This window comes from Pseudomonas hunanensis (assembly GCF_013393325.1).
GTDB classification, from domain to species: Bacteria; Pseudomonadota; Gammaproteobacteria; order Pseudomonadales; family Pseudomonadaceae; genus Aquipseudomonas; species Aquipseudomonas putida_P.
Genome location: NZ_QJRC01000058.1, coordinates 1 through 55,386 on the forward strand (window position 1 = coordinate 1; position 55,386 = coordinate 55,386).

At 62.4% G+C, this 55,386-nt stretch carries 55 protein-coding genes (1 of these 55 only partly in view); 26 read left to right on the plus strand and 29 right to left on the minus strand.

Annotated features, from left to right (window positions below):
- Window positions 1-575 precede the first annotated feature (575 nt).
- The 3 genes from DM807_RS00770 to DM807_RS00780 all read right to left on the minus strand — a co-directional run bounded on the left by DM807_RS00770 (window position 576) and on the right by DM807_RS00780 (window position 3,559).
- Window positions 576-896, minus strand: coding sequence for a DUF2790 domain-containing protein (locus DM807_RS00770; protein ID WP_060515666.1), 321 nt, complete (start codon window positions 894-896; stop codon window positions 576-578).
- A 96-nt stretch (window positions 897-992) separates the two neighbouring features.
- A complete protein-coding gene (ppnN, locus tag DM807_RS00775) occupies window positions 993-2,366 on the minus strand; it encodes a nucleotide 5'-monophosphate nucleosidase PpnN (RefSeq protein ID WP_012271890.1) in 1,374 nt (457 codons plus the stop codon).
- Between the two features lie 131 nt (window positions 2,367-2,497).
- Complete coding sequence (locus tag DM807_RS00780) at window positions 2,498-3,559, minus strand: YeiH family protein (protein ID WP_179026950.1); 1,062 nt, start codon at window positions 3,557-3,559, stop codon at window positions 2,498-2,500.
- Between the two features lie 110 nt (window positions 3,560-3,669).
- On the opposite strand from DM807_RS00780, the gene DM807_RS00785 reads away from it, so the two are divergent.
- Entirely contained in the window at window positions 3,670-4,578 is a 909-nt protein-coding gene (locus tag DM807_RS00785; RefSeq protein ID WP_012271892.1) for a LysR family transcriptional regulator, read from the plus strand.
- A 173-nt stretch (window positions 4,579-4,751) separates the two neighbouring features.
- On the plus strand, window positions 4,752-5,624 hold the full coding sequence (locus tag DM807_RS00790; protein ID WP_179026951.1) for an RHS repeat-associated core domain-containing protein: 873 nt from the start codon (window positions 4,752-4,754) through the stop codon (window positions 5,622-5,624).
- A 71-nt stretch (window positions 5,625-5,695) separates the two neighbouring features.
- Here DM807_RS00790 and DM807_RS00795 read toward each other — a convergent pair whose 3' ends face one another.
- Together DM807_RS00795 and DM807_RS00800 are read right to left on the minus strand one after the other, a co-directional pair.
- Window positions 5,696-6,625, minus strand: coding sequence for a DMT family transporter (locus DM807_RS00795; protein ID WP_012271894.1), 930 nt, complete (start codon window positions 6,623-6,625; stop codon window positions 5,696-5,698).
- A gap of 295 nt (window positions 6,626-6,920) precedes the next feature.
- Window positions 6,921-7,514, minus strand: coding sequence for a helix-turn-helix domain-containing protein (locus DM807_RS00800; protein ID WP_012271895.1), 594 nt, complete (start codon window positions 7,512-7,514; stop codon window positions 6,921-6,923).
- A gap of 278 nt (window positions 7,515-7,792) precedes the next feature.
- Between DM807_RS00800 and glnT the strand changes: the two genes are divergently transcribed.
- The 5 genes from glnT to DM807_RS00825 all read left to right on the plus strand — a co-directional run bounded on the left by glnT (window position 7,793) and on the right by DM807_RS00825 (window position 13,586).
- Window positions 7,793-9,127, plus strand: coding sequence for a type III glutamate--ammonia ligase (gene glnT / locus DM807_RS00805; RefSeq protein ID WP_179026952.1), 1,335 nt, complete (start codon window positions 7,793-7,795; stop codon window positions 9,125-9,127).
- Window positions 9,128-9,193: 66 nt separating this feature from the next.
- On the plus strand, window positions 9,194-10,099 hold the full coding sequence (locus DM807_RS00810; RefSeq protein ID WP_012271897.1) for a class II glutamine amidotransferase: 906 nt from the start codon (window positions 9,194-9,196) through the stop codon (window positions 10,097-10,099).
- 27 nt (window positions 10,100-10,126) lie between these two features.
- A complete protein-coding gene (locus DM807_RS00815) occupies window positions 10,127-10,801 on the plus strand; it encodes a GltB/FmdC/FwdC-like GXGXG domain-containing protein (protein WP_012271898.1) in 675 nt (224 codons plus the stop codon).
- 15 nt (window positions 10,802-10,816) lie between these two features.
- Window positions 10,817-12,142, plus strand: a complete 1,326-nt coding sequence (locus DM807_RS00820) for an FMN-binding glutamate synthase family protein (RefSeq protein WP_012271899.1) — start codon at window positions 10,817-10,819, stop codon at window positions 12,140-12,142.
- Between the two features lie 139 nt (window positions 12,143-12,281).
- Window positions 12,282-13,586, plus strand: a complete 1,305-nt coding sequence (locus DM807_RS00825; protein ID WP_069943343.1) for an ammonium transporter — start codon at window positions 12,282-12,284, stop codon at window positions 13,584-13,586.
- A gap of 63 nt (window positions 13,587-13,649) precedes the next feature.
- Here the strand turns inward: DM807_RS00825 and DM807_RS00830 are convergent, their stop codons facing one another.
- Both DM807_RS00830 and DM807_RS00835 read right to left on the minus strand, forming a co-directional pair.
- Complete coding sequence (locus DM807_RS00830) at window positions 13,650-15,062, minus strand: purine-cytosine permease family protein (protein WP_071984370.1); 1,413 nt, start codon at window positions 15,060-15,062, stop codon at window positions 13,650-13,652.
- A gap of 351 nt (window positions 15,063-15,413) precedes the next feature.
- Window positions 15,414-15,866, minus strand: a complete 453-nt coding sequence (locus DM807_RS00835) for an Lrp/AsnC family transcriptional regulator (protein WP_012271902.1) — start codon at window positions 15,864-15,866, stop codon at window positions 15,414-15,416.
- A gap of 110 nt (window positions 15,867-15,976) precedes the next feature.
- Here DM807_RS00835 and DM807_RS00840 point away from each other — a divergent pair, with 110 nt between their 5' ends.
- Both DM807_RS00840 and DM807_RS00845 read left to right on the plus strand, forming a co-directional pair.
- Window positions 15,977-16,591, plus strand: a complete 615-nt coding sequence (locus tag DM807_RS00840) for a LysE family translocator (protein WP_071984371.1) — start codon at window positions 15,977-15,979, stop codon at window positions 16,589-16,591.
- A 66-nt stretch (window positions 16,592-16,657) separates the two neighbouring features.
- A complete protein-coding gene (locus DM807_RS00845; RefSeq protein ID WP_012271904.1) occupies window positions 16,658-17,290 on the plus strand; it encodes a LysE family translocator in 633 nt (210 codons plus the stop codon).
- A gap of 21 nt (window positions 17,291-17,311) precedes the next feature.
- Here DM807_RS00845 and DM807_RS00850 read toward each other — a convergent pair whose 3' ends face one another.
- The 11 genes from DM807_RS00850 to DM807_RS00900 form a co-directional block, all read right to left on the minus strand.
- A complete protein-coding gene (locus DM807_RS00850) occupies window positions 17,312-19,495 on the minus strand; it encodes a GAF domain-containing hybrid sensor histidine kinase/response regulator (protein ID WP_012271905.1) in 2,184 nt (727 codons plus the stop codon).
- Window positions 19,496-19,595: 100 nt separating this feature from the next.
- Window positions 19,596-20,768, minus strand: coding sequence for a zinc-dependent metalloprotease family protein (locus DM807_RS00855; protein ID WP_179026953.1), 1,173 nt, complete (start codon window positions 20,766-20,768; stop codon window positions 19,596-19,598).
- Between the two features lie 83 nt (window positions 20,769-20,851).
- Window positions 20,852-21,415, minus strand: a complete 564-nt coding sequence (locus DM807_RS00860; RefSeq protein ID WP_012271907.1) for an NUDIX hydrolase — start codon at window positions 21,413-21,415, stop codon at window positions 20,852-20,854.
- A 2-nt stretch (window positions 21,416-21,417) separates the two neighbouring features.
- Window positions 21,418-22,170 carry a GntR family transcriptional regulator gene (locus DM807_RS00865; protein ID WP_003256074.1) on the minus strand — a complete coding sequence of 251 codons (753 nt, stop codon included), beginning with the start codon at window positions 22,168-22,170 and terminating at the stop codon, window positions 21,418-21,420.
- Window positions 22,171-22,258: 88 nt separating this feature from the next.
- Window positions 22,259-22,648 (minus strand): carboxymuconolactone decarboxylase family protein, encoded by a 390-nt coding sequence (locus tag DM807_RS00870; protein WP_012271908.1) that lies wholly within the window; start codon window positions 22,646-22,648, stop codon window positions 22,259-22,261.
- Window positions 22,649-22,736: 88 nt separating this feature from the next.
- Window positions 22,737-23,222, minus strand: a complete 486-nt coding sequence (locus DM807_RS00875; RefSeq protein WP_012271909.1) for a flavin reductase family protein — start codon at window positions 23,220-23,222, stop codon at window positions 22,737-22,739.
- Window positions 23,223-23,235: 13 nt separating this feature from the next.
- Entirely contained in the window at window positions 23,236-24,717 is a 1,482-nt protein-coding gene (locus DM807_RS00880; RefSeq protein WP_060515660.1) for an aldehyde dehydrogenase, read from the minus strand.
- Complete coding sequence (locus DM807_RS00885) at window positions 24,714-25,547, minus strand: alpha/beta fold hydrolase (RefSeq protein WP_012271911.1); 834 nt, start codon at window positions 25,545-25,547, stop codon at window positions 24,714-24,716. Before DM807_RS00885 ends, DM807_RS00880 begins: the two co-directional genes overlap by 4 nt.
- Before the next feature lie 68 nt (window positions 25,548-25,615).
- Entirely contained in the window at window positions 25,616-26,212 is a 597-nt protein-coding gene (locus tag DM807_RS00890; RefSeq protein ID WP_003256068.1) for an amino acid synthesis family protein, read from the minus strand.
- A gap of 305 nt (window positions 26,213-26,517) precedes the next feature.
- Entirely contained in the window at window positions 26,518-27,558 is a 1,041-nt protein-coding gene (locus DM807_RS00895) for an LLM class flavin-dependent oxidoreductase (RefSeq protein ID WP_179026954.1), read from the minus strand.
- A 75-nt stretch (window positions 27,559-27,633) separates the two neighbouring features.
- On the minus strand, window positions 27,634-28,119 hold the full coding sequence (locus DM807_RS00900; protein WP_012271913.1) for a flavin reductase family protein: 486 nt from the start codon (window positions 28,117-28,119) through the stop codon (window positions 27,634-27,636).
- 316 nt (window positions 28,120-28,435) lie between these two features.
- Here DM807_RS00900 and DM807_RS00905 point away from each other — a divergent pair, with 316 nt between their 5' ends.
- Window positions 28,436-29,842, plus strand: a complete 1,407-nt coding sequence (locus DM807_RS00905; protein WP_012271914.1) for a purine-cytosine permease family protein — start codon at window positions 28,436-28,438, stop codon at window positions 29,840-29,842.
- Window positions 29,843-29,894: 52 nt separating this feature from the next.
- Here DM807_RS00905 and DM807_RS00910 read toward each other — a convergent pair whose 3' ends face one another.
- Window positions 29,895-31,520: a methyl-accepting chemotaxis protein gene (locus DM807_RS00910; protein ID WP_179026955.1), complete on the minus strand. Its 1,626-nt coding sequence runs from the start codon at window positions 31,518-31,520 to the stop codon at window positions 29,895-29,897.
- 232 nt (window positions 31,521-31,752) lie between these two features.
- Entirely contained in the window at window positions 31,753-32,949 is a 1,197-nt protein-coding gene (locus DM807_RS00915; RefSeq protein ID WP_179026956.1) for an NAD(P)/FAD-dependent oxidoreductase, read from the minus strand.
- Window positions 32,950-33,461: 512 nt separating this feature from the next.
- Between DM807_RS00915 and DM807_RS00920 the strand changes: the two genes are divergently transcribed.
- Window positions 33,462-34,841 (plus strand): NAD(P)-binding domain-containing protein, encoded by a 1,380-nt coding sequence (locus DM807_RS00920; RefSeq protein ID WP_060493300.1) that lies wholly within the window; start codon window positions 33,462-33,464, stop codon window positions 34,839-34,841.
- Between the two features lie 117 nt (window positions 34,842-34,958).
- Window positions 34,959-35,498, plus strand: coding sequence for an RrF2 family transcriptional regulator (locus DM807_RS00925; protein WP_060493320.1), 540 nt, complete (start codon window positions 34,959-34,961; stop codon window positions 35,496-35,498).
- A gap of 25 nt (window positions 35,499-35,523) precedes the next feature.
- Here the strand turns inward: DM807_RS00925 and DM807_RS00930 are convergent, their stop codons facing one another.
- Window positions 35,524-36,435: an AraC family transcriptional regulator gene (locus DM807_RS00930; protein WP_060493299.1), complete on the minus strand. Its 912-nt coding sequence runs from the start codon at window positions 36,433-36,435 to the stop codon at window positions 35,524-35,526.
- Between the two features lie 102 nt (window positions 36,436-36,537).
- On the opposite strand from DM807_RS00930, the gene DM807_RS00935 reads away from it, so the two are divergent.
- From DM807_RS00935 to DM807_RS00955, 5 genes are all read left to right on the plus strand, one after another.
- A complete protein-coding gene (locus DM807_RS00935) occupies window positions 36,538-37,098 on the plus strand; it encodes a carboxymuconolactone decarboxylase family protein (RefSeq protein WP_041166474.1) in 561 nt (186 codons plus the stop codon).
- A 99-nt stretch (window positions 37,099-37,197) separates the two neighbouring features.
- On the plus strand, window positions 37,198-38,262 hold the full coding sequence (locus DM807_RS00940; protein ID WP_179026957.1) for an acyl-CoA dehydrogenase family protein: 1,065 nt from the start codon (window positions 37,198-37,200) through the stop codon (window positions 38,260-38,262).
- Window positions 38,259-39,080: an ABC transporter ATP-binding protein gene (locus DM807_RS00945; protein ID WP_012271922.1), complete on the plus strand. Its 822-nt coding sequence runs from the start codon at window positions 38,259-38,261 to the stop codon at window positions 39,078-39,080. Before DM807_RS00940 ends, DM807_RS00945 begins: the two co-directional genes overlap by 4 nt.
- Window positions 39,067-40,272 (plus strand): ABC transporter substrate-binding protein, encoded by a 1,206-nt coding sequence (locus DM807_RS00950; protein WP_012271923.1) that lies wholly within the window; start codon window positions 39,067-39,069, stop codon window positions 40,270-40,272. The genes DM807_RS00945 and DM807_RS00950 overlap by 14 nt, the downstream gene beginning before the upstream one ends.
- On the plus strand, window positions 40,272-41,027 hold the full coding sequence (locus DM807_RS00955; protein WP_060493298.1) for an ABC transporter permease: 756 nt from the start codon (window positions 40,272-40,274) through the stop codon (window positions 41,025-41,027). Before DM807_RS00950 ends, DM807_RS00955 begins: the two co-directional genes overlap by 1 nt.
- Window positions 41,028-41,075: 48 nt before the next feature.
- Here DM807_RS00955 and DM807_RS00960 read toward each other — a convergent pair whose 3' ends face one another.
- Window positions 41,076-41,762, minus strand: a complete 687-nt coding sequence (locus tag DM807_RS00960) for a GNAT family N-acetyltransferase (protein WP_179026958.1) — start codon at window positions 41,760-41,762, stop codon at window positions 41,076-41,078.
- A gap of 80 nt (window positions 41,763-41,842) precedes the next feature.
- A complete protein-coding gene (argC, locus tag DM807_RS00965; RefSeq protein WP_179026959.1) occupies window positions 41,843-42,784 on the minus strand; it encodes an N-acetyl-gamma-glutamyl-phosphate reductase in 942 nt (313 codons plus the stop codon).
- 107 nt (window positions 42,785-42,891) lie between these two features.
- Here argC and DM807_RS00970 point away from each other — a divergent pair, with 107 nt between their 5' ends.
- Window positions 42,892-43,773, plus strand: coding sequence for a LysR family transcriptional regulator (locus tag DM807_RS00970; protein WP_012271927.1), 882 nt, complete (start codon window positions 42,892-42,894; stop codon window positions 43,771-43,773).
- Between the two features lie 23 nt (window positions 43,774-43,796).
- On the opposite strand, the gene DM807_RS00975 is transcribed toward DM807_RS00970, so the two are convergent.
- Window positions 43,797-44,003 (minus strand): tautomerase family protein, encoded by a 207-nt coding sequence (locus DM807_RS00975; protein ID WP_012271928.1) that lies wholly within the window; start codon window positions 44,001-44,003, stop codon window positions 43,797-43,799.
- Between the two features lie 18 nt (window positions 44,004-44,021).
- A complete protein-coding gene (locus DM807_RS00980) occupies window positions 44,022-44,756 on the minus strand; it encodes an SDR family NAD(P)-dependent oxidoreductase (protein ID WP_060494376.1) in 735 nt (244 codons plus the stop codon).
- A gap of 124 nt (window positions 44,757-44,880) precedes the next feature.
- Here DM807_RS00980 and DM807_RS00985 point away from each other — a divergent pair, with 124 nt between their 5' ends.
- Both DM807_RS00985 and DM807_RS00990 read left to right on the plus strand, forming a co-directional pair.
- Entirely contained in the window at window positions 44,881-45,801 is a 921-nt protein-coding gene (locus DM807_RS00985; protein ID WP_179026960.1) for a LysR family transcriptional regulator, read from the plus strand.
- A gap of 103 nt (window positions 45,802-45,904) precedes the next feature.
- On the plus strand, window positions 45,905-46,177 hold the full coding sequence (locus DM807_RS00990) for a hypothetical protein (RefSeq protein WP_012271931.1): 273 nt from the start codon (window positions 45,905-45,907) through the stop codon (window positions 46,175-46,177).
- 61 nt (window positions 46,178-46,238) lie between these two features.
- Here DM807_RS00990 and DM807_RS00995 read toward each other — a convergent pair whose 3' ends face one another.
- Entirely contained in the window at window positions 46,239-46,889 is a 651-nt protein-coding gene (locus DM807_RS00995) for a TIGR04211 family SH3 domain-containing protein (RefSeq protein WP_012271932.1), read from the minus strand.
- 270 nt (window positions 46,890-47,159) lie between these two features.
- Here DM807_RS00995 and DM807_RS01000 point away from each other — a divergent pair, with 270 nt between their 5' ends.
- On the plus strand, window positions 47,160-48,503 hold the full coding sequence (locus DM807_RS01000; RefSeq protein WP_179026961.1) for an OprD family porin: 1,344 nt from the start codon (window positions 47,160-47,162) through the stop codon (window positions 48,501-48,503).
- Between the two features lie 132 nt (window positions 48,504-48,635).
- A complete protein-coding gene (locus tag DM807_RS01005; protein ID WP_060515312.1) occupies window positions 48,636-49,115 on the plus strand; it encodes a VOC family protein in 480 nt (159 codons plus the stop codon).
- An 85-nt stretch (window positions 49,116-49,200) separates the two neighbouring features.
- Here the strand turns inward: DM807_RS01005 and DM807_RS01010 are convergent, their stop codons facing one another.
- Window positions 49,201-50,949, minus strand: coding sequence for a BCCT family transporter (locus DM807_RS01010; protein ID WP_179026962.1), 1,749 nt, complete (start codon window positions 50,947-50,949; stop codon window positions 49,201-49,203).
- A gap of 316 nt (window positions 50,950-51,265) precedes the next feature.
- On the opposite strand from DM807_RS01010, the gene DM807_RS01015 reads away from it, so the two are divergent.
- The 4 genes from DM807_RS01015 to DM807_RS01030 all read left to right on the plus strand — a co-directional run bounded on the left by DM807_RS01015 (window position 51,266) and on the right by DM807_RS01030 (window position 53,479).
- Entirely contained in the window at window positions 51,266-51,583 is a 318-nt protein-coding gene (locus DM807_RS01015) for a hypothetical protein (RefSeq protein WP_012271936.1), read from the plus strand.
- 8 nt (window positions 51,584-51,591) lie between these two features.
- Window positions 51,592-51,792, plus strand: a complete 201-nt coding sequence (locus DM807_RS01020; protein WP_012271937.1) for a DUF1289 domain-containing protein — start codon at window positions 51,592-51,594, stop codon at window positions 51,790-51,792.
- Between the two features lie 49 nt (window positions 51,793-51,841).
- Window positions 51,842-52,483, plus strand: coding sequence for a LysE family translocator (locus DM807_RS01025; RefSeq protein WP_012271938.1), 642 nt, complete (start codon window positions 51,842-51,844; stop codon window positions 52,481-52,483).
- Between the two features lie 207 nt (window positions 52,484-52,690).
- A complete protein-coding gene (locus DM807_RS01030) occupies window positions 52,691-53,479 on the plus strand; it encodes a substrate-binding periplasmic protein (RefSeq protein ID WP_060515310.1) in 789 nt (262 codons plus the stop codon).
- A gap of 17 nt (window positions 53,480-53,496) precedes the next feature.
- Here DM807_RS01030 and DM807_RS01035 read toward each other — a convergent pair whose 3' ends face one another.
- Complete coding sequence (locus DM807_RS01035; protein WP_012271940.1) at window positions 53,497-54,516, minus strand: XdhC family protein; 1,020 nt, start codon at window positions 54,514-54,516, stop codon at window positions 53,497-53,499.
- 39 nt (window positions 54,517-54,555) lie between these two features.
- Window positions 54,556-55,386: the 3' portion of a c-type cytochrome gene (locus DM807_RS01040; protein WP_179026963.1), read on the minus strand. The gene runs 531 nt beyond the window's last position; 831 of the gene's 1,362 nt are visible here — the last part of the coding sequence; its start codon lies beyond the right edge, outside the window; its stop codon occupies window positions 54,556-54,558.

Sequence of the window (55,386 nt, forward strand, 5' to 3'; positions counted from 1 at the left end):
GCCCGGAGCGAGGGGACCCCGGAGCGCAGCGCAGGGGCCGGATGATGGGAGCGGACGGTTTTTGGTTCCTTTTTGCCACGACAAAAAGGGACCCGCCGTAAGGGCGGAAAGGTGACTTTGCGCCACCTGCGTGAATGAATGTTTACTTGGTGTGAAGGCCCACATCCAAGAAGCAAGAAGCAAGAAGCAAGAAGCAAGAAGCAGAATTTGTCTGTTTTGACTCAGCGAACAGTCCGTTTGCGATGGCGACACTGACTCACCTTTTCGCCCTTACGGCGAGTCACTTTTTGTCAAACGCGACAAAAAGTAACCAAAAAACGCTGCGCTCCCATCATCCGGCCCCTACGCTGCGCTCCGGGGTCCCCTCACTCCGGCCTTGCTCCCGGGAGGACCGCGCTGCAGGCCCCATCCTGGGGCCCAGCGCTTGACGGGCATCCATGCCCGTCACCTCCCTCCGCAAGGCCTGCGCTCGGCCTCCTGAAGTCGCGAAGATCAAGATCAAGATCAAGATCAAGATCAAGATCAAGATCAAGATCAAGATCAAGATCAAAACATGTACGATGCGGCGGTTGTATTTACTTGTTGTTGATGCACTGCGACTGCGCGCTGTAGCGAATGGTCTGCAAGCGCCCCTGGCTGTCTTCGAAAGTCATCAGCTTCGGCGTTACGGTGCAGGTTCGTGGGTCACCGGACTGTCGCACGACACTGGCGATATCCAGTTTCATGCCGTAGCGATAGTCCTCAACCGTCGGCATCGGCTTGCCCGCCTTGGCCGCATACGCCAAAACCGCCTGCTGGTGTTCAGCCAGCTGCTGCTCGGTACGGTCATCGGAAAAGGCCAGCGCCTGGCCAGTCAGCACTAGCAGCAATGCGCCGCCAGAAAATAAGGCTTTCATCCTCGAACCTCTGTAGGTCAGTCATCTCGGCACTCAGGCTATCGATGGCCAACCCACAGGGGCATGACGGCAAACTTACATTTCAGAAAGGGACGCTCAGGTCGCCACCTGGTAGCACGGTACGTACGCCGCGCCGCCGGGCAATTTCATGCGGTGCTGGTCGACGAACGCCTGCAGCAGCCGGCCCAGTGGGTCCAGCACGGCACTGTCGCCGTGAATCTGATAGGGCCCGTGTTCCTCGATCAGGCGGATGCCTTTGTCCTTGACGTTGCCGGCGACGATGCCGGAAAACGCCCGACGCAGGTTGGCTGCCAGCTCATGGGGCGGTAGCGCGCGGCGTAGGTCCAGTTCGGCCATGGCTTGGTGGGTCGGATCGAACGGGCGCTGGAAGCTCTCCTCGATCTTCAGCAACCAGTTGAAGTGGAAGGCATCGTTGCGTTCGCGGCGGAACTGCTTCACCGCCTTGAGCCCTTCGACCATGTGCCGGGAGACTTCCGCCGGGTCGTCGATGATGATCTCGTACAGGCGGTGCGCTGCTTCACCCAGGGTGGCGCCGACGAAGGCGTGCAGCTGTTGCAGGTACGGCTCGGCACTGCGCGGGCCGGTGAGAACCACAGGGAAGGGCAGGCCTTGGTTGTCCGGGTGCATGAGGATGCCCAGCAGGTAGAGGAACTCCTCTGCCGTACCGGCACCGCCGGGGAAGATGATGATGCCATGGCCGACACGCACGAAGGCTTCCAGGCGCTTCTCGATGTCCGGCAGGATCACCAGTTCGTTTACGATCGGGTTGGGTGCCTCGGCGGCGATGATGCCTGGCTCGGTCAGGCCCAGGTAGCGGCTGCCGTGCATGCGTTGCTTGGCGTGGGCGATGGTGGCGCCTTTCATCGGCCCCTTCATCACGCCAGGGCCGCAGCCGGTGCACACATCCAGCTTGCGCAGGCCCAGCTCGTGGCCGACCTTCTTGGTGTACTGGTATTCCTCGGTGCTGATCGAGTGGCCGCCCCAGCACACCACCATCTTCGGCTCCACGCCCGGGCGCAGGGTGCGCGCGTTGCGCAGCAGGTGGAACACGTAATCGGTGATGCCCTGGGAGCTTTCCAGATCGATGCGCTGGCTGGCCAGCTCGCTTTCGGTGTAGACGATGTCGCGCAGGGCGCTGAACAGCATTTCGCGGGTGCTGGCGATCATTTCGCCATCGACGAAGGCATCGGCCGGCGCATTGAGCAGCTCCAGGCGCACGCCACGGTCTTGTTGGTGGATCCTGACCTCGAAGTCCTTGTAGGCCTCAAGGATGGTCTTGGCATTGTCGACATGGGCGCCGGTGTTGAGGATGGCCAGGGCGCACTGGCGGAACAGGGTGTAAAGGCTACCGGTACCGACTTCACTCAGTTGCTGCACTTCACGTTGTGACAGCGTTTCCAGGCTGCCTTTGGGGCTGACGGATGCATTGATGACATTGCGTTGAGGCATCTAAGTCTTTCCTGTGCGGGTAAAACATCCTTCTTTGACAACACCATACCGAGAAATGTGGACGGCAACGAGGGGGGCGTGGAAAAAGCTTGAAACCGAGTCGCCTGCAAAGCGGGCGACTCGGTCTTGAATCATCCCAACAGCTTCTGCACACCGAGGGTAATCGCCAAACCACCCCCGACCAGCCACAGGTTAAGAATCGCCCCGGTAGCCAGCGCTTTTGGCCCGGCCTGGCGGATCTGGCTGAAGCGCGTCTCCATCCCCAGCGCGGTCATGGCCATGGTCAAGGCAAAGGTGTCCAGGCTGTTGACCGCATGGGTCACGCTGCCGGGCAGCACTTGCAGCGAATTGACCAGCACCAGGGCAAGGAAGCCGAAGGCGAACCAAGGCATGGCGATGCGCCCGTTGCCCTGCGCCAGGCCGGCCTGGCGCGACCGGCTGATCCACAGGCCCACCACCAACAGCACCGGCACCAGCAGCATGACCCGGGTCATCTTGACGATGGTGGCGATGTGCGTGGCCTCGGGGCTGACGTTGCTGGCCGCGCCGACCACCTGCGCCACTTCGTGGATGGTGCCGCCCAGCAAAAGCCCGGCGCCCATGGTGTCAAGGTGCAGCCAGCCGGCGTTGATCGCCAGTGGGTAAAGGAACATCGACAAGGTACCGAACAGCACCACGCTACCGACCGCCATGGCGCTTTTATGCGGGGCGCTGCGCAGCGCCGATTCGAATGCCAGCACGGCGGCGGCGCCGCAGATGGCGCTGCCGGCGGCGGTCAGCAAGGCAGTATCGCGGTCCAGCTTGAATACTTTCATGCCGCACCACAGGCCGATCAGCAGGGTGCTGGACACCACCAGCACCGACACGATGAGCCCCGACCAGCCGACCTCGGCAATTTCCTGCAGGCTTACCCGCAGGCCGAAGAATGCCACGGCGATGCGCAACAGGCCGCGAGCGGAAAAGTTGATACCAGCCGCCCAGCTTGCCGGTACACCGTCTCGCAGCGCGTTGCCATACAGTGCACCGGCGACGATACCGACGATCAATGGGCTGATGCCCAGGTTGGCGATGGCGGGCAGGGCAGCCAGTTGAGTGACTGCAAGCGCGAACAGCGCGACGAACAGGATGCCATTGAGCCGCCCTCGGGTGGAGAGGGTAGGGGCAAAGGCAGGGTTGGACGGAACCGTGGCCATGTGAGTCCTCCGGAAAGTGTTTCGACAAGGCCTACGTTAATCTGGTTATAAGCTTATAAAAAATCGTAATTTAGGATGGCAAATATCCGAATAGCTGATATTTTTAATTCATGACCCCAGAACAGCTGATAACGTTCGCCACCGTTGCCGAGCACGGCAACATCAGCCATGCAGCCCAGGCCTTGCACTTGTCGCAGCCGGCGGTGTCCGGCCAGCTCAAGCTGTTGCAGGAGGCCTTTGGCGAACCGCTCTATCAACGTGCCGGCCGTGGTGTGCGGTTGACGGCAGCCGGCGAGCAGTTGCTGGCCCATGCCGAGCGCCTGCGCGAAACCTTCCGCCAGGCCCAGGCATTGCGCGAGGCCATGCGTGGCCTGGAGCGCGGTACCTTGCGTATCGGTGCCAGTACCACACCCGCCAGCTACCTGCTGCCTTACCTGATTGCCGACTTCCATGCCCGCCACCCGGAGGTGCTGGTGACGACATCGCACGGCAACACGGCGGAAATCGTCGCTGCGCTGGACAGTGTCGACATCGCCCTGATCGAAGGGCCGCCCGGGCAGGAGTTGCCCTTGGGCACGGCAGTGACGGCCTGGCGGGAGGACGAGATCGTTGCCATCGTGCCCAGTGGTCATCCGCTGGCTGGCAGTGACCAGCAGGCCTTGGCGTCGCTGGGTGCCTACCCGTTGGTGCTGCGCGAGAGCGGCTCGGGGGTGCGGCAGATCGTCGAGCGGGCATTTGCCCGTGATGGTGTAGCGATGCGCGTAGCGCTGGAGATTGCCGGGGTGGAAGGGGTGAAGGAGGCGGTGCGTGCGGGGATGGGGGTTGGTTTTGTGTCGGCGATGTCCATCCGCCATGAGGATGGGGCGCTGCACAGGTTGCAGGTGGCGCCCCAGGCACTGGTGCGGCGGTTTTCCATACTGGTGCCGCATGCGGCTACACCGTCGCGGGCGGCTTCGCGGTTCCTTGAATTGTGTGTTGATATGCAAGGGGCAGGAGCGGGTGAAGTCCATTCACCTTGAAGATGTTTCTGTAACCGGTGGGAGACGTGCGGCCAGTTGCCGAAGTCTGCTACCTGATAGCGCCAGCACGAGGGTCGATATAACCAAGTAACCTGTCAAAAACGCCAGTGTTCAAAGCCCCCGTATCTATTTAAGGTGGAGGCATTCGATGCTTGAAATCTGGAGTAGCCTAGATGAGATGCAACCTTCGAAATGCTGGTATCCAGAATCGCCCGACTTATGGTCAATCCTATACACCTTACGGCTTTTCCGGTAAATCACAATATTCGCCCATTGTCGGATTCGCCGGCCAGTGGTTTGACACGATAAGTGGCTTGTATCCGCTAGGAAATGGTCGGCGTCTGTACAGCCCTTCAATCTGCCGTTTTACCCGTCCTGATTTTTTAAGCCCGTTTGGTGGCGGGGGGATAAATGCGTATGCCTATTGCTCTGGTGATCCTATGAATTATGTTGATCCTTCTGGGTCTTCCAGGAATACGTCCAGGGGGCACGTGAACCCTCAAACGACCTTGGATATCAATATTTTGCAAAAGGAGGGTTTTCCACCAAGCTTGCACCTACAGCTTTTGCATTTCCGGAAAGTGGCGAAGGGAATACATCGAGGGCCGATGGAAAAGGATGTCGTAGTTGCACGGTTATATAAGCATGAGCCTCCGCACTATGCGTACACTCAATGGGACCTAAAATACGATTTTGCAACCGATGGGTTTGCAGCGGATTTTGTGGCTGGTAGCCCCATTTTTCATTTGCCGGTTGGTCACTATGAGGCGAAGCTGAATATTTTTGTCTTGGGCGTGGGACCTTTCAAACCCGCACGAGGGCTCGGAAATTCTAAATCTTACGAAGTCCGTAAAAGAGATCTTAAGGGTTTCTCTCTTCCTGCTGCTCAGCACGAGAGACCGCAGCTTGCAGGGGCAGCGTGGCCTGAAGTAGCTAAAGCAATGTGGGATGTGCGTTTCCAAAGGGAGATTGACCGGTTTGATGAGATGCTTGAGCGCTATGGACCACCAAAAGCGCCCCCTTCTCCACCCCCTAGGCGACGCTAACTCCAGAAATAAGCCTTCTCGCTTTCGTTAAGCAGGCACGGCATGCGTTGAGCCACGCCCAGGACACACATTCAATGCGCGCAGCGACTGGTATCGCCTTGCGCCGCTGGCGCCTTTCGCGCTGCCGCCAGAAGGGTAGCCAGCACGATCAAAGCGGCACCCGCCGCCATACGCAGGCTCGGCTGGTCACCAAACAACCACCAGGCACCCATGATCGCGTAAACCGGCTCCAGCGCGATGATCATGCCCGCCGTGCGCGCTTCCAGCCCTTTCAGGCTCCTGACGAACAGGAATTGCGACAGGCCGGTGCAGAACACCCCGAGCAGTGCCAGGTTGATCCAGTCGCTGCTGGCCAGGCTGGTGTTGCCCAGGTGGGTGAAGGCAAACGGCGCCACCAGTACGGCCACCACCACGTTCTGCCAGAAGGCGACCTGCATGGCATTCATGCTCGATGCATTGCGGCGGTTGGCTACGGTCAGCAAGGCGAACGCCAGGCCCGAGCCCAACCCCCAAAACAGGCCGAGGGTGCCTTTGTCGAGCAGGTCGAAGGTGGGTACCACCAGCACCAGGCCGGCCGTGACCATCAGCAACAGCACACCTTGTACCGCACCGATGCGCTGGCCGAACACGCCACGCTCGACCATGGCGATGAACGCCGGGAAGCTGGCGAAGCCCAGGGTGGCAACCGCTACGCCACCGACTTTCACGGCAATGAAGAAGGTCACCCAGTGGGTCGCCAGCAGGGCGCCGGTCAGGCCCAGCACTGGCAGGTTGCGCAGGGTCAGCGCATCGAGCAGGCGTGTCCCCTTGAGCCCGGCGACGAAGCCCAAGGCAATGAAGGCGAAGGTGGCGCGGCCGAAGGTGATGATGCTGGCATCGGCTTCTATCAGGTGACCGAGAATGCCGGTCAAGCCGAACAACACAGCGGCAATATGGGCAACGCACAGGGCGTTGCGGTGGCCGGTGGCAGCACCGGCTACGGGGATTGAAGTCGCGATCATGGCAGTCAAGTCTTCACAATGTGGCGCGCGCAAACACTCCCGGCTGGCGCGGCGCGGGTCTCTAATACTGGGAGTTTTATCGTTATGAGCCCGGACGAATTGCCCGGTGCAAAAAGGCGCCACAGCGTTGGAATTGTGAAGCGAGGCTGTTTTACTCGCGGTTACCACGTCGTCCAGCCCACGGCGCGGGGCTGGTCGATGTGTGTATTATTTTTGTATACAGGGTTTTGCAGCCGATTGCGGGCGACGTGTGCTTGTCTGATCGCGACATCGATGGTTGCCTTGCAGCGCCGTCCTACTCGTCGCCGTAGTTCATGATCGACAGCAGGCGAATCGGCACTTGCACCAGTTGCTCCGGGCCGTGCGGGGTTTCGCCGTCGAAGGTCAGGCTGTCGCCAGCGTGCATGTGGTAGAGCTGGTTGCCGTGGCGGTACACCAGTTCGCCCTCCAGCAAATGGAGGAACTCGGTGCCTGGGTGGGCGAAGGTCGGGAACTCTTCGCTGGCGTCGTCCATGCTCACCATGTAAGCCTCGAAGTGCTTCTTCGGCCCTCTGGCGTGATTGAGCAAATGGTAGGTGTGGCCCTTCTCGGTGCCACGGCGCACCACCTCCAGCCCTTCACCGGCTTTTACCAGCAGGGCATTGCCGTCGGGCTGATCATATTGGCTGAACAGCTTGGCCATCGGCATACCCAGCACGTCGCACAGGCGGCTTAGGGTGTCGAGGCTGGTGGATACCTGAGCATTCTCGATCTTGCTCAGCATGCCCTGGCTGATGCCGGCGATGCGCGCCACGTCGGCGAGCTTGAGGGACTGGGCCTGGCGCTGGCGCTTGATCTGCAGGCCCAGGTATTGCTCCAGGCGAAGGCGCGGTTGGGTTTCGGTCGACATCTAATGCCCTGCACGGTTTCAGTTCAAGAATAATATTTTCGCACTTGGAAAGTGCGAAATGCAGCGGCGTGGCCGCTTCTTTCCTCAGAAGAAAACGAGTTTCCCATAAATAGAGCATAAAAAGCTGCCTGGGTTTTGCCCAGCCTGTACTGGCGTCTTGGCGGGTACAGGCCTGGATAAAGAACGCTTTGGATAAGTTGGCAAGCTCGTTGCATTCCTGTGAGGAAAGTAATTTTCTCGTGCGGAATCATTGCCCCTTACCCAGGAGTGTTCAACCCATGTTGCCAGCAGAAACCCAGCGCACGCTCGACCAACACGGCATCAAGTACGTGCTGGCGCAGTTCGTCGATATTCATGGCTCGGCGAAGACCAAATCGGTGCCGGTCTCCGGCCTGAAGATGGTCGCCGAAGAGGGCGCCGGTTTTGCCGGCTTCGCCATCTGCGGCATGGGCATGGAGCCACACGGACCGGACTTCATGGCCCGCGGCGACCTGACGACCTTGATTCCGGTGCCATGGCAGCCGGGTTATGGCCGCGTGGTATGCGTGGGCCATGTAAACGGCCAGCCGTGGCCCTACGACAGCCGTCACGTGTTGCAACAGCAGGTGCAGCGCCTGGCCGAAAAGGGGTGGACGCTGAACACCGGCCTTGAGCCCGAGTTCAGCCTGTTTCGCCGCGACGAGGGTGGCAAGCTGCAACTGGTGGATGCCTCCGACAACCTCGACAAGCCGTGTTACGACTACAAGGGCCTGTCACGCTCGCGGCTGTTCCTCGAGCGCCTGACCGAGGCGTTGCAACCGGTGGGTTTCGACATCTACCAGATCGACCACGAAGACGCCAACGGCCAGTTCGAGATCAACTACACCTACAGTGACGCCATGGAGTCGGCCGACCGTTTCACCTTCTTCCGCATGGCCGCCGGCGAGATCGCCAACGACCTGGGGATGATCTGCTCGTTCATGCCCAAGCCCGACCCCAAGCGCGCTGGTAATGGCATGCACTTTCATCTGTCGCTGGCCAGCAGCACCAACAAGAATCTGTTCCACGACCCGTCCGACAGCAGCGGCATGGGCCTGTCGAAGCTGGCCTACCACTTTGCTGCAGGGCTGCTGGCCCATGGCCCGGCGTTGTGTGCCTTCGCGGCGCCGACGGTCAACTCCTACAAGCGTCTGGTGGTGGGGCGCTCGTTGTCGGGTTCGACGTGGGCCCCGGCCTTCGTAGCCTGGGGGGCCAACAACCGCTCGGCGATGGTGCGCATTCCTTATGGTCGCCTGGAATTCCGCTTGCCGGACGCCGGTTGCAACCCGTACCTGGTCACCGCCGCAATCATTGGCGCCGGCCTCGATGGCATCGACCGCCAGTTGGAGCCAGGCGAGATGTGCAATGAAAACCTCTACAACCTGAGCCTTGAAGACATTGCCGCGCGCGGCATCAAAACCCTGCCGCAATCGCTGAAGGAAGCCGTTGACGCACTTCAAGCCGACCCGCTGTTCCGCGAGGTGCTGGGCGCCGAGATCGTCGACGAGTTCATCAAGCTCAAGCGCATGGAGTGGGTGGAGTACTGCCGGCACGTTTCCGACTGGGAAATCCAGCGCTACACCGAATTCTTCTGACCGCCCCCAATCCCTTGGGCGGCCAGCAGCAAAGCGGTCGCCCACTGCCTAGTAAGGAGCATCACCATGTGTGGAATCGTAGGTCTGTACCTGAAAAAGCCCGAGCTGCACGCCCAGCTTGGCAAGCTCTTCGAGCCCATGCTCGAAGCCATGACCGACCGTGGCCCGGACAGCGCCGGCTTTGCCATCTATGGCGACGAGGTGGCCGATGGCTGGGTCAAGTTGACCCTGCAGGCCGCTGACATCGACTACCCCTGGGCAACCCTGATGGGCCAGTTGGAAGGCCGCCTGGGCTGCTCGCTGAACGGGTTCCAGAACGCCAGCGCTGCTGTGCTCAAAGTGCACACCGATGAAGCCACCGCCCGTGCCGCGTTGGCCGAGCTGGCGCCCGACGTGCGCATCATGAGCGCCGGGCAGAGCATCGAAATTCTCAAGGGCATGGGGTTGCCGGCAGAAATTTCCAGCCGCTTCGGCCTGGCCGCGATGAAGGGCAGCCACATCATCGGCCATACCCGCATGGCCACCGAAAGCGCCGTGACCATGGAAGGCAGCCACCCATTCTCTACCGGTGCCGACCTGTGCCTGGTGCACAACGGTTCGTTGTCCAACCACTTTCGCCTGCGCCAGAAACTCAAGCGCGAAGGCATCAGCTTCGAGACTGACAACGACACCGAAGTGGCCGCCGGCTACCTGACCTGGCGCCTGCAACAGGGGGACAGCCTGGCCCAGGCCCTGGATGGCGCGCTGGAAGACCTGGACGGCTTCTTCACGTTCGCCATCGGCACCCGCAACGGCTTTGCCGTGATCCGCGACCCGATTGCCTGCAAGCCTGCGGTGCTGGCCGAGACCGACGATTACGTGGCCATGGCTTCGGAATACCAGGCGCTGGCCAGCTTGCCTGGCATCGAGCACGCAAAGGTCTGGGAGCCGGCGCCGGCCACTTTGTACGTCTGGGAGCGCGAAAGCGCCTGACTTGCCATCGAACCCCTGGAGAACCTCATGAAAACGATCGACCTTTCCAACACTGCGGTACGCGTGCTCAACCAGTCCCTGCATGGCGAGGTGCAAGACCAGGAATGGCGGGTTACCCACCCGGACGGCAAACACAACCTGGCCGTGGGCATCAACGCTGCCGTGGCCGTGGATATCGAAGGCCACGCTGGCTACTACTGCGCCGGCATGAACCAGCAGGCCAGCGTCACCGTGCATGGCAATGTCGGTGTGGGGGTGGCCGAGAACATGATGTCTGGCTCGGTGCGGGTCAAAGGTAGTGCTTCCCAGGCCGCCGGTGCTACCGCCCATGGTGGGTTGCTGGTGATCGAGGGTGACGCCGGTGCCCGTTGCGGCATTTCCATGAAGGGCGTGGACATCGTGGTAGGCGGCAGCATCGGCCACATGAGCTGCTTCATGGGCCAGGCCGGGCGCCTGGTGGTCTGCGGCGATGCCGGCGATGCACTGGGCGATTCGCTGTACGAGGTACGTATCTACGTCAAGGGCGCGGTGCAGTCGCTGGGCTCGGACTGCATTGAAAAAGAGATGCGCGCCGAACACCTGCAAGAGCTGCAGGAACTGCTGAACAAGGCCGGCCTGGACCATAAGGCTGCCGATTTCAAACGCTACGGCTCGGCCCGCCAGCTGTACAACTTCAAAGTCGACAACGCCAGCGCATATTGATCCAGGAGCATTCCAATGAGCGAGCAATTTCCCCCGGTACTGCGTGAGTCGGCCACTTTCGATCGCCTGACCATCCAGGAAATCCAGCGTGCTGCCGAAACCGGCATCTACGACATCCGCGGCGGTGGTACCAAGCGCCGCGTGCCCCACTTCGACGACCTGCTGCTGCTGGGGGCCAGCGTGTCGCGCTACCCGCTGGAAGGCTACCGCGAGAAGTGCGGCACTGATGTGGTGCTGGGCAACCGCTTTGCGAAAAAACCGATTCACCTGAAAATCCCAGTGACCATCGCCGGCATGAGTTTCGGCGCGCTGTCGGCCAACGCCAAGGAAGCGCTGGGCCGTGGTGCGACCATCGCTGGCACCAGCACCACCACTGGCGACGGCGGCATGACCCCGGAAGAGCGCGGCCAGTCGCAGCACCTGGTGTATCAGTACCTGCCATCGCGCTACGGCATGAACCCCGACGACTTGCGCAAGGCCGACGCCATCGAGATCGTGCTGGGCCAGGGCGCCAAGCCGGGCGGTGGCGGCATGCTGCTGGGCATGAAAGTGACCGAGCGAGTGGCCGGCATGCGCACCTTGCCGGTCGGCGTCGACCAGCGCAGTGCCTGCCGCCATCCGGACTGGACCGGCCCGGACGACCTGGCGATCAAGATTGCCGAGATTCGCGAGATCACCGACTGGGAAAAGCCGATCTACGTGAAGATCGGCGCCAGCCGCCCGTACTACGACGTCAAGCTGGCGGTTAAGGCGGGTGCTGATGTGATCGTGCTCGATGGCATGCAGGGCGGTACCGCAGCGACTCAGGAAGTGTTCATCGAGCATGTCGGCATCCCGATTCTGCCGGCCATCCCGCAGGCGGTGCAGGCGCTGCAGGAAATGGGCATGCACCGCAAGGTACAGCTGATTGTCTCGGGGGGCATTCGCAACGGTGCCGACGTGGCCAAGGCCATGGCTTTGGGGGCCGATGCGGTGGCTATTGGCACGGCGGCATTGATCGCCTTGGGTGACAACCATCCGCGTCTGGACAGTGAGCTGAAGAAGATTGGCTCGGCCGCCGGCTTCTATGACGACTGGCAGAACGGCCGCGACCCGGCCGGCATCACCACCCAGGACCCCGAGCTGGCCAAGCGCCTGAACCCGGAAGAGGCGGGGCGCCGGCTGGCGAACTACCTGCGGGTGCTGGTGCTGGAGGCGCAGACCATGGCGCGGGCGTGTGGCAAGTCGCACCTGCACAACCTAGACCCGGAGGACCTGGTGGCGTTGACCGTGGAGGCTGCGGCGATGGCGCGGGTGCCGTTGGCGGGGACTGCCTGGGTGCCAGGGCAGGCGCAGTATTGAGTTGAGCATCGGGGGCCGCTTTGCGGCCCATTCGCGACACAAGGCCGCTCCTACACGGTCCCTTGTAGGAGCGGCCTTGTGTCGCGATGGGCTGCACAGCAGCCCCAAAGCCACCCACCATTCCCACAGGAGTGACGTCATGAAGCACCTCACCCTCGCTGTAATGTTGTTAGCCCTGGCCACCCAGGCCACTGCCGCCGAAACCACCCTGGACACCGGCAACACCGCCTGGATGATCTGCGCCGCGATGTTCGTGCTGATGATGTGCATCCCCGGCCTGGCGATGTTTTACGGCGGCATGGTGCGGGCCAAGAACTTTCTTTCGGTGTTCACCCAGCTGTTCGCCGTGGCCGGCGTTATCGGCATTATCTGGGTGCTGTTCGGCTACAGTCTGGTGGTCGATACCACCGGCATGGTCGAGGGCCAGCTCACCTTCAACAGTTTCATCGGCGGGTTGGACAAGGCGCTGATGCTGGATATCGGCCATGACAGCCTGGTCGGCACCATCCCCGAAGGTGTGTTTGCGGTGTTTCAGCTGACGTTCGCCATCATCACCCCAGCGCTGATTGCCGGTGGTTTTGCAGAGCGCATGAAGTTCACCGCCTCGTTGCTGTTCATGGCGGCGTGGTTCGTGCTGGTGTATGCACCTATTGCCCATATGGTATGGGGCGGGCCGGGGGCACTGATGGTCAACTGGGGAGTGCTGGACTTCGCCGGCGGCACTGCGGTGCACATCAATTCCGGCGTGGCGGCCTTGGCGGCGGCGTTGATGCTGGGCAAGCGCAAGGGCTACCCGCAGGTGGCCATGCCGCCGCATAACCTGGGTTTTACTCTGGTGGGCGCGGGGTTGTTGTGGGTGGGCTGGTTCGGCTTCAACGTTGGGTCGGGGCTTGCCGCGAACCAGGGGGCAGGGGTGGTGATGCTGGCGACCATGGTGGCGGCCTGCGCGGGGATTGTCGGTTGGTTGCTGACCGAGAAGGTGATGCATGGTCGACCGACTGCCTTGGGTGCTGCGTCGGGGGCACTGGCGGGGCTGGTGGGTATTACACCGGCCTGCGCATTCGTCGGGCCGCTGGGGGCACTGGTGATCGGTGTGTTGACCGGGGCCATCTGCTTCTTTGCCGTGACCCGGCTCAAGCAGGCGCTAGGGTATGACGACAGCCTTGATGTGTTCGGGCTGCATGGCGTGGGTGGGATGGTCGGGGCGATTCTGACCGGTGTGTTTGCCGCGCCGGCACTGGGTGGCTATGTGGAAGGCGCATCGCCCATTGGGCAAGCACTGGTGCAGTTGAAGGGTGTGGCGTTCACCTTCGTTTACTGCTTCGTGGTGAGCTGGGTAATTCTCGCGGCCATCAAGCTGACCATCGGGTTGCGGGCCAGCCGAGAGGAAGAAGAGCAAGGGCTGGACCTGGCGGAGCACAATGAGCGCGCTTATAACCTTTGACAACACGTTGTGCCTGCCGGCCTCTTCGTGGTTTTACCCGCGAAGGGGCCGGTGCAGTTTGAATCAGTGCCCCATGGCCAACTTGGCACTCATCTGCCGGCGACGGTAGGCACTGTCACGGCTGGCCAGCCACCAGTACAGCGGTGAAGTAATCGCCAGCCCTACCAGCCACGACAGGTCAGCCCCGTTGATGTGCTCGGAAATCGGCCCGACATACAGCGGTGTGTTCATGAACGGGATCTGCACCACGATACCCACCGCATAGGCGATCAGCGCCTGTGGGTTGTAACGGCCGTAGATACCGCCATCGACCTGGAAGATCGACTGGATGTCGTAGTCGCCCTTGTGAATGGCATAAAAGTCGATCAGGTTGATCGCCGTCCACGGCACCAGCACCACCAGCAGCACCAGCACCATGTCGACGAAGTGGCCGATGAAGTCCGCCGAAGCGAACACCGCTACCACGCTGCAGGCTGCCAGCACGATCAACGACAGCACGGCGCGGCTCTTGGCGGTAGGGATCCAACGGTAGGCGAAGGTCTGGATCAGGGTGATGATCGACAGCACCGCACCATACAGGTTGAGGGCATTGTGGCTGATGACGCTGAGCAGAAACAGCACCAGCATGATCGGGCCGAGGGTGCCGGTGGCCAGTTTGACCGCGTCCATGGTGTCCATGCCGGCCGGGATCGCCAGCACGGCCACGGCGCCGAAAATGAACGACAGGCTCGAACCCAGGGCTGAGCCCAGGTAGGTGGTCCAGAACGTCGAGCTGACTTTCACATCTGCCGGCAGGTAGCGTGAATAGTCCGACACATAGGGCGCAAAGGCGATTTGCCACAGCGCCGCCAGCGACACGGTGGCCAACCAGCCAGCCAGGTTGAAGCCGCCGCGGGTGAGGAAGTCGTCGCTTTGTACATGGGTGAAGATGTAGCCGAAGCCGACCACGATGCCGATGCCCAGCACCCAGGTGCCGATGCGGTTGAGCACGTGAATGAAGCGGTAGCCGATGATGCCGATGACGCCCGAGCCCAATGCACCGATGACGATGCCGACCGGTACCGGTACGGCGTCGACCACGCCATGCAGTGACTTGCCGGCAAGCACGATGTTGGACGCGAAGAAGCCGATGTACATGACGCCGGCGATCACTACCACCAGCAGCGCACCGAGGGTGCCGAACTGGGCGCGGCTCTGGATCATCTGCGGGATGCCCATTTGCGGGCCCTGGGCCGAGTGCAGCGCCATCAGCACACCGCCGACCAGGTGGCCGACCAGGATGGCGACGATGCCCCATACCAGGTTCAGGTGGAACAACTGCACGCCCAGCGCGCCGGTGACGATGGGTAGCGGCGCGATGTTGCCGCCGAACCACAGTGTGAACAGATCCCTTACCTTTCCATGGCGGTCTTGCGGGGGCACATAGCCGATCGTGTGTTTTTCTATCAGGGGTGCCGAATTGGCTGCACTGGTCATGACTGACTCCAAGGCAAGGTAGGGCATCGGGAGCTGCCCGGGGGCGTGCCGGCGATGGGCGACGCGTTCTTGTTGGAGCGATGATGCGGGGCGCGGGGATAACGAGAAATTAGTAAATATGTACCCATAAACCTTAAAAAACCTAAGGCTGACAAAAGCTTAAGCGGGGGACGGTAGCAAGGAGGGTGCCAGCAGGCGGGAAGGCTTGGGATAGAGGGGGTGAGCCCTTTGCCCGTAGCAAGTGGTGGGCTTTGCTGGTGCACCATGCCCATTTTCAGGGCAGCTGAATGGTTGCCAGTAATGGCCCTTTCGCGGGGTTGTCCGCGAAAGGGCCAGCACAGGAGCAAACGGCTACATCGGCAACAACCGGTCTTGGATCACCTCTTTCATCACCAAGGTCGAACTCAGGCGCTTCACATTGGGAATGCTGGTCAGTTTCTCGTCATACAGCTTCTGAAACGCCGGCAGGTCCTTGGCCACCACATGCAGCAGATAATCCGGGTCGCCGAACAGCCGCTGCGCCTCGACGATCTGCGGGATCTCCGCCAGTGCCGCTTCAAAGTCCGCCACCGGTTGGCGGGTTACCTCGCGCAGGGTAACGAACACCAACGCGGCAAAGTTCAGCCCCAGGGCGCTCGGCGCCAAGCGGGCGTGATAGCCCAGAATCGCTCCGGACTCTTCCAGCGCCTTCAAGCGCCGATGGCAGGGCGACAGGCTGAGCCCTACGCGGTCGGCCAGCTCGGTTACCGACAGCCGCCCATCCTTTTGCAGTTCGGCAAGGATTTTTCGATCTGTTCGGTCCATGGGGGAGAATCTTCCAGTAAATAAATGAAGAGGGGGAATATACGAAAGAAAATCCCCGGGCGGAATCCGTAATCTTTCGACATCCAACGCAGTAGATAAGGAAGATTCAAGTGGCTATCAGTGTGCTGACGGCGTTTTGGGCCGTGTCGATGCTGTTCGTGATAACCCCGGGTGCAGACTGGGCCTATGCCATCTCGGCGGGCATGCGCGGGCGCTGGGTGATGCCGGCGGTGGTGGGGATGTTGTCGGGGCATTTTCTGGCCACGCTGGTGGTGGCGGCCGGGGTCGGCAGCCTGCTGGCAGGCCACCCCTTGGCGCTGACCTTGCTGACCCTGGCGGGTTGCAGCTACCTGCTATGGCTGGGCGGCAACCTGTTGCTGAGCCCGGCATTGCCGGCGGCCGGGCAGGGCGGTGCGGGGGAGTCGGGTTCGCGCTGGGCGTTCAAGGGGTTTTGCGTCAGTGGCCTGAACCCGAAAGTGTTCCTGCTGTTCCTGGCCTTGTTGCCGCAGTTCACCGACCCGCAGTCGAGCTGGCCGGTGCCGTTGCAGATCTTGTTGCTGGGGCTGGTGCACCTGTGCAGTTCACTGGTGATCTATTCGCTGGTGGGTTACGGCGCCAAGGCGGTACTGAGCACACGGCCAGGGGCGGCGAAACTGGTCGGGCGGGTGTCGGGGGTGGCAATGATTGCAGTAGCCTTGGGACTGATTGCAGGGCAAATCAACTGAACTCACCTGTATGCGATGGCTTCGGATAAACTCGCTGCAGCCCAATGCACAACAAGGATGTGCCCCATGCCCGATATCACCCAACTGCTCACCTTCGCCCTGATCTGCCTTGGCATGGTCCTTACCCCAGGGCCGAACATGATCTACCTGATTTCCCGCTCGATCTGTCAGGGCCGCAAGGCCGGGTTGATTTCCCTCGGCGGTGTGGCCCTGGGCTTCGTTATCTATATGTTCTGCGCCGCGTTGGGCATCACTGCCCTGGTGATGGCCGTACCCTTTGCCTACGATGCGTTGCGCATCGGCGGTGCGCTGTACCTGTTGTACCTGGCCTGGCAGGCGCTGCGCCCCGGTGGTCGTTCGCCGTTCCAGGTGCGTGACCTGCCTGCCGACAGCCCGAGGCGGTTGTTCACCATGGGCTTTGCCACCAGCCTGCTGAACCCGAAGATCGCCGTCATGTACCTGTCGCTGATGCCGCAGTTCATCGAACCGGGGCACGGCAGTGTGCTGTTGCAATCGCTGGTACTGGGTTCGACGCAGATCGCCATCAGCGTCACGGTCAATGCCATGATCGCGATCATGGCCGGATCCATCGCCGTGTTCCTTGCCGGTCGCCCATTGTGGCAGCAGGTTCAGCGCTGGTTGATGGGTACGGTACTGGCTGGCCTTGCCGTGCGCATGCTGGCGGAAGGGCGCCGCTGATCGCCCATCACAAGCGTGGGTTCAGTTGCCCAGCACTTTCCCGAGCAGGCGGCACACCTGTTCTGCCGAATAGGGCTTGGCCAGGAAGGTGAACCCCTGGTGCCCGCCTTCGGCAATCGCCTCGCTGTAACCCGACGTGAGGATCACCGGCAACCGTGGGTGCAGGCGGCGCAGCTCACGGGCCAGCGCCAGGCCGCCCATGCCGGGCATGACCACATCGGAAAACACCGCATCAAAGTCACCTGCCGGTCCCTCCAGCTGCGTCAGGGCCTCTTCCGCCGAGCGCGCATAGCTGATCCGATAGCCGTGGTCTTCTAGGATTTGAGCGGTGAAGTTGCCAAGATCAGGGTTGTCCTCCACCACCAGTATTCGCCGTCGTTCGCCCTGCGCCTGCGCCTGGCTGCTGCTTGGGGCATCCGCCGGCAAGGCTGCGGGCGGTGTCTCCTGTGGCAGGTACAGGGTAAAGGTGGTGCCCTGGCCCTGAACGCTGTGCACCTGCACGTCACCGCCAGACTGCTTGGCAAACCCGAACACCTGCGACAACCCCAGCCCGGTGCCTTCACCCGGCGCCTTGGTGGTGAAGAACGGGTCGAAAATGCGCTCCAGCAGCTCGCTGGCAATACCGACACCACTGTCGCTCACCGAGATGGCCGCAAACGGGCCAGGCTGCGGCGCCTGGCCGCGCAGGGCAGGCAGGCTCTGGTCGGCCTGCAGACGCAGCAGCAACGTACCTTCGCCGGCCATGGCGTCGCGTCCGTTGAGCATCAGGTTGATCACCGCCGTTTCCAGCTGGCTGAGGTCGGCGCGGATATGGCAGGGCGCCTGCGGCAGCTTCAGTGCGACCTGGATGCGTGCGCCGGTGGCGGTGTCGAGCATTTCGGCCATGGCTTCCAACCGAGGGCCGGCCTCGAACACTTGCGGGCTGAGGGCCTGGCGGCGGGCAAAGGCAAGCAGTTGGCCGGTCAGCTTGGCGCCGCGGTCCACGGTGTCGGACATGGTCTTGATGTAGCGTTCGCGGCGTTTCTCGTCCAGGTCGGGGCGCTGCAGAAAGTGCAGCGAGGACCGGATGATGGTCAGCAGGTTGTTGAAGTCGTGGGCGACACCACCTGTCAGCTGGCCGATGGCTTCCAGCTTTTGTGCCTGGCGCAGTACGGCTTCGGTGTGCAGCAACTGGGTAGTACGTTCTTCGACGCGGTGCTCCAGGGTGGCGTTGAGCGCCTCCAGCGCTGCCATGGCCTCGCGCACTTCGGCATTGGCCTGCACCCGCTGGATATGCGCCCAGCAACGTTCGGTCACTTCGCCGATCAGCGCTTGCTCGTAGTCGGTCCATACCCTTGGCACGCGGTCATGAATGGCCATCAGCGCCGTCAACCTGCCACCCTTGATCAGCGGTATGCAGATAGTGGCCGTAATGCCGATGGCCTGAAAGGTTGCCGCCTCGTCAGCCGCCAGCTCGCGGAGGTTGTCGTTGATCACCAACGCCAGGCCGCTGCGCAGCCGGCTGACCGCCATGTGGCCGAAGTCATGCAGGTGGTACTGGCCCACCAGGCGTGGTGAACCGGGTGCCACCGCGTCGCCGCAGATAGTGAAGCCATCCTGGTCCGGCTCCATCACCGCATAGGCGCAGCTGGACAGGCCAAGGTGCTCGACCAGCATGCGGGTGGTGATGGCCATGATCTGGTCCGGGTCGTTGGCCTCGGTCACGGCGCGCCCAAGGTTGTCGAGAAAATTCAGGCGCTGGTTGGTGACCACGCTGGCGGTGGTTTCGGTGACCGTGTCGAGCATGCCCAGCACCTTGCCGTCATGGCCGCGTATCGGGCTGTAGCAGAAGGTGAAATAGGCTCGCTCGGGGCAGCCGTTACGCACGATCGCCAACGGGAAGTCTTCGATGTACACCGCTTCACCGGCCAATGCACGGTCGGCCATGCTGCTGATGTCGGCCCAAGCTTCTTGCCAGACCTCGCGGAAGGGGACGCCCAGGGCCAAGGGTTTCTGCCCGAGGATTGGCAAGAAGGCGTCGTTGTGCAGGGTAAGCAGGTCGGGGCCCCACAACACGGCCTGTGGGAAGCGCGAGGCCAGGCACAGCGCCACGGTGGTCTTGAGTGCATCCGGCCAGGCCTCGAGCGGGCCGAGGCTGGTACGTGTCCAGTCGTGGTTGCGGATGCGTTCGGCCATCAAGCCGCCGCCGTCTAACCATTTCGCCATGGCCTGATGCCGATCCTTTAGCTTGAGAAGCTAAAAGATGCACTGAGATGGCGTGATTTGCGAGTGTTTTGTAGCGGTCAGCCAGGCGAGTGGTGAGCTGTTAGCGAAAACCCGCCACGATCCCTTTGCGCTCTTCGAGTAAACGGTGGTTATCGGCGGTGTCCTTGTCCCCCAACCGGATACCGTCCACCTCGCGCTGCGGGTCTGACCAGTAAGGTAGCCGGACCGTATCCAGTCTGAAGGCGGTCATGACGGTATACAATTTTGGTCCGTCCGCTGGCTCATGAGCGTAGCCATGGCCATAGGCAAACGGACCGCTTGCGTTATCATGTGCCCCCCCTAAAAGGTGGCCGATTTCATGGGCAAAGGTGAATCTCCCGACCCCGATGCAGCGCACGTTTACTACGGTGAATGCAGTCTCGGCGCTGGCGCCGATCTCACCGGCAAATCCACAGCTCGTGTTGGCGTTGTCACGTAGCAAAACCACCACGTCGGCCTTCAAGGTGTCTCTCATTTCATGGACTTCGTCCATGTAACCGTCATCGATCTTCATGAGCCTGTCCAAATCCCAGTTCGGACTGAATGACTGCTCGTAGTCCAGTGGGAACACGTCTGCAAGTTCCAGCGAAAGATCGATTCCGCTTTCGTCGAAGGTCTGGTTCGACTCCTCGATGGCCAGATGAGCCATTGCTCTCAAGTCTTCGCTGGCTTCGTCAGCCTGACGCGAAGCGACAACCAGTACCCGAATAGTGGCATGGCCCGGCTGGTAAGGCGCTATTGCGACATGTTGGCGGGGGCCGAGCATTGCCCCACTTGGTATTGACGGATCGTGGTCGGGAGGCAGCTTCGCTGCGTCGATCTTGCTCAGTACCGTTGCATCCCCACTGGGAAGGAGGCTGTAAGCCTGGCCATCGCGGCGGATGATTCCGCTAACTCGGTTGCTGGAGCGGATCAGAATGATGCTGTTCAGGGCGGCCTTGAGCGAACCGTTTGCTGCAGGGGCGGCACTCTCAGCGATGAGAGTGCCATGCCAGGCAATCGTGCCGTCTGGCAGCGTATGGACTGCTATCCGGTCTGCCAGGAGACGCCCCTCGCCGGGAATTACAAGGCTCAGGCGCTGGGTGTCCGTATCAATGCTCTGTGGATTGATGCGCACCTGCCACTGTTCGGGGATCCACGCCGCCCTGGTAGCCTGCACTGGCGGGTTGATGGTCGAACAGGCAGCTAGCGTTGTCGTTAGCAGCAGGCACAGGAGACGATTCCAGATCTTCATGGGCACACTCCGAGTGGAGTGCATACGCTAGCAACCCGTTGCGGAACTGGAACCTGGCAGTTTTACTAGGTGGTTCGCCGGTTTCAGCGAATGAAGTGCACCTTGCCGGTGTCGTCATTGCCCATGTATATGCCATACACCCCGGCTTGGCGTTCAAGGATATAGCGCTCGAGAATCTGCCGGATCGCCGGGTAGTAGATTTGATCCCAGGGGATTTCATCCGGTTCGAAGAACTTGTAAGCCAGGGTCTCCGGCCCGTACTGCCCGGTCTCTTCGGTGACGCTGGCGCGGAAGATGATGTACACCTCGCTGATTTTCGGCACGCTGAAGATCGAATAGGGTGAGACGATGTCCGCACGAACGCCGGTTTCTTCCCACACTTCGCGCAATGCCGCCTGCTCGGTGGTTTCCCCAGCCTCCATGAACCCGGCGGGTAAAGTCCAGGTGCCCGGCCGCGGCGGGATGGCGCGTTGACACAGCAGGTACTTGCCATCGCGCTCGATGATGCAGCCGGCGATGATCTTCGGGTTGATGTAATGGATGTAGCCGCAGCCGGTGCAGTGCAGGCGTTCATGGGTGTCGCCTGTGGGAACGCCCCGGGCCAGTTCCGTGGTGCAGTGCGGGCAGTAGCGCGGGGCGTTGGGCATGATCAGCGGCCTATGCGGGGTTCCTTCAGGGCCAGGGGCTCGACAATGTCGCGCACCTTGGCGTTGTCATCCTGCTTCTGGCGCAGGTAGTCCAGGGCCACCTTGGCGGCGGCGCGGACGTGGTCGACCGAGGCCTGGTGGGCCACCAGTGGGTCGCCCCCCTTGATCGCCTCGACGATCTTTTCCATTTCGCGGTTGCTGGCACCACGGCGGTTTTCCTGCGACACCGAGGTGGCGCGCAGGTAGCTGATGCGGGCCTGCAACTGGCGCAGCTGCTGCGCCGCCACCTGGTTGCCGGAGCCTTCCAGCAGCACATCGTAAAAGCCTTGTACCGAATCCAGCACCTGTTGCAGCTCGCCTTCTTCCAGTGCTTCGCGGTTGACCTCCAGCGCGCGCTCCAGAGCACGGATGTCCTTGGCCTTGGCGTTGAGGGTGAACAGCTGCACGATCAGGCCTTCGAGCACACAGCGCAGCTCGTAGATGTCGCGGGCGTCTTCCAGGGTAATGATGGCCACGCGCGGGCCTTTGGCGTCGGCGAATTCCACCAGGCCTTCGGACTCCAGGTGGCGCAGGGCTTCACGCACCGAAGTACGGCTGACGCCCAAGCGGTCGCAGAGGTCGCGCTCGACCAGGCGGTCGCCTGGCAGCAGGTGAAAGTTCATGATCGCGGCGCGCAGCTTGTCGAGCACGATTTCGCGCAGGGTAACGGGGTTGCGGTTGACCTTGAAGCTGTCGTCGAGTGGCTGGCGTTTCATCAGGTGCGCTCTTTATGAGGCTGTTGCGCCAACATCGCGGAACGCCCCGAACCGAGGCTTTCCATGCAGTGGTTCGAACAGCCCGTTGTTAACGGGTTGACTCCGCATCGGCTTCGGCAAACGCTTCACGGGCCAGGCGGAAACTGTCCACCGCCGCGGGTACGCCGCAATAAATGCCGACCTGGAGCAGGATCTCGCGAATCTGTTCACGGCTCAGGCCATTGCGCAATGCGCCGCGAATGTGCAGCTTGAGCTCGTGGGGCCGGTTGAGCGCGGAAATCATGGCCAAGTTTATCATGCTGCGCTCTTTGAGCGAGAGGCCTTCGCGGCCCCAGACGTGGCCCCAGCAGTATTCGGTGACCAGCTCCTGCAACGGCTGGGTGAACGCGTCGGCGTTCTGGATCGAGCGGTTGACGTAGTCCTCGCCCAGCACCTGGGTGCGGATCTTCAGGCCTTTTTCGTACGTTTCATTGCTCATGTGCAGTACTCCGGAATAAAACAGGGGCCGCAACCGAGGGTGAGACGATAGCGCGGCCCCTAAAACAGGGGATCGGTGTTGGCGTACGTCAACCCAAGGGCGGCAGGGCGCCGAGTTTGCCTTTGTGGTAAACCATCGGCGTTACCGGCTGCTCGGGCAGCACCAGGTTCTTCACCGCCCCGACGATGATCGCGTGGTCACCGCCGTCATACTCGCGCCACAGTTCGCACTCGATGATCGCCGTGGCCTTGGCCAGCAGCGGGTTGCCAAGCTCGCTCAGGTGCCACTCGACACCCTTGGCCTTGTCCTTGCCCTTGCCGGCGAAAGCATAGGCTTCGGCGGTTTGCTCGGCGGACAGCAGGTGTATCGCGAACTGCTTGCTGTCACGCAAAACCGGGTAGGTGTCGGAGGCATAGTTAGGGCAGAACAGCACCAGTGCCGGGTCGATCGACAGCGCGCTGAAGGCGCTGGCGGTGATGCCGACGATGGCGCCGTCGGCGTCCAGGGTGGTGACTACCGTGACGCCGGACGGGAAGGAGCCCATCACGTCTTTGTAGATGCCGGGTTCGATCATCTCGTGCTACCTCCTAACGCATCACAAACGGGTCGGGCATCGGTGCGGTGGACAGGTTGATCCACACGGTCTTCAGCTCGGTATAGGCCAGCACCGAATCGATGCCGCTCTCGCGGCCGTAGCCGCTGTTTTTGAAGCCACCGATCGGCGCCATGGCCGACACGGCGCGGTAGGTGTTGACCCAGATGATCCCCGAGCGCACGTCACGGGCCAGGCGGTGGGCACGGCCCAGGTCGCGGGTCCAGATGCCGGCAGCCAGGCCGAACTGGGAGTCGTTGGCGATGGCCAGGGCTTCTTCCTCGGTCTTGAAGCGGATCACCGCGGCGACCGGGCCGAAGACTTCCTCCTGCATGATGGTCATCGAGTTGCTGTCGCACTCGAACAGGGTCGGTTCGTAGAACCAGCCGTCACCTTCAACCTCGGCACGCTTGCCGCCCAGGTGCAGCTTGGCGCCCTCGGCCTTGGCCGCAGCCACCAGGCCTTCGACTACGGCCAGTTGCTGTGCGGTGGCCATTGGGCCCATTTCGCTGGCGTCGTCCTGCGGGTTGCCGATGCGGATACGCTTGGCGCGGGCAATCAGGCGCTCGACGAATTCGTCGAAGATCTCGTCCTGCACCAGCAGGCGCGAACCGGCCACGCAGCTTTGCCCGGAGGCTGCATAGATGCCGGCCACGGCACCGTTGATGGCACTGTCCAGGTCGGCGTCGGCGAAGATGATGTTCGGCGACTTGCCGCCCAGCTCCAGCGACAGCTTGGCGAAGTTCTCGGCACTGCTGCGCACCACGTGGCGGGCGGTGGCAGCGCCGCCGGTGAAGGCGATCTTGCGCACCAGCGGGTGGCGGGTGAGCGCTGCGCCGGTGCTTGGGCCGTAACCGGTGACCACGTTGACCACGCCGGCCGGGAAGCCGGCTTCGAGGGCCAGGCGGGCCAGCTCAAGGATGGTCGCCGAGGCGTGCTCGGACGGTTTGAGCACGATGGTGTTGCCGGCGGCCAGGGCTGGGGCCAGCTTGATCGCGGTGAGGTACAGCGGGCTGTTCCAGGGGATGATCCCGGCCACCACGCCGATAGGCTCGTGCACGGTGTAGGCGAACAGGTCGGGCTTGTCCAGCGGCAAGGTGCCGCCTTCGAGTTTGTCGGCCAGGCCTGCGGTGTAGTGGAAGAACTCTGGCAGGTAGCCAACCTGGCCGCGGGTTTCGCGGATCAGCTTGCCGTTGTCACGGCTTTCCAGCTGGGCCAGGTGTTCCTTGTTCTCGGCAATCAGGTCGCCCAGGCGACGCAGCAGCTTGCCGCGTGCGGTGGCGGTGATGCTGCGCCACTCTTTGCTGTCGAAGGCACGCTGGGCGGCCTGTACGGCCAGCTCCACATCGGCTTCGTCGGCGTCGGGCAGTTGCGCCCAGGCCTGGGCGGTGGCCGGGTTGAGGCTGTCGAAGGTCTTGCCGCTCTGGGCATCGCGCCATTGGCCGTCGATGCACATCTGGAAACGAACGAGGGTCATGCAACAATCCCCTTGGCGGATTCGGTGAGGGTGCGGGCTTGCGCAAGGAAGTCCAGCAGCATCTTGTTGACTTCACGGGGTGCTTCCACCGGCATCATATGCCGTTGCTCGGCGAGGACCACACTGTGTGCGCCTGGAATGCTGGCGGCGAGCTGGCGGGTCATGGCCGGGGTGGAGCCAGCGTCGAGTTCGCCGGTGGCGATCAGCGTCGGCACCTGGATGCTGCCCAGGTCATTGGCGCGATACATGTCCTGGGTGGCGAACAGCGAATAAGTGGTGTGGTAGCCCTGCGGGTCGTTGCTCGCCAGTACCTGGCGAATGGCGGCGACCTGCGCCGGGTTGGCTGCCTTGTATTCACGGCTGAACCAGCGGTCCAGGGCTGCATCGACGTTGGCATCGGGGCCCAGCTCCGCCGCCTGGGCCGCGCGGGCAATCACGCCAGCGCTTTGCTCCGGGGTGCGGTTGAACACGCTGTTGAGCACCACCAGGGCAGTCAGGCGCTGCGGGTGGTTAAGGGCAAATGCTCGGGCAACCAGGCCGCCCATGGAGAAGCCGATCACGGTGGCCTGGGCAATTTGCAGGTGGTCAAGCAGTTCGGCGAGCTGGTCGGCATAGCCTTCCAGCGGTGTGTCGGCGGCCGGTACGCGGCTTTGACCGTGGCCGAGCATGTCGTAGGCGATGACGCGGTAGTCGTTGGCCAAGCCAACGAACTGACCGCCCCACATTTCCTTGTTCAGGCCCACGCCGTGGATCAGAACCACGGGTTGGCCCTGGCCGACAGCCAGGTAGCTGGTGCCGGCAGGTGTGCGTTCAGCGACAGGCTGAATCATGGAGGGCGCTCCTTGAAGGTCGGGCGCGGCGGGTAAGCACGCCACGCCCCGGCCCGTCTTGGTTGTTGTTATTGAGCGTTGGCTTTTTCGGCAGCCAGTTCTTCCAGGTCGATGTAGCGGTTGCCGATGCGCGGATGCAGGCGGCCACCATCGGCTGCGCCCAGGACCACGACGATTTCGTCGGCGCGCGGGGCGTCTTCGATCTGCATCTCCAGGGTGATGTAGTGCGAGCGCAGGCCTTCGTCGTCCTTCTGCATCATCGGGATCTGGATCGAGGTGCCTGGGCCGCCGCGCTTGTTGGTGAAGCTCAGGTAGCTCTTGGCCTGTACCGCTTCGCGGTAGTGGTTGCCGAAGCGCAGGGTGTGGATCACGGCCGAGGCGTGCTCGATTTCGCCGTCGGCGCCGACCACAGCAGCCTTACCGTAGGCTTCGATCTTGTCGGCACCGCCGATGGCGGCGGTCAGGCGCTCGACCATCAGGGCACCCAGTTCCGAGCAGTTGGCGCGAATTTCCGGCTTCAGATCTTCAACGAAACCGCGACCGGCCCATGGGTTCTTGATCACGACGGCCAGGCCGACCATGGTCACCGGTTTGTCGGTGGCCTTGCCGCCTTCAATGCGGGTCTCTTCGGAGTAGGTGACGATCTTGCGGATTTCGAAACTCATGGGTGGCTCCTGGTGAGGGTTATCAGCTCTTGTTGTCTGATGGTATACCATAATATTTGTTGTGCAAGAGGTGTCAGGAAATTTCTCTTGCCGGGGGACGAAAGGTGGCCTGATGCCTTGATTTTTGTGGTGTCTGCACTGGCCTCTTCGCGGGTAAACCCGCTCCCACAGGAATACGCGGTCCCTTGTGGGAGCGGGTTTACCCGCGAAGAGGCCAGTGCAGGTTTCAAAAAAAAGCCCGCTCACGCAGGCCGAAGGGGCCCACGGGAGCGGGCGCGTCCCGCAATGATTCAGGCAATGGGAATTCAGGCGAAGGCGGGCACCACTTCCTTGATGAACAGCTCCAGCGACTTTTTCTTCTCGGCGTGGGGCAGGCTGTTGTCGCACCAGAAGCTGAACTCGTCGACGCCGAGCTCCTGGTAGTACTTGATGCGCGCGATGATTTCTTCCGGGGTGCCGATCATGGTGTTCTTGCGGATGTTCTCCAGCTGAAACTCCGGCACTTCGGCAAACTTCGATTCCGGGCTTGGCTCGAGGAAGCCGTTGACCGGGGTGGTCTTGTTGCCGAACCAGGCGTCGAAGGTCCGGTAGAAGCGCGAGATGGCCTGGGCACCGACCTTCCAGCCTTCCGGTTCGGCTGGGCTGTGCACGTGGGTGTGGCGCAGCACCATCAGTTGTGGGCGCGGTACGTTCGGGTTGTTGTCCAGGGCGGCCTGGAACTTGTTCTTCAGGTCCAGGACTTCTTCGTCACCCTTCATCAGTGGGGTGACCATGACGTTGCAGCCGTTTGCCACGGCGAAGTTATGCGAGTCGGGGTCGCGGGCGGCAATCCACATTGGCGGCGTCGCGTTGAATGGTTTCGGCACGCTGGTGGAGGTGGGGAACTTGTAGACTTCGCCGTCATGGGCGTAGTCGCCTTCCCACAGCTTGCGTACCACAGGCACCATCTCACGCAGCGCCTTGCCGCCGTCGGTGGCCGGCATGCCATTGGCCATGCGGTCGAACTCGAACTGGTAGGCGCCACGGGCCAGGCCCACTTCCATGCGGCCGTTGCTGATCACGTCCAGCAGGGCGCATTCACCGGCAACGCGGATCGGGTTCCAGAACGGCGCGATAATGGTGCCGGCGCCCAGGCGGATCTTGTCGGTACGTGCGGCCAGGTAGGCCAGCAGCGGCATCGGGCTTGGCGAAATGGTGTACTCCATGGCGTGGTGTTCGCCGATCCACACGGTGCTGAAACCGCCGTTTTCGGCCATCAGGGTCAGTTCGGTCAGGTCTTCGAACAGCTGGCGGTGGCTGACCTGTTCATCCCAACGTTCCATGTGCACGAACAACGAAAATTTCATGGGGCTTTCCTCAACGCTTGAAAGGGTCTGGCGCCGGGCAGGGGAGGCGCCAGGGGTGTCGATTCAGAATAGGCTTCAGGCAAAGGCCGGCAGGCTGGCCATCTTGCCGCGGCAGTACACCATCGGCCGTGGCGCTTGCGCAGGGACAATCAGGTTGTGCACCTTGCCGACCATGATGGCGTGGTCGCCACCTTCATACTCACGCCACAGTTCACATTCGATGACTGCGGTGGCGCCCGCCAGGACCGGGTTGCCCAGTTCGCTCAGGGTCCACTCGATGCCGCTGGCCTTGTCCTTGCCCTTCTTGGCGAACGCATAGGCTTCGGCTTGCTGTTCACCGGACAGCAGGTGAATGGCGAAGCGCTTCTGCTTGATCAGTACCGGGTAGGAGTCGGAGGTGTAGTTGGGGCAGAACAGCACCAGCGGCGGGTCCATCGACAGGGAAGAGAAGGCGCTGGCGGTCAGGCCGACGACCGAGCCGTCGTCGTCCAGGGTGGTGATGACGGTAACGCCGGATGGGAAGGAGCCCAGGACGTTCTTGTAGACGGTTGCGTCGATCATCGGAAGTACCTCTAAAAGGCTGCGGTGGTCCGCGGTTTTTATCGTTGATGTGTCTGATGGTATACCGTAATACCTATTTTGCAAGCGGAATTTTCAGCCCTGGTTTTTCACGATGAACGGCTCAAGGCCACGTATATCGTGGTCTTGAGCGGTGAGGTGGTTTGTCGCAGGGCTTTTGCAAGCGGATCAGCGGGCGTTTTTTACTGCGGATCAGTGTTGTCAAAAGTTTGGAATACCATAATATGGTCCGCAGCTGAGAGGCCGCCTAGATGCGGTTTCCTTACAAAGATAAAAACGACCTTTCGAGCTGAAAACCATGTCCCAACCGTCATCGCAACACCAGTTTGTCGAGAATCACACGGTCGATTACGTTCCACCTGCCGAGCGCCACGGGAAGGCGCGCGACCTGTTCACCCTCTGGTTCAGCACCAACATTGCGCCACTGCCCATCGTCACCGGCGCCATGGTGGTCCAGGTGTTCCACCTGAACCTGCTGTGGGGGCTGATCGCCATCGTGCTGGGCCATCTGGTTGGGGGCGTGGTCATCGCCCTGGCCTCTGCGCAGGGACCGCAGCTTGGCATTCCACAGATGGTGCAGAGCCGTGGCCAGTTTGGCCGATACGGCGCGCTGCTGATCGTGTTCTTCACCGCGCTGATCTATGTCGGCTTCTTTATTTCCAACATTGTCCTGGCAGGCAAGACCATCCACGGTATCGCCCCGAGCGTGCCGATGCCCGGCGCCATTGTGATCGGCGCCCTGAGCGCCACCGCCATTGGTGTGATCGGTTACCGCTTCATCCACATCCTCAACCGTATCGGTACCTGGGTGATGGGTTCGGCCTTGCTGGCCGGTTTCATCATGATGTTCATCCAGGACCTGCCGGCCGACTTCTTCAGCCGCGGCGCGTTCAACCTGTCCGGTTTCATCGCCACCGTGTCGCTGGGCACCATCTGGCAGATCAGTTTCTCGCCTTACACCTCCGACTACTCGCGCTACCTGCCGCGTGAAGTGGGTATTGCCAGGCCGTTCTGGGCTACCTATTTCGGCGCCACCCTGGGCACCATCCTGTGCTTCAGCTTTGGTGCGGTGGCGGTGCTGTGCGTACCGGAAGGAACCGATGCGATGGACGCGGTGAAGCAGGCCACTGGCTGGCTGGGCCCGGTCCTGATGGTGCTGTTCCTGCTCAACATCATCAGCCACAACGCCCTTAACCTGTATGGCGCGGTGCTGTCGATCGTCACGGCGATCCAGACCTTCATGGCCGAGTGGACGCCGAGCATCAAAGTGCGGGTGATCCTGGCGTCGGTGATTCTGGTTGGCTGCGCGATGGTTGCTCTGAACGCTTCTGCGGACTTCATCGGCCACTTCATCGGCCTGATCCTGGCGCTGCTGCTGGTGCTGGTGCCGTGGGCTTCGATCAACCTGATCGACTTCTACCTGATCAAGAAGGGGCAGTACGACATCGCCTCGATCTTCAGTGCAGACGGTGGCATCTATGGCCGCTTCAACCACCACGCGATCATTGCCTATGCTTGCGGCATCCTGGTGCAGTTGCCGTTTGCCAATACGTCGTTGTATGTGGGGCCGTATTCCAACATCGTCGAAGGGGCGGACTTGTCCTGGCTGTTCGGGCTGATTGTCACGGTGCCGCTGTATTACTGCCTGGCGACTCGGGGCAAGGCTGGCGAGAAGGCGGGGCGGGTTGTGAGTGTCAATGACTGATAGAGCGTCGTTGCTGTAGCCGGGGCCGCAACGCGGCCCCGGCAGTTTCAGATCAGACCTTGAACTGCGCCACCATGCCGTTCAGATCCACCGCCAACCGCGACAAATCCTGTGCCGCCGCACTGGTCTGGTTCGCCCCTGCCGACGTCTGCATCGCCAGGTCGCGAATGTTCACCAGGTTACGGTCCACCTCCCGCGCCACCTGTGCCTGCTCCTCCGAAGCACTGGCAATCACCAGGTTGCGCTGATTGATCGACGCAATCGCCTCGGCAATCACTTCCAACGCCTGCCCGGCGCCTTGCGCCACCTCCAACGTGCCGGTGGCACGCCCCTGGCTGCTGTGCATCGCCGTCACCGCGCGTTCGGTACCGTTCTGGATACCGGCAATCATCTGCTCGATCTCTGCCGTCGACTGCTGGGTGCGGTGGGCGAGGGCGCGGACCTCGTCGGCCACCACGGCAAAGCCACGGCCTGCCTCGCCAGCGCGAGCCGCTTCGATGGCGGCGTTCAACGCCAGCAAGTTGGTCTGCCCGGCAATCGCACCAATCACATCCAGCACGCGGCTGATTTCGTTGGCATTGGTGGCCAGCTGTTCGATCTCGGCCGAGGTACCGGTCACGTCAGCCACCAGGTGCTGGATGGACGCCAGTGCCTGGTTGACCCGGTCGCGGCCGTCGCGGGTAGTCTGGTCGGCGCCTTTCGAGGCGTCGGCGGTGCTGACCGCATTGTTCGCCACTTCCTCGACCGCTGCAGTCATCTGGTTGACGGCCGTCGCCGCCTGGTCGATTTCTGCGCTCTGCTGGTGCAGGCCACGGCTGGTGTCCTCAGTGACCGTGTGCAGCTCTTCCGAGGCCGAGGCCAGTTGGTCGGACGAAGCCGCGATCTTGCGCAAGGTGTCGCGAAGGCTGTCTTGCATACGGCCCAAGGCGCGCAGCAGCAAGGCTGGCTCGTCCTGGCCGATCACGCGAATTTCCCGGGTGAGGTCGCCGGTGGCCACACGCTCGGCGACAGCCACGGCATCGGCCAGCGGCACAACGATACTGCGGGTAAGCACGGTGGCAATGGCGGCGAGCGCAAGCATGATCACCAGCAACGAGACGATGATGGCAGTGAATGCCTCGTCGGCCACATCGCTGCTGCGCTGCGAGGCATCTTCGGCACCCTTGCTGTTGTAGGCGATCAACGCGGTCAAGGCCTTCATCATGCCGTCGGCGCGCTGCGTGAGTGGGCCGCCGATCTGCTGCTTGGCCTCGCTCATGCGGCCAGCAGCAATGTCCTGCAGCACCTTCACTTGCAGGACGAAATACTGCTGGTAGGCGTCGTTGAACGTGTTGAACAGGGCACGGTCGTCGGCCGCGATGATGGTATCGGCGTAGGCTTTCAACCCATCCTTGAGCTCGGCATTGATGCCATCGAGCAGCTGCAGGTTGCGTGTGCGTTCGTCGGGGTTGTCGTCCAGCGCGGCGCGCAGGGTGACGGCGCGAGCGCGCCCGAGGTTGCTGCTGATGTCACCCAACGCCACCACGGCGGGCATCCAGGTGACCCGGATCTCGTCGGTAGCCGTGTCCATCTGGCGGGTTTCGTAGAGTGCGATAAGGCCCATGAACAGGACCAGGATGCCCAACAGGGCGAATACGCTGGCAGCGCGAATGCCGATCTTCATATTCCGTAACTGCATGGAATGCTCCTTGACGGTGGCGTGCAGGCCTCAGGAGCTTGGACGGAAAAGCCGGAACACCGGTAAGGCGCCAGGCTCTTGATGCGCTGCGGATTGTGTTGTGTGCCTCACCCTCTTGCATGCTTTTTGATTTGAATGATGCCATATGGCCATCATTGTTGAACAGTCATTCAATGTAACGAAATAATTGACAAAACCGTCGGTTTTTGACGGTTTTTTCAGGTTTTTGCCGTCAAACGATCGCGATCATCGGGTCGGCGGCGGCCAGGGCCAGGGCGCGGTCAGCTGCCGGCGGGTAGATCCACACCGAGTTGATCTGGCGCTTGAGGTCCTTGCCTTCTTGGCCCTGCAGTTTCAATTCGCGCTCCCAGCCTTCGCTGTATGCCGCGCCCCATTCACCCAGGTCCAGGCAGGTAACGTACTTGGGCTGGCGGTACACCACGGGCGTCACCCCAAGCAGGTCGGCCATGGCGTTGTTGCCACTGTGGCGGCCCATGGGGATGGCGTGCTGGCAGGTCATCAGCGCGTGGTTACCGATTTCATCCACGGCAGCCCAGGCGGTATCCCCGGTGGCATAGATGTGCTGCTGGCCAATCACCTTGAGGTGATCGTCGACCTTGAGCCGGCCGAAGTTGTCGCGCTCGCCGGCAACCTGTGCGGTCAGCGGGCTGGCCTTGACGCCGACGGTCCAGATCACGGTGTTGCTGGCGATGTAGTCGCCGTTGTCGAGGGTGACCCCGCCTGCATCCACGGCCACCACCGAGGTGCCGGTCAGCCATTCGACGCCGGCCAACTGCGAGGCCGCAACGATCGATGGCTTGATGCCCGCGCCCAGCGCCGCGCCGACACTGGCACCACGGTCTACCAGCAGCACCCGTACATCGTTACCGAGGATGGCGCGCAGCCGCGCAGGCATTTCGGTGGCCGTTTCGATACCGGTGAAGCCACCACCGCAGACCACCACGGTATTGCGTGCAGGCGAAGCGGGCAGGGCGGCCAGGCCCGCTAGGTGTTGCTCCAGGCGCACGGCCGACTCCATCTGGTCGACGTCGAAGGTATGTTCGGCAAGGCCTGGGACTGCTGGGCGTGCAACCTGGCTGCCAGCGGCAAGGATTAGGCGGTCGTAGCTGATCTGCTGGCGCTGGCCGTGGCTGTCGGTGTAGCTGACGTTGCGTGCATCGGCGTCGATGGCTTCGGCGTTACCGGTAATGAAGCGCACGCCAACGGCCTCGAACAGTTCACCCACGGGGGCTTTCAAGGTGTGCGCGTTGGCCTCGTAAAAGCGCGGGCGAATGCGCAGTTCCGCTTGCGGGGCCAGCACGCTGATGCTCAGGTCGTCGCGTTGCGCCTGGTCGAGCAGGCGTGCTGCGCTCAGGGCGCTCCAGACACCGGCAAAGCCGGCACCGATGATGAGGATGTTCGATTTCATGCTGTGCTCCGCTGGAAAAGGGGGATTCGCCCCGTGAGTCGTGTTGCATCAATAACTCCGACTATAGTGGTCGTAGTTTGTTTGTGCAAGCGTTTCCAAACCGCAGTCGCCCCTGCCGAATGCTCGGCAGGGGTGATTGCGGGTGTGGCACAGCAGGGCCACAAACCTTGATATACCCAGCCCCATCCGTTATAGATAAAAAGGAAACCACAAAGAAAAGAGGCCATTGCAGCCCCCATGTACGAGAACACACGTATCTTGCGCCCCTCAGGCCCCCATTTTGCGCCCTGCGCTGATGGATACGGGCCCACCCCCATGATCCTTTCCCCGCTTTCAAGCCTGTTTCACGTGTTGTCGATTCCTCCCGCCAACATCCTGCTCCACCAGATGCGCAAACGCCCCGTCCCTCCGCCTGCACCGTAACGCCTGAACTCCGTTACCCCCGGCTTTTTGCCGTTCGGGGTTGGGGAGCCTTTGCATTTTTTTCAGCGTTCAACTGTTCAGGAATCACTATGACTCTTCGTGTAGCAATCATCGGTGCCGGCCCGTCCGGCCTTGCACAACTGCGTGCGTTCCAGTCTGCCCATGCCCAGGGCGCACCCATGCCGGAAATCGTCTGCTTCGAGAAACAAGCCGACTGGGGCGGTATGTGGAACTACACCTGGCGCACCGGTCTCGACCAGCATGGCGAGCCGGTGCACGGCAGCATGTACCGCTACTTGTGGTCCAACGGCCCCAAGGAGTGCCTGGAGTTCGCCGACTACAGCTTCGATGAACACTTCGGGCGGCCGATTTCCTCGTACCCACCGCGTGAGGTGCTGTGGGACTACATTCAGGGCCGCGTGAAGAAGGCCGGGGTGCGCGATTACATTCGCTTCAATACAGTGGTGAAGAACGTCAGTTTCAATGAGCGCACGCGCGAGTTCACCGTAAGCGCCCATGACTACAGCGCAGGGGTCGGTATCGAGCAGGTGTTCGATTTCGTGGTGGTGGCCAGTGGGCACTTCTCCACGCCGCACGTGCCGGAGTTCGAAGGCTTCGAGCGTTTCACCGGGCGTATCCTGCACGCCCACGATTTTCGCGAAGCGGTGGAATTCAAGGGGCAGGATCTGCTCATTGTCGGCAGCAGCTACTCCGCCGAAGACATCGGTTCGCAGTGCTACAAGTACGGCGCGCGTTCGATCACCACGGCCTACCGTACCCAGCCGATGGGCTACAAATGGCCCAAGGGGTGGGAAGAGCGCCCGCAACTGGTACGGGTCGAAAACGACCTGGCGTTTTTCGCCGATGGCTCGAGCAAGCGCGTGGATGCGATCATCCTGTGCACGGGCTACCAGCATCACTTCCCGTTCCTGCCGGATGAGCTGACCCTCAAGACCAACAACCGCCTGTGGCCTGCGGGCCTGTATCAGGGCGTGGTATGGGAGCAGAACCCGCAGTTGCTGTACCTGGGCATGCAAGACCTCTGGTACAGCTTCAACCTGTTCGACGCACAGGCATGGTTTGCCCGTGACTACATGATGGGCCGCATCAAGCTACCGTCCAGGGCCGGCATGCAAGCCGACAGCCAGCGCTGGCGCGAGGACGAAGAGGGGCTGGAAACCACAGCTTCGATGTACGAGTTCCAGGGCCGATACATCAAGCACCTGATCGAGCAGACCGATTACCCACGCTTCGATATCGATGCGGTCAACCGCATCTTCCTGCAATGGAAGCAGGACAAGAAGCACGACATCATGGGCTACCGGGACAAATCGTACCGCTCGGTGCTCACCGGCACCAAAGCAGTGCCCCACCATACCCGCTGGATGCAGGCGATGGATGACTCGCTGCAGGAATACCTGCGCGAGACGGACGGCAAGAAAGGCGAAGTGAAGGCTTTGCGCGGGTAGACGCCAGCCTTTTGCAGCGCGATGCGGTTGGCGCTCCAGCACTTCAAGGCAGAGGACCGCTTTGCGGTGCTGGCGTTACCCGCGTATTATTTGCGACAAAGTTGGTCGGAGATTGAAATGTCGCTTTACAGTGCTGGCGTCGAATACGGCATCCATTGCCTGTTGTTCCTGGTGGACGAGCGTGGTGATTCGCGCGAGTCCAGCGTGCGCGATCTGGCGGAGTTGCAAGGTGTGCCCCAGGAGTACCTGGCCAAGGTCTTCACCAAGCTGGCACGCGCCAAGCTGGTGGTTGCCACCGAAGGTGTGCGCGGCGGCTTCCGCCTGGCCCGGCCTTCGGACGAAATCACCGTGCTGGACATCGTCAATGCCATCGATGGGCCGAAGAAGATCTTCGACTGTCGCGAAATCCGCGAACGCTGCACGCTGTTCGACGGTGCTGCACCGGGGTGGGCGACTGAAGGCACCTGTGCGATTCATGCGGTGATGCTGGGGGCACAGAAGCGTATGGAAGAGGCCTTGGCGCAACAGACCATACTGGACTTGGCGCGACGGTTCGGGCGCAAGGCCCCGGCCGAGTTCGGTCAACAGGTCAATAGCTGGATGGGTGAGCGGCGGGAAGGTAAAGGAGGCGGGGACATACCGGTCAGCCAAGTCTGAATGGGCCGCTACAGCAGTAACGCTTTCAGCGCCCTTCATGCTGGCGCCGGTACGCCCCCGGCTGCACCCCCACCGCTTTGGCAAACGCGCGGGTAAACGCTGCCACCGACTGATACCCCACCTGCGCACCCACTTGTTCAACAGTATTTCCTGCCCGCAGCAACTGGCTGGCATGGCGCATGCGCAGCGCCAACAGTACTTGCCCCGGCGACTGCCCGGCCAGTTCGCTGAACCGCTTGAAAAACGCCGACCGCGACAAACCGGTGCAGGCGGCCATGCTCTCCAGCGTCCAGGCTTGCCCCGGTTGCGCGACCAACTGTTCCAGCAGCCCGGCAAATGCCGGCTGGCGGGCGAGGGCGATCAGCCCGCCCAGTGACTGCTCGGCATTTACCTGTTGGCGCAGCACGTACAGGAACAACAGGTGCGTCAGCCGCTCAAGCAATACCTGCGACGGGCCTGCGGCACGCCGGCATTCTTCCAGAATCAGCCCGAACAGCGCCCGCGCTGCGCTGCCAGCGGGGTCTTCGGCGCGCAGCAAGATCCAGTCAGCCAGGCCCTCGACAATCAACGAAGTCAGGCCCGACTGAAAATGGAAGAAGCCGCAGACCAGCCCAACGCCATCGCTGGCCTCGCTGTCCAGCGCCTGCATGGCCTGGCGCGGTTGGGCGCAGGCGTCTACCGGGTCCTGGTCGCTGGACAAGCGATAGGCCAGGTCGCGCAACAGGAACACCGCGTCGCCTTTTTCCAGCCGCACCGGTTGCGGTTGGCCATCGATGTGCAACCAGCAGTGCCCCTGCACCACCAGGTGGAAGCTGGCGCGGCCCATGCCCTGGGTGCTGGCATGCCAGCCGCCACAGTAGCGGCCCACATGAAACAGGCTGGCATCGAGCTCCAGGCTTTCTAATAACCAATCGACAAGGTGGCTGGACGAAATCATCTAATGCAAAGACTCAGGAGCAAGGAAAGGCGACTGATGAATATGGAGGGTAATTCTTATAACCAACAGACTGTAGTGACCCCCATCAAAGGAGACCACTCCATGTCCTCGCGCATTACTTTACACACCCTGCAGAGCGCCCCGGAAGCGGCGCGTCCATTTCTCGAAAACGCCCAGAAGAATTCTGGCTTCATCCCCAACCTGCTCGGCGTGCTGGCCAACGCCCCGGCGGCGCTGGAAACCTACGTGACCGTCTCGGCACTCAATGGTAAATCCGACTTGAGCCTGGCCGAGCGCGAAGTGGTGCAGTTGATTGCCGCCACTGTGCATGGTTGTGATTTCTGCGTGGCTGGCCATACGGCTGTGGCGCTGAACAAGGCCAAGCTGCCGCAGGAGGTAGTGGATGCCCTGCGTGCCCGTGGTGAACTGCCCGATGCCCGATACGAAACCCTGGCTGCCTTCGCCCGTGAAGTGATCGCTACCCGCGGCAACGTCGGCGAAGCCACCTACCAGGCCTTCCGTGAAGCTGGCTTCAGTGAAGGCAACGCCCTGGAAGTGATTCTTGGCGTAAGTCTCGCAACCCTGTGCAACTTTGCTAATGTTTTCGCCCAGACCCCGCTCAACGACGAGCTTGGCAAGTACCGCTGGCAGCCAACTGCATAGCCCACGTGTGATAGCGACCCAGACGCGGTCGCTGTAGGAGCGGCCTTGTGCCGCGAATGGGCCGCCAAGCGGCCCCGGCGTTCCAAAAGGAGCAAGACCATGCAAGATTGTGCATTTCGACAATGGCTGGATGCCAATGCCGAGGCCATCGACCGGGGCCTGTGCGAACCGCAACAGGTGCTGGCGCAGATTGCCGAGTCGCAGTTGCTGCGCATAGGTGTCGACCCGGCGCAGGGTGGCACGGGCGGGCGGGTGACCGACGCTGTCGAGGCAATCGCCGCTATTGCCAGCCGATCGTTGGCGGCGGCGTTCGTCTGCTGGGGCCAGCGCGCCTTCATCGAATACCTGTTGCACAGCCCCAACCACGCCCTGCGCGAGCGCCTGCTGCCGGGCTTGTTGACGGGCGAACTGGCCGGTGCCACCGGGCTGTCCAACGCCATGAAGTTTCTGTCCGGCATCGAAGCGCTGCAGGTGCGTGGCCGCCCGGCAGCCGATGGCTGGCAGCTGGAAGGGCGCCTGCATTGGGTGACCAACCTGCGTAAGAGCGGCTTCGTGGTGGCGGCGGCCATCGAAGATGAAGCCGGTGGCGCGCCGTTCGTACTGGCGATTCCTTCCAATGCCCAGGGCCTGGAGCGCTCTGACGACCTGCAGCTGATGGGGCTGCAGTCGAGCAACACGGCAGCACTGGCGTTTCACCAGGTGCCGCTGGCGCGTGATTGGCTGCTGCATGAAAATGCCCGCGAATTCTTGCCACGGGTACGCCCGGCGTTCCTGGCGCTGCAGTGCGGCATGGCCATCGGCCTGGCACGACGGGCGTTGGAAGAGGTTCAGGCGCACTTGCATGGGCGCACCTCGTTCCTCGACGAAGCCCGTCAGGTGCTCAGCGAGCGCCTGGAAAATACCGTCAGCGAGCTCAAGCAGGGCCTGCTCGAAGGCCGCTTCCAGCAACACCCAGCGGCCTTGTTCAAGCTGCGCATCACCTTGGCTGAATGTGCCGCCGACGCCGTGCAGTTGGAGTTGCAGGCCAGTGGTGGCAAGGCTTATCTCAGCGAGTATGGCGAAGGCTTTGCCCGTCGCTGGCGTGAGTCGGCCTTCGTGCCGATCGTCACCCCCAGCTTGGTGCAACTGCGCGCCGAACTGCAACGCCAGGCGGGCGCCGCATGAGCGCAGTGTTGCTCGAGGCCCGTGACATCAGCCTGGGCTACCCACGCGAAGGTGGCTGGCAGGAAGTGCTGGCGCAGTTCGACCTGCAGCTGGCGCCGGGCGAAGTCGTGAGCATCCTTGGCCCCAGCGGCGTCGGCAAGTCGAGCCTGCTGCGGGTGCTGGCAGGCTTGCAGCAGCCCCGTGGCGGTCGCGTGAGCCTGCACGGTCAGCCGCTGCAGGGGCCGCACCCGCGCCTGGCGGTGGCTTTTCAGGACCCGAGCCTGCTGCCGTGGCTTAGCCTGGAGAAGAACGTTGCCTTTGGCCTGGACTTCGCCCGTCAGCCCAAACTGGCTGCTGCCGAGCGGCGTGCACGCATCGATCATGCGATTGCCGCTGTCGGCCTTGAGCATGCCCGTGGCCAGTACCCGGCGCAGCTGTCTGGCGGCATGGCCCAGCGTACCGCGCTGGCCCGCTGTCTGGCCCGCCAGCCTGAAGTACTGCTGCTCGACGAGCCGTTCGGCGCGCTGGACGAAGTGACCCGGGCCGATATGCAGCAACTGCTGCTGCAACTGATTGCTACCCACAACACGGCGGCGGTGCTGATTACCCACGATATCGACGAAGCCCTGCTGCTGTCCGACCGGGTTCTGCTACTGGGCAACCACCCAGCGCACATCCTCGGCCAATGGCACATCGACCTGGCGCAACCGCGCGCGCAGCGGATCGAAGAACTGGGCGCCTTGCGCATCGAAATTCTCAAAACCCTTCGGCGGGCAAGCCGCACAGTCGAACCTACCTCAACCCCGTTGCCCTCGGAGGCTGTCCATGTGCATGGATGACTGCTGTTCCACATCATCGCGTCGTGATTTTCTCAAACTCGGAGCCATGCTTACCGCCGCCGGTGCGCTGCCGTTGCTGTCGAGCTTGCAGGCCCGCGCCGCCGCCGAGCCGGACGCACCGGTGCGCATCGGCTATCTGCCGATCACCGACGCCACGCCACTGCTGGTGGCGCATAACAACGGGCTGTTCGAGGCCGAAGGCATCAAGGCCGAGCGCCCGGTGCTGCTGCGCAGTTGGGCGCAGGTGATCGAGGCGTTCATCTCGGGCCAGGTCAACGTCATCCACCTGTTGTCGCCGATGACCGTATGGGCGCGCTATGGCAGCAAAGTGCCGGCCAAAGTGGTGGCCTGGAACCATGTGGGCGGTTCGGGGCTGACGGTGGCACCCGATATCACCGACATGAAACAGCTCGGTGGCAAGACCGTGGCGATTCCGTTCTGGTATTCGATCCACAACGTGGTACTGCAGCAGATGCTCAACGACAATGGTCTGTCGCCGGTGTCGAAGCCGGCCAATGCGCAGCTAGCTGCCAACGAAGTCAACCTGCTGGTGCTGCCGCCGTCCGACATGCCACCGGCGCTGGCCAGCAAGCGCATCGCCGGCTACATCGTTGCCGAGCCGTTCAATGCCCTGGCCGAAAACCTCAAGGTTGGCCGCGTGCAGCGCTTTACCGGCGATGTGTGGCGCAATCACGCCTGCTGCGTGGTGTTCATGCACGAACATGACCTGAACAACCGTCCAGAGTGGTCGCAGAAGGTGGTCAACGCCATCGTCAAGGCCCAGCACTGGACCCGCGACCACCGCGCCGAGGCCGCGGCCTTGCTGTCCAAGGCCGGCCCCAACAAGTACACCCCGCACGAGCCTGCGGTGTTGGCCAAGGTTCTGGCGCCTGCCGCCGAGGACCGTGCAGGCTATATTGCCAGTGGCGCCATTCGCCATCAGCAGTGGGACGAAAAACGCATCGACTTCCAGCCATACCCGTTCCCGAGCTACACCGAAGAGCTGGTCAAGCGCCTGAAAACCACCCTGATCGAAGGCGACAACGGCTTCCTGGCCGGGCTGGACCCGGCGCAGACCGCCCGCGATCTGGTCGACGATCGCTTCGTGCGCAATGCCATCGCTGCAGTCGGCGGCCCGTCGGTGTTCGGCATTGCCGACAACTTCGAGCGTAGCGAGGAGTTCGCGGTCTGATGCGCACCCATGTCGTACATGCCGGCCTTGGGCTGGCCGGGTTGTTGGCCTTGTTGCTGTTGTGGTGGGCCGGTGTTGCCATGTTCGGCCAGGCCGACGGCCTGTCGGCGCGCTTTTCACCGGCGGCTACCTTGGCCAGTCTGGTCGAGCTGTTGGGGCAGGGCGAGGTCTACGGGCATATCTGGGTCAGCCTCAAGCGTATCCTGGTCGGGCTGCTGCTGGCGCTGCTGATAGGGGTACCGTTGGGCTTGCTGGTTGGCAGCTACCGGCACCTGGAGGCGGCGACCACGCCGGCGTTCCAGTTTTTGCGCATGATCTCGCCATTGTCGTGGATGCCGGTGGTGGTGATGCTGATGGGCGTGGGTGACCAGCCGATCTACTTCCTGCTGGCGTTTGCCGCGTTGTGGCCGATCTTGCTGAACACCGCGGCAGGGGTACGGCAACTGGACCCACGCTGGCTGCAACTGAGCCGCAGCTTGAGCGCCACGCGTTGGGAGACCTTGTGCAAGGTGATCGTGCCGGGGGTGATCGGCCATGTGCTGACCGGGGTGCGTCTGGCCATCGGTATTCTGTGGATCGTGCTGGTACCGTGCGAAATGCTGGGCGTGAGTGCGGGGCTTGGGTATTTCATTCTCGATACCCGCGACCGGCTGGCGTACTCCGAGCTGATGGCGATGGTGCTGCTGATTGGCGTGCTGGGGTTTGTGCTGGATGCCCTGGCGCGTGGGCTGCATCGACGCTGGGTACACGGTTGACGGGGCAATGGGGCTTCTCGCGGGCATGCCCGCGATGAAGCCCTACGCTCAATGCACGGTTTTGCGCTGCCGCACACATTCCTGGGCTTGAGCGGCCAATTCATCCAGCCGCTCATCGCGCATCTGCTCCGCTTCGATCATCGCATCCTCACCCTGCTGGTTAAGCAGGTAGGTATGAATCTGCAGCACTTCAGCCGTCTGATAAATCGGCGCAATGTCCAATCGCCCTATCAATGCGCCGCTGGCTTGCCCGGTGCTACTCATCAGCACTTGCGGACCATTGGCGGCCACCGCCTGCATACCCATTGCCTCGAACCACGGCACCTGGCTGGCGAAGGCATTGAGTTCTACACAGGCATGGCGAGCTCGCAAGTCGTCCAGCAAGGCGCGGGCGATGCCCTGGCGGCGGTGGCTGGCGCGCACGGCCAGGAATGCCAGTGCACAGGCCTGCTGGTCGTCCTCGGCTGGCAGAGACAGGGCAAAGCCCAGCAACTGGTCCGGTGCTTCGGCATCCAGCGCCAGGGTGAGCGCAACGGCCAGGCCACGGTTGCCGTCCAGTGCTTGCAGGTACTGGTGCACTTCCATGCCGACGCCGTACTGGTATAGCGGGTACAGCGGGTTGTCGGCAGTGATGGCGACACTGCTCAGTTCGCCGACATTGTGGATTACCAGCTCGCGGATCTGGTTCTGGAAAGATTCGGGCGGCACGCTGTCGAGGCGGCTCAGGATGAACATCGGGGGGCAGGCTCCGGCGGGTGAGATTACAGCCCGCGCTGTGTTGGCGCGGGTTGTACAGTCTAACCGGTTTTGCCGTATCAGCCTTGTGCCTGTAATGCACCGAGCATCAGGTCGAGGTTTTGCACCGCAGCACCCGAGGCGCCTTTACCCAGGTTGTCGAACACGGCGGTGAGCAGGACCTGGCCATGCTCGGGGTTGGCGTACAGCGCCAGGCGCAGGTTGTTGCTGTCGTTCAATGCCTCGGGGTCGAGGTTTGCCGCAGCGCCGTGCTGGTGCAAGGGCATCATCTGGACGTGGCGGGCACCCTGGTAATGCTGCTCCAGGCAGGCCTGCAACTGTTCGGCGTTGACCTGCCCAGGCAGCAGGCGCAGCTGCAGTGGAATGCTCAGCACGATACCTTGGCGGTAGGCGCCGTAACCGGGCATGAACATCGGCCGCGCCGACAGCCCGGCATGCTGCTGGATTTCCGGCACGTGCTTGTGCGCCAGTTCCAGGCCATACAACTGCAAGGCCGGGGCTTTGCCCGCGCCGGGTTGTTCATGCCGCTCCACCGCAGTGCGCCCGCCGCCGGAGTAGCCGGAGATGGCATGGATGTTCAGTGGGTAATCTGCAGGCAACAGGCCAGCCTTGACCAGCGGCCGTAGCAAGGCGATGGCACCCGTGGGGTAGCAACCTGGGTTGCTGACCCGCTTGCTGTTCGCGATACGCTCGGCTTGTTGCTCGTCAAGTTCCGGCAGGCCATACACCCAGCCTGGCGTGATGCGGTGCGCGGAGCTGGCGTCGATCACCCGCACGTGTGGGTTGCTGATTACTGCCACGGCCTCACGTGCAGCATCGTCGGGCAGGCACAGCAGCGCGATGTCGGCGCTGTTGATCGCCTCGCGGCGGCGTTGCGGGTCTTTGCGCTCGGCCTCGGGCAGGGTCAGCAGGCGCAGGTCGCCACGGCCCTGCAGGCGGGCATGAATTTGCAGGCCGGTGGTGCCTTGGTCGCCATCGATGAAGACAACAGGGGTGTGCATGGTCGGGGTCCGGTTGGGGAAGGATGGCCTATGCTCGCCTGTGGCTTTGCTAATGAAAATTTGAATATGATGATCGACATGTTCATTTTTTCTGAATTGATCCGACCATGCGCGAAATCAGCCTCGACCGCCTCCGCACGTTGGTGGTCATCACCGACCTGGGTTCATTTGCCGAGGCCGCCCGCCAGCTCAACCTGGCGCCGCCCACCATCAGCCTGCACGTGGCTGAACTGGAGGCGCGAGTGGGGGCCCCGTTGCTTACCCGCACCCGTGGTCAGGTGCGGCCCACGGCCATCGGCGAAACACTGCTGCTACGTGCCCGCCGCCTGTTGGCGGACGCCGACCTGGCGCTGGACGAAGTACGCCGGCAGGTCGAGGGGTTGACTGGGCGGGTGCGCCTGGGCGCTTCTACCGGCGCCATCGCCCATTTGCTGCCACAAGCCTTGGCGCGGCTGCGCATGGAGCACCCCGGGATCGACGTGCAGGTACAGGTGCTGACCTCACAGGCCTCGCTCACGCGCCTGCGTGAAGGCACGCTGGATATCGGCCTGGTGGCCTTGCCGCAGGTGGCCGGCAAAGGGCTGATGGTCACCCCCTGGCGGCGCGACCCGATTCTTGCCTATGTGCCGGCCGACTGGCAGCCACCGGCCAGGGTCACGCCGGGCTGGCTGGCGCAGCGGGCATTGATTCTCAACGACAGCACTACCCAGCTGTCACGGGTGACCGGGGAATGGTTCGCGACAGCGGGGTTGTACCCCACGCCGCGCATCGAGCTGAACTACAACGATGCGATCAAGAGCCTGGTCGGCGCCGGCTACGGGGCGACGCTGTTGCCGCAGGAGGGGGAGGCGGCCGAGCTGGACCGGCGTATTGCTCGCCGGCCATTGCGGCCGGGGTTGTGGCGGCAGTTGGGCATTGCTTGCCGGGCGGGGCAGGCAGAGCGGGCCACGGGGTATGTGCTGCAAGCGTTGGAGCGGTTACGGCAATAGGGGCCGCTCGGCGGCCCCAGGCCTCAACGCCGCTCTCGCGCCCGGACTGCGGTCACGGTCTCGCCACCGACACCCCAGTTATCGGTTGGCACCTCCTCGATCACCACAAAGGTACTGGCAGGCGGCTTCCCCAGCACCTCCTGCAACATACGGGTCGTCTGTTCGATCAACTGGCGCTTGTGCTCAGCGCTCACCCCTTCATCGGTTACGCGAATATGGACATAAGGCATGGTTGCTTGCTCCTCGGGTCAATGCCATGTGCCGGCGGTACTGCCGCCATCCACCGGCAGGATGACGCCGCTGACGAAGCGTGAATCGGCCAGGTACAACACCGCGTCCACCACGTCCTGGGGCGAACCGGTGCGGCCGCTTGGCGACAGTGCGCCCATCCCCTGAACATTGTCGCCATGCAGGGGGGTCTCGATGATCCCCGGCGCCACGGCATTCACCTGCACGCCGCTGGCCGCCAGTTCCAGCGCCAGGCCTTTGACCGCCTGGTTCAGGCCGCCTTTTACCAACACCGGCAGCAGGGCTGGTACGCGGGTATCCGGCTGCAGGGCGATGGAGGCCGTGATGGCGATGATCTGCCCATGCCCTTGCTGGGTCATGATCCGCGCTGCTTCCTGGGCTGGGTAGAAAAAGCCTTTGAGGTTGGTGCCGACCAACGCGTCCACATCCATTGCAGTGTATTCGGCAAACCGTTTGGCAATGAAAATGCCGGCGTTGTTGATCAGGATGTCCACACCGCCAAAGGTGTGAGCGGCCTTGGCGAACAAGCGTTGCGCCGTGGCCGGTTCGGCGATGTCACCCGCTACGCCAATAAACCGCGAAGCGTTGCCGAGGCGAGCGGCGGCCTGCTCCAGGCGTGCCTCGCTGCGGGCATTGCCGACGACGTTGTCGCCGCGTTCCAGGAAGGCCTCGGCCAGGGCAAAACCCAGGCCGCTGGAGGCCCCAGTGATGATGACGGTACGTGGCTTGTTCATGTGCTTGGTCTCCAGTGAATTGAGCCATCGGCTCGATGTGGACTCACTGTAATTGGCTACCGATGCTTGAAAAATAAGGCGCGAGGCATTTCAATCGATACACCATGTAATTAATTGAGCCGCCATGCCCCGCCATTTCGATGACTTGCAACTGGGTAGCCTTGAGCTGTTCTGCCTGGCCGCCGACAGTGGCAGCTTCACTGCCGCAGCCGCACTGGCCGGCGTCACGCCGGCGGCGGTCAGCCGCAACGTGGCGCGTCTGGAGGAGCGCCTGGGGGTACGGTTGTTTGTCCGTACCACGCGGCAAATGCGCCTGTCCGCAGCGGGCCATGCCTATTACCTGCAATGCCGACAGGCGCTAGGGCAACTGGTCGAAGCCGAACGCCAGGTAACGGGTGGGCAGGTCGAGCCCAGTGGCTTACTGCGCATCAGTGCGCCCACGCCCTATGCCCATCATCGGTTACTGCCGCTGCTGCCGCGCTTTCGCCAGCGCTACCCGCAGGTGCGGGTGGACGTGCATGTCAGCAACCGCAACGTCGATTTTGCCGAGGAACCCTTCGACCTGGCCATTCGTGGCCGCGAACCGGCCGACTCACGGCTGGTGGCGCGTCGGCTTGAGGATGCCGAGCTGGTGGTGGTGGCCACCCCGGGCTACCTGGCCGGTGCCGGCATGCCGCAGGTGCCACAGGACTTGCAGCACCACGAGTGCATCCAGTTTGAAATGCCCAGCAGTGGCCGCCGCCCGCCGTGGACCTTTCGCCAGGATGGTCGTCAGGTGGAAGTGGAAACGCAGGGGGCGCTCACCTGCCTGGGCGACTTTCTAGCCACGGCCACGCTGGTGCGCCACGGCGGCGGGCTGATGCAGGCTTATCGCTTTACTGTGCAAGACGCATTGGTCAGCGGCGAACTGGTCGAGGTGCTGACGGCGTTTGGCGGCACCTCTCGGCCCTTCATGTTGATCTACCCGCAGGCACGGCACATGCCATTGCGGGTGCGGGTGTTCATCGATTTCCTGTTCGCCGAGGCCGGGCAACCGCTGAGCTGACGTGGTGCGGTGCAGGCATGGGCCGACTATGCTTTTGGCTGCGCCGAGCCGAATAGGCCTCGACGAACCTTACGGTTTTCCAGGAGAACGCTCCATGAAATCCATGAAATCCATGAAATGCATACCCTTGCTGGTGATTACCTCCGTCCTCGCTTTTGCCGCACACGCAGACCCAGCAAGCAACTGTGCGGCCAAGATCAAGGAACTGGAGGATTTCCATAAAGCCAGTGGTCAGGCGATGCATGGCGGCATGGCCCATGACTTCAAAGTTCATCTGCAAAATGCCAAAGATGCTCAGAGCAAGGGTGACATGGCTCAATGTCAGGCCTCTGCGGACCAAGCCAAGACCATCTATAACAAGGCTCGTAGCAAATAAGCTCGTACGGGCCTCTTCGCGGGTAAACCCGCGAAGAGGCCCGTGCAGGATGGCCCCGCCGTCAGAACCAGCGATCGTTCTTCTTGCGTCCCCGGGTCAGCGCCGGCAGGATCAACCCCGCCAGCAAACCCGCACCAGCAATGCTGCCGCCATACACCATGTAGCGCATCATCACCTGCTTGTTCTCATCCCCCAGGCGCGCCTGGGTATCGCGCAGCTCCGACTGGCTTTGGTCCAGCTGCTCGTTCAGCGCCTTGTTGCGCGCCTCCAGTTCGTCGATCAGCTGTTTGCGCGAATCGAGCGTTTCCTGCATGCCCTGCACGCGGTTTTTCCAGCTGTCGTCGATGGTCTTCAGCTGCCCGGTCAGTTCCACGACCTGGGCATCGAGCATCGGCAGGCGTTCGTTCTGTCCAGGAACCGCCTGCAGGTCGTTGCTGAGAATCCACACCACATCGCCGTTCTGCCCGCGCACCTGGCTGTAGTTGCCCTGGCTGCCGATCAGGGTGAGTTTTTGCCCGGACTTGAGCGTTCCGACGATGCGGTGGCCATCCGTCGGGCCGCTGCGCACGTAGGTGCTCAGGCTGTCGCTGACCCAGCGTGCATCGCTGGCAGGCTCTTCGGCGTGCACCGGTGCGGCAAGGGTCACCAGGGCGGCAATCAGGCCGCCGCGCAGGGCAGGGAGGACGGAAGCAATTGGGCGGGAATCGGGCATGTTGGGTCTTCGCTGAAACAGGACAAAAGTAGGCCCGGTGACTGGGCCGATGAACCGGTCGGTGAGTTGACCGTCAGCCAAAGACCGTTTTTTTGTAAGCAGGTTCACTACCTGACGTCGGAAATGTCTGCAGGATGTTGCAAGGCCCGACCCAGGGCATTGCCTTGTCGATGACGCAATTGTAATGCGCCGATCACCTTGGCGTTATCTGCCGGCCGTCAATCTCGGCCCGCCGACATAACAACAAATGCGACGTTCAAGGAGCATCGGATGACCTGCAGATCACCCCTGAAACTGGCGGCTTGCCTGGCACTGGCCAGCGTTGGCAACCAGGCCATGGCCGCAGAAGAAAGCGCTGAAGGCTTTGTCGAGGGCAGTACCCTCAGCGTGCTCAACCGCAATTTCTACTTCAACCGCGACAACCGCGATTCCGCCGCCCCCACGCACAACCCCAACAAGCAGCCTGACAATGGCTACTCCGAAGCCTGGGCTCACGCTGTGATTACCCGCTTCGAGTCGGGCTTCACCCAGGGTACTGTCGGTGTTGGCCTGGATGCGTTCGCCATGCTTGGCCTCAAGCTCGACACCGGCGGCGGTCGCAACGGCGGGCGTAGCTCTTTCGATGTAATGCCCGTTGACCGTGATGGCCAGGCCCGTGACGAATACACCAAGATAGGTGGCGCGGCCAAGGTGCGCCTGTTCGACACGGTCCTGAAGGTAGGCGATGTGTTCCCGGCCAACCCGGTGGTGGCGGCAGGCGACTCGCGGCTACTGCCGGAAAGCTTCCGTGGCGTGACCCTGGAGAACACCAGCATCAAGGACCTGACCTTGCAGGCCGGGCGTTTGCACGCCATGAGCCAGCCAATGTCCAGCGACCTGCGGGAAAACTTCGTGACCTTCTACGGCGGCCCGGTCGATTCGCCGTGGATTGCCTATGGCGGTGGTGACTACACGCTCAATGACCATGTCAGCGTCAGCCTGTTCAGCAGCCGGCTCAAGGATGTGTGGAACCAGTACTACGCCGGCACCAGCCTGAGCTGGCCGTTGAGCGATGAGCTGGCCCTGCTTGGCGGTTTCAACTATTACAAGGCGGTTGATGAAGGGCAGCGGCGCCTGGGTGCCTTCGACAATGACATCTGGAGCGCCAAGGTCGGCGTGCGCCTTGGCGCTCACACCCTGGCGCTGACTCACCAGCGCAACAACGGCGACGATGACTTCGACTACCTGCGCCAGTCCGACTCGATCTTCCTCGACAACTCTATCCAGTACAGCGACTTCAACTCGCCCAAGGAGCGCTCGTGGATGCTGCGTTACGACCTGAACATGGCCGCCTATGGCGTGCCTGGCCTGTCGTTCATGACGCGCTACGGCAAGGGCACAGACGCCGACTACTCCAATGCCAACGCCACCTACATGCGCCGCGACGGCGACGGCAACCCACTGACCGACCAGAAGCGCTGGGAACGTGACATCGAGGTCAAGTACGTGGTGCAGACCGGCGCAGCCAAGGACCTGTCATTGCGCGTGCGCCAGGCCACCACCCGGGCCACGGCCTTCGAGTCGGACCTGGACGAAGTACGGCTGATCGTGGAATACCCGCTTTCGATCCTGTGAATTCACCTTGGCAGCCTTGTTGCTCCTTTGGTTTGGGTGAATATTTTGGCGCTCCGCATGGAGCGCTTTTTTTTCGGGCTATTAAGTTGCAGCTAGACTCATGGGTTCACACCCTTTCAGGGAGCCAGGACCATGACTGCCAAGAATACCGTCTGCCTGTGGTATGACCACGATGCCGAAGAAGCGGCGAACTTCTATGCCCGAACCTTCCCCGATAGCCAGGTGGTCGCGGTGCACCAGGCACCCGGCGATTACCCTTCAGGCAAGCAGGGCGATGTGATTACCGTGGAGTTCACGGTAATGGGCATTCCTTGCGTCGGGCTCAACGGTGGTTCGACCTTCAAGCACTGCGAGGCGTTTTCGTTCCAGGTCAGCACCGCGGACCAAGCCGAGACCGACCGTTTGTGGGATGCCATTGTCGGCAACGGTGGCGAGGCCAGCGTGTGTGGTTGGTGCAAGGACAAATGGGGGATTTCGTGGCAGATTACCCCACGTGTCCTCATCGAAGCCATCGGCCACCCCGACCGTGCGGCGGCCAAGCGGGCGTTCGAGGCCATGATGCAGATGGGCAAGATCGATGTGGCCAAGATAGAGGCGGCATTGAAGGGTTGAGGCAGGTTCTGCTTAAGTCCCCGCCTCGCAGCCCCTTTAGGTGACACAAGGCCGTTTCGACAGGGGACCGCCCAGCCTTGCAGGGTCAGGTTTGGGAAACTTCGTTCGCTGCCGTTACCGGCTTTGTCGAAGCCTTCTTTTCCTGCACCACAATGTAAAATTCCTCACCATGCTTTACCGCACCATACAGCACGGCTTTTTCGATCAGTTCGTTGCCGCGCAGGTGACGCAGCATCATCGGGTCCTTGCGCAGGTCGCGGTAAAGCGCCAGGCACAGCAGTACCATCACCATCACGAACGGCAAGGCGACGACGATGGTCAGGTTCTGCAGCCCGGTCAGTGCCTCGCCGGGGTCACGCGGGTCGCCAATCGCCAGCATGATCGCCGCCACCGTCCCGGTCAGCGCGCCCCAGAAAATTACCGTGCGCCGTGATGGCGCGGTGGTGCCGTGTTCCGATAGCGTGCCCATCACCAGCGAGGCTGCATCGGCTCCCGAGACGAAGAAAATGCCTACCAGGATCATCACCAGCACCGAAGTCGCCGAGGCCAGCGGGTAGCTGTCCAGCAGTTGGTACAACGCGTGGTTGCTGTTGACCGCACCGTTGGCCAATTGGAGGGCACCCTCGCGCACGGCATCGATGGCGGCGCCGCCGAAGATGGTGAACCACACCAGGCTGACCAGGCTCGGCACCAGCAGCACCCCTGTAACGAACTGGCGGATGGTGCGGCCGCGGCTGATGCGGGCGATGAACATGCCCACGAATGGCGTCCAGGAAATCCACCAGGCCCAGTAGAACACGGTCCAGCCGGCCAGCCAGTTGTTCATCTGCTCGCCGCCACTGGCGTTGGTGCGGGCCATCATTTCCGGGAGCATCTTGATGTAGATGCCGAGCGATGTCGGCAGCAGGTTGAGCATCAACAGGGTTGGCCCGACCATGAACACGAACACCGCCAGCACCAGCGCCAGCACCATGTTGGTGTTGGAAAGCCACTGGATACCCTTGCCGATGCCCGACACCGCCGAGGTGACGAAGGCAATGGTCAGCAGGGTGATGATCGAGATGTAGAACAGCTTGCCGGGGCTTTCGATCCAGCCGTTGTATTCCAGGCCGCCGGCAATCTGCAGCGCACCCAGGCCCAGCGAGGCGGCCGAGCCGAACAGCGTGGCGAAAATCGCCATCATGTCGATCAGGCGGCCGAGTGGGCCGTTGGCGTGCTTGCCGATCAGCGGCCGGAAGGCTGCGGAAATCAACTGCGAGCGGCCACGGCGGAAGGTGCCGTAGGCGATCACCAGGCCGACGATGGCGTACATGGCCCAGGGGTGCAGGGTCCAGTGGAACAGGGTGGTGGCCATCGCCACCTGCATCGCTTCGCTGGTCTGCCCGCTGGCCGAACCGGGCGGCGGCGATACGTAGTGCGACAGTGGCTCGGCCACGCCGAAGAACATCAGGCCGATCCCCATGCCTGCGCTGAACATCATTGCTACCCAGGACACCGTGCGGAACTCCGGCTGTTCGCCATCACGGCCCAACGGAATTCTGCCGTAGCGGCTGGCGGCCAGCCACAGCACGAACACCACGAACAGGGTGGAAGTGAGCACGAAGAACCAGCCAAAATTGAGAATGACCCAGGATTGCGCGCTGGAGGCGCTGCTGGCCAGGCTGGCCTGGTTGAGGAAGCCCCAGAGCACGAATGCGATGGCCAGGAGGCTGGTGAAGCCAAAGACGATCCAGTCGAGTTTGCCCTCGAAATGTCGGTCCTGGCGGGCTTCTGCGGTTTTCGAGGGGTCTGTCACGCCAAGATCGAGTGTTTCGGTGATGTGTTCCTTTGCCATGAATGATGAGGCCCCTTTGTGGTTTACCTGCGTATGCAGGCTTGTTGTTGTATGGGCTACCGAGCGCGATGAAGGCTTCGGCGGGGTGGAGTGCTGGCGCGATTATCCTGCGCCGGAAAAGGCGACGCCTGTCCCCATAGCGCCCTGGGGCGTCCATTACGCGACTTGGCAAATACTTTTAGTTCTGGGGGCAGTGGCCCTTTCTGCCTCGGCTTCTGGTAACCTGATGGGCATTACCCGGGCCCGCACATACGAGCACCGTAGAAGCGCTGCTGCTTGCGGCCCTGGCCGTACCAGGAAACGGAGATTCGTCATAATGGCCACTGACCGTGTGAGCCTGATTCATTTCGATAAATTGAGCATGAGCCCTGCCGCTGCCGATCGGTTCCAGAAAGCCCTCGACGCGCTGGCAGCGCTCAAGCTGCAGGACCGTTACGTGTACCTCATCGCTCCTTATCTGGGTGATATCGCTGACGCCTCCGACCTTGAACAACTGGACACCGCCCTGGGCCAGTGCATTCGTGTGGTCGATGAGCTGCTGGCTGCCAGGTCGGTCAGCAAGGCCAAGGCCGAAGAAGTACGCCAGGTGTTTCACAGCGCCGCCGAACGTGCTCGGGCGGAAATGCCCGGCTGAGTGGTGGCATGGCCAAAGACATCGACAACCCTTGCGTCTCTTTATGCCAGCTGAACAGCGAGCTGTGCGTGAGCTGCGGCCGCACCCGTGACGAAATCCGCAAGTGGCGGGGCATGAAGCGCCCCGAGAAGATGGCCACTGTGCAGCGGGCGGCGACGCGAATGAAGGCTATCGCCAAGAAGGCGGCCAAGCGGCAGAATGCCGACTGAGCCTGCGTGCCATTCACGCAACCTTTCCTGATTGTTTGTCGAGCCTGAAATGGATTCTCACTCGCTGTTTGCGTTTACCCTGGTCGCCGCCATCGCGATCGCCAGCCCTGGCCCTGCCACCTTGATGGCCATCAACAACAGTCTGGCCCATGGCCAGCGCAGCGCGATCTGGTCGTCGCTGGGCAATGGCACGGGCCTGTTCTGTCTGTCGGCCGCGGCCATGTTGGGGTTGGGCGCATTGCTGGCCAGTTCTGAAGTGCTGTTCAATGCCGTGAAAATCCTGGGGGCAGGCTACCTGTTTTACCTGGGGGTGCGGCAGTTGTTGAAAAAAAGCCCGATGCTGGAGCAGGGCGCCGCAGAGGGTGCAGCCAAGGCAAGGCCTACGCCGCTGAAACTGTTCAAGTCGGCCTTTCTGACGGCGGTGACCAACCCCAAGGCGACCATGTTCTTCACCGCGCTGTTCCCGCAGTTCATCGACCAGGGCGCGGCGTTATTACCGCAGTTCCTGACCTTGACAGGCATTTTCGTGGCCTTGTCGCTTACTTCACTGAGCTTGTATGCCGCCCTGGCTGCGCGGGCCAAGGGTGTGTTGACCCGACCTTCGCTGTCGCGCTGGGTGAGCCGGGTGGTGGGCACCACCTTTATCGGTTTTGGCGCGGCGATCCTGGCAATGCGGCGGCAGGGGGCCTGAAAAGGCCGGATTCCAGTCAACTGTGCGGGCCCTCATTGTCTATCCTCCGGCGGTTTTTCTGCTGGCCGATGAAAGGCCCGTCTATTGGCCGCTGATGGTCCAGACTGCCTAGAAGACGCACAGATGATTGCTGCAGCCGACCACAGTAGGTGGCAGCCTTTGGCCACCATGTCGGGTCGCCGGATGTACATGTGCCGAGGGTCGTAGATGATCGAGCGTTGCTTTCGCCGCGCCTTGCTACTGTTGTGCCTGTTGCCGCTGCCCCTGGCTGCGGTAGCGGATGATGCATGCCGACGGCTCACCGCGACCGGCAATCCTGAATACCCGCCGTACTTGTGGCGCGACCCGCAAAACCCCCAGCAATTGATCGGTGCCAATGCTGACCTGCTCAAGTACTTGGGCAAGCAGTTGGGGCTGGATATCGAAGTGGTTTACGGCGGGCCGTGGTCGCGAGCCCAGGAAGAGGTGCGCACCGGTCGGATCGATTTGCTGGCCGGGTATTTCCTGACCGAAGCACGCCGGCTGCAGATGGACTTCATTGCCCCGCCATTCCTGCATACCCCCAGCGTGGTCTGGGTGCGCCAGGACAATGCCTTTGCCTACCGACAATGGGCCGACCTCAAGGGCCATAAGGGCGGCACTCTGGTCAACAACAGCCATGGCCAGCAGTTCGATGAATACGCCCGGGCCAACCTAACCCTTGAAGCGGTGCCCAGCGCCCGGCAGGCGTTCGAGAAGCTGATGCACAAGCGCAGCGATTACGTGGTGTACGAGCAGTACCCTGGTATGGCGCTGGCGCGTACCTTGGGCATCGCAGCCACTGTGCAGGTGTTGCAGCCGCCAGTGTCCAGCGAAGGGTTGTACCTGGCGATTTCGCATGATTCGCCCTGTAACCTGCCGCAGTTGCGTGAGGCGCTGGCGCGGGAAATGGCGAAGATAGTTGCCGGAGCGCTGCCCGATCATTTGCTGAAGCAGAACCTGGAGCGGTGGCAGTAACGCGCAGGTGCGCGCTTCTACAGGGACCGTGCCAATCGTTCTGCTTCCTTGGCTTGGGTGACGTTGACTGCCCCAGGCAAACTTACGTTGTTCTTCGCCGCGAGGATCTCGGCCATGACGCTGACTGCAATTTCCGCTGGGGTCTTGCTGCCGATGTAGATGCCAATCGGGCCGTGCAAGCGCCGCAGCGAAGCTTCGCTCTCACCGAAGTGCTCGATCAGCCGTTCACGGCGTAATTGGCTGTTGCGCCGCGAACCGATGGCGCCAATGTAGAACGCCGGGCTGTGCAACGCTTCGAGCAGGGCCAGATCATCCAGTTTTGGGTCGTGGCTGACGGCGACGATGGCGCTGCGAACGTCAGCGGCGAAGGCGCGGACCACGTCGTCTGGCATGCCAGGCAGCAAGTTGACCCCGGCAACATTCCAGCCTGCCGTGTACTCCGGGCGCGGGTCGCACAGCGAAACGCTGAAACCGTTGAACAGGGCCATGGTGGCGAGGTACTCGGCCAGTGCGCCGGCACCGATCAGCAGCAGGCGGTAGCCTGGGCCGAGGGTGCTGAGCATGCGCTGGCCATCGAAGCTGAACAGTTCAGGCAAGCCCGTGGCGCAGAGGCTGGCTTCGCCGCTTCGCAGGTTCAGGTCACGGCGTACCAGGCTTGCGCGGTCGAGGCAGGCCAGCAGTTGTTCAAGGTGCTCCAGCGAAGGGGTGAACTCCAGCACCAGTTCGAGGGTACCTCCACAGGGCAGGCCGAAGCGGTGGGCCTCGTCGGCACTGACGCCATAGCGCACGACCTGGGGCTGGCTGGCGGGCATGCCGGGGCCTTCGTATGCACGGGTGTAGCGATGGATGAGGTCGTCCTCGATGCAGCCCCCGGAAACACTGCCGACCACTCGACCGTCACTGCGCAGGGCCATCATCGAGCCGACCGGGCGCGGGGATGAGCCCCAGGTGCGGGCGACCGTGGCGAGCAGGGCGCGGTGGCCGGCTGCAAGCCAGTCACGGGTAGTGCGCAGGACCAGCAGGTCGATGCTTTCCATTGGGGCTCCATTAACCTAGGTGTTCAAAAATTGTCCGATTCAGCGCATATGCAAGATGATCGGGCTGCTACTGGCCGGGTCGGTATGCCCTCGCAGCTTGCCCACTGCTTGCGCGTTCACCGCGCCACCCTGGTTACCCCATGCCGTACGCACGAAGCTCAGCACTTCGGCAATCTCCTGATCACTCATCTGTTCGCGAAAAGCCGGCATGCGATAGGCATCCGGCACCCCGGCAGCCACCACCCGCTGCGAACCGTTGAGGGTGATATTGATGGCCGAGGCATCCTCCCTGGCCAGTGCCGAGGTTGCCCCGGCCAACGGCGGCATCCATTCGGCCTGGCCTTTGCCGTCCAGGCCGTGGCAGGAGGCGCAGCGGGTCACATAGGCATGCGCCCCAGGGCTGTCGAGCTGCGCAGCTGCCGATTCGGCCCGGTATTGCCACGGCGCGCCGTCACGCTGTGGGTCACCGGGCAGGGCCTTCAGGTAGTGGGCGATGGCGGCCAGGTCATCGTCATGCATGAATTGCGTGGAGTTGTTGAACGCCTCGGTCATCGAACCAAATACCACGGCATGCCGGTTGCGCCCGGTCTTCAGAAACTGCGCAATCTCAGCCTCGCTCCAGCGCCCCAGCCCGGTGTTGTGGTCGGCGCGCAGGCTAGGTGCGTACCAGCCGTCGAGCAAGGCGCCAGCCAGGAACGGCTTGCCACTGTCATCCAGTGCCTTCTCGTTGAGCGCCAGGCCGCGCGGTGTATGGCAACTGCCGCAGTGGCCAGGCCCCTGGACGATGTAGGCGCCACGGTTCCATTGCGCATCTTGCCCGGCCTTGTCGGCGTAAGGCGTTGTGGCAGCGAACAGCCCGTTCCACAAGGC

What these genes read in the sequence shown, in the direction of transcription:
- DM807_RS01020 (WP_012271937.1), top strand. Translation starts at nt 51,592, where the DNA reads ATGGCCAAAGACATCGACAACCCTTGCGTCTCTTTATGCCAGCTGAAC.
- DM807_RS00810 (WP_012271897.1), top strand. Translation starts at nt 9,194, where the DNA reads ATGTGTGGAATCGTAGGTCTGTACCTGAAAAAGCCCGAGCTGCACGCC.
- DM807_RS00790 (WP_179026951.1), top strand. Translation starts at nt 4,752, where the DNA reads ATGAGATGCAACCTTCGAAATGCTGGTATCCAGAATCGCCCGACTTAT.
- DM807_RS00905 (WP_012271914.1), top strand. Translation starts at nt 28,436, where the DNA reads ATGTCCCAACCGTCATCGCAACACCAGTTTGTCGAGAATCACACGGTC.
- DM807_RS00915 (WP_179026956.1), bottom strand. Translation starts at nt 32,949, where the DNA reads ATGAAATCGAACATCCTCATCATCGGTGCCGGCTTTGCCGGTGTCTGG.
- DM807_RS00935 (WP_041166474.1), top strand. Translation starts at nt 36,538, where the DNA reads ATGTCCTCGCGCATTACTTTACACACCCTGCAGAGCGCCCCGGAAGCG.
- DM807_RS00795 (WP_012271894.1), bottom strand. Translation starts at nt 6,625, where the DNA reads ATGATCGCGACTTCAATCCCCGTAGCCGGTGCTGCCACCGGCCACCGC.
- DM807_RS00995 (WP_012271932.1), bottom strand. Translation starts at nt 46,889, where the DNA reads ATGCCCGATTCCCGCCCAATTGCTTCCGTCCTCCCTGCCCTGCGCGGC.
- DM807_RS00835 (WP_012271902.1), bottom strand. Translation starts at nt 15,866, where the DNA reads ATGGACCGAACAGATCGAAAAATCCTTGCCGAACTGCAAAAGGATGGG.
- DM807_RS00910 (WP_179026955.1), bottom strand. Translation starts at nt 31,520, where the DNA reads ATGCAGTTACGGAATATGAAGATCGGCATTCGCGCTGCCAGCGTATTC.
- DM807_RS01015 (WP_012271936.1), top strand. Translation starts at nt 51,266, where the DNA reads ATGGCCACTGACCGTGTGAGCCTGATTCATTTCGATAAATTGAGCATG.
- DM807_RS00800 (WP_012271895.1), bottom strand. Translation starts at nt 7,514, where the DNA reads ATGTCGACCGAAACCCAACCGCGCCTTCGCCTGGAGCAATACCTGGGC.
- DM807_RS00855 (WP_179026953.1), bottom strand. Translation starts at nt 20,768, where the DNA reads ATGAAGATCTGGAATCGTCTCCTGTGCCTGCTGCTAACGACAACGCTA.
- DM807_RS00885 (WP_012271911.1), bottom strand. Translation starts at nt 25,547, where the DNA reads ATGATTCAGCCTGTCGCTGAACGCACACCTGCCGGCACCAGCTACCTG.
- DM807_RS00990 (WP_012271931.1), top strand. Translation starts at nt 45,905, where the DNA reads ATGAAATCCATGAAATGCATACCCTTGCTGGTGATTACCTCCGTCCTC.
- argC (WP_179026959.1), bottom strand. Translation starts at nt 42,784, where the DNA reads ATGCACACCCCTGTTGTCTTCATCGATGGCGACCAAGGCACCACCGGC.
- DM807_RS00865 (WP_003256074.1), bottom strand. Translation starts at nt 22,170, where the DNA reads ATGAAACGCCAGCCACTCGACGACAGCTTCAAGGTCAACCGCAACCCC.
- DM807_RS01000 (WP_179026961.1), top strand. Translation starts at nt 47,160, where the DNA reads ATGACCTGCAGATCACCCCTGAAACTGGCGGCTTGCCTGGCACTGGCC.
- DM807_RS00875 (WP_012271909.1), bottom strand. Translation starts at nt 23,222, where the DNA reads ATGATCGAACCCGGCATCTACAAAGACGTGATGGGCTCCTTCCCGTCC.
- DM807_RS00860 (WP_012271907.1), bottom strand. Translation starts at nt 21,415, where the DNA reads ATGCCCAACGCCCCGCGCTACTGCCCGCACTGCACCACGGAACTGGCC.
- DM807_RS00850 (WP_012271905.1), bottom strand. Translation starts at nt 19,495, where the DNA reads ATGGCGAAATGGTTAGACGGCGGCGGCTTGATGGCCGAACGCATCCGC.
- DM807_RS00870 (WP_012271908.1), bottom strand. Translation starts at nt 22,648, where the DNA reads ATGAGCAATGAAACGTACGAAAAAGGCCTGAAGATCCGCACCCAGGTG.
- DM807_RS00920 (WP_060493300.1), top strand. Translation starts at nt 33,462, where the DNA reads ATGACTCTTCGTGTAGCAATCATCGGTGCCGGCCCGTCCGGCCTTGCA.
- DM807_RS00925 (WP_060493320.1), top strand. Translation starts at nt 34,959, where the DNA reads ATGTCGCTTTACAGTGCTGGCGTCGAATACGGCATCCATTGCCTGTTG.
- DM807_RS00880 (WP_060515660.1), bottom strand. Translation starts at nt 24,717, where the DNA reads ATGACCCTCGTTCGTTTCCAGATGTGCATCGACGGCCAATGGCGCGAT.
- DM807_RS00940 (WP_179026957.1), top strand. Translation starts at nt 37,198, where the DNA reads ATGCAAGATTGTGCATTTCGACAATGGCTGGATGCCAATGCCGAGGCC.
- DM807_RS01035 (WP_012271940.1), bottom strand. Translation starts at nt 54,516, where the DNA reads ATGGAAAGCATCGACCTGCTGGTCCTGCGCACTACCCGTGACTGGCTT.
- DM807_RS00845 (WP_012271904.1), top strand. Translation starts at nt 16,658, where the DNA reads ATGCCCGATATCACCCAACTGCTCACCTTCGCCCTGATCTGCCTTGGC.
- DM807_RS01025 (WP_012271938.1), top strand. Translation starts at nt 51,842, where the DNA reads ATGGATTCTCACTCGCTGTTTGCGTTTACCCTGGTCGCCGCCATCGCG.
- DM807_RS00970 (WP_012271927.1), top strand. Translation starts at nt 42,892, where the DNA reads ATGCGCGAAATCAGCCTCGACCGCCTCCGCACGTTGGTGGTCATCACC.
- DM807_RS00780 (WP_179026950.1), bottom strand. Translation starts at nt 3,559, where the DNA reads ATGGCCACGGTTCCGTCCAACCCTGCCTTTGCCCCTACCCTCTCCACC.
- DM807_RS00980 (WP_060494376.1), bottom strand. Translation starts at nt 44,756, where the DNA reads ATGAACAAGCCACGTACCGTCATCATCACTGGGGCCTCCAGCGGCCTG.
- DM807_RS00955 (WP_060493298.1), top strand. Translation starts at nt 40,272, where the DNA reads ATGCGCACCCATGTCGTACATGCCGGCCTTGGGCTGGCCGGGTTGTTG.
- DM807_RS00900 (WP_012271913.1), bottom strand. Translation starts at nt 28,119, where the DNA reads ATGATCGACGCAACCGTCTACAAGAACGTCCTGGGCTCCTTCCCATCC.
- DM807_RS00825 (WP_069943343.1), top strand. Translation starts at nt 12,282, where the DNA reads ATGAAGCACCTCACCCTCGCTGTAATGTTGTTAGCCCTGGCCACCCAG.
- DM807_RS01005 (WP_060515312.1), top strand. Translation starts at nt 48,636, where the DNA reads ATGACTGCCAAGAATACCGTCTGCCTGTGGTATGACCACGATGCCGAA.
- DM807_RS00785 (WP_012271892.1), top strand. Translation starts at nt 3,670, where the DNA reads ATGACCCCAGAACAGCTGATAACGTTCGCCACCGTTGCCGAGCACGGC.
- DM807_RS00945 (WP_012271922.1), top strand. Translation starts at nt 38,259, where the DNA reads ATGAGCGCAGTGTTGCTCGAGGCCCGTGACATCAGCCTGGGCTACCCA.
- DM807_RS00975 (WP_012271928.1), bottom strand. Translation starts at nt 44,003, where the DNA reads ATGCCTTATGTCCATATTCGCGTAACCGATGAAGGGGTGAGCGCTGAG.
- DM807_RS00950 (WP_012271923.1), top strand. Translation starts at nt 39,067, where the DNA reads ATGTGCATGGATGACTGCTGTTCCACATCATCGCGTCGTGATTTTCTC.
- ppnN (WP_012271890.1), bottom strand. Translation starts at nt 2,366, where the DNA reads ATGCCTCAACGCAATGTCATCAATGCATCCGTCAGCCCCAAAGGCAGC.
- DM807_RS00815 (WP_012271898.1), top strand. Translation starts at nt 10,127, where the DNA reads ATGAAAACGATCGACCTTTCCAACACTGCGGTACGCGTGCTCAACCAG.
- DM807_RS01010 (WP_179026962.1), bottom strand. Translation starts at nt 50,949, where the DNA reads ATGGCAAAGGAACACATCACCGAAACACTCGATCTTGGCGTGACAGAC.
- DM807_RS00820 (WP_012271899.1), top strand. Translation starts at nt 10,817, where the DNA reads ATGAGCGAGCAATTTCCCCCGGTACTGCGTGAGTCGGCCACTTTCGAT.
- DM807_RS00930 (WP_060493299.1), bottom strand. Translation starts at nt 36,435, where the DNA reads ATGATTTCGTCCAGCCACCTTGTCGATTGGTTATTAGAAAGCCTGGAG.
- DM807_RS00890 (WP_003256068.1), bottom strand. Translation starts at nt 26,212, where the DNA reads ATGAGTTTCGAAATCCGCAAGATCGTCACCTACTCCGAAGAGACCCGC.
- DM807_RS00960 (WP_179026958.1), bottom strand. Translation starts at nt 41,762, where the DNA reads ATGTTCATCCTGAGCCGCCTCGACAGCGTGCCGCCCGAATCTTTCCAG.
- DM807_RS00830 (WP_071984370.1), bottom strand. Translation starts at nt 15,062, where the DNA reads ATGACCAGTGCAGCCAATTCGGCACCCCTGATAGAAAAACACACGATC.
- glnT (WP_179026952.1), top strand. Translation starts at nt 7,793, where the DNA reads ATGTTGCCAGCAGAAACCCAGCGCACGCTCGACCAACACGGCATCAAG.
- DM807_RS00895 (WP_179026954.1), bottom strand. Translation starts at nt 27,558, where the DNA reads ATGAAATTTTCGTTGTTCGTGCACATGGAACGTTGGGATGAACAGGTC.
- DM807_RS00770 (WP_060515666.1), bottom strand. Translation starts at nt 896, where the DNA reads ATGAAAGCCTTATTTTCTGGCGGCGCATTGCTGCTAGTGCTGACTGGC.
- DM807_RS00985 (WP_179026960.1), top strand. Translation starts at nt 44,881, where the DNA reads ATGCCCCGCCATTTCGATGACTTGCAACTGGGTAGCCTTGAGCTGTTC.
- DM807_RS01030 (WP_060515310.1), top strand. Translation starts at nt 52,691, where the DNA reads ATGATCGAGCGTTGCTTTCGCCGCGCCTTGCTACTGTTGTGCCTGTTG.